Origin of the sequence: Mycolicibacterium iranicum, assembly GCF_002101705.1 — a bacterium.
GTDB lineage: Bacteria > Actinomycetota > Actinomycetes > Mycobacteriales > Mycobacteriaceae > Mycobacterium > Mycobacterium iranicum.
In genome coordinates, this window is record NZ_LQPC01000047.1 from 55366 (window position 1) to 113036 (window position 57671).

The 57671-nt window shown below is 66.7% G+C and carries 52 protein-coding genes (2 of these 52 only partly in view); 36 read left to right on the forward strand and 16 right to left on the reverse strand.

Annotation, left to right across the window (positions count from 1 at the left end):
• The 3 genes in view from AWC12_RS21440 to AWC12_RS21450 are tightly spaced (at most 35 nt apart) and all read left to right on the forward strand, a layout consistent with a single transcriptional unit that may run on beyond the window.
• Positions 1 to 415 carry the 3' portion of an SDR family NAD(P)-dependent oxidoreductase gene (locus tag AWC12_RS21440; RefSeq protein WP_024447081.1) on the forward strand. The gene continues 317 nt to the left of window position 1, outside the view, so 415 of the gene's 732 nt are visible here — the last part of the coding sequence; its start codon lies off the left edge, out of view; its stop codon occupies positions 413 to 415.
• A gap of 35 nt (positions 416 to 450) precedes the next feature.
• Entirely contained in the window at positions 451 to 1959 is a 1509-nt protein-coding gene (locus tag AWC12_RS21445) for a flavin-containing monooxygenase (RefSeq protein WP_085176845.1), read from the forward strand.
• The gene (locus AWC12_RS21450) at positions 1959 to 2897 is read left to right on the forward strand and encodes an alpha/beta hydrolase (protein WP_036465146.1); all 939 of its coding nucleotides are present in this window, start codon (positions 1959 to 1961) and stop codon (positions 2895 to 2897) included. Before AWC12_RS21445 ends, AWC12_RS21450 begins: the two co-directional genes overlap by 1 nt.
• Here the strand turns inward: AWC12_RS21450 and AWC12_RS21455 are convergent.
• Positions 2889 to 3371, reverse strand: coding sequence for a polyketide cyclase (locus AWC12_RS21455; RefSeq protein WP_024447084.1), 483 nt, complete (start codon positions 3369 to 3371; stop codon positions 2889 to 2891). The genes AWC12_RS21450 and AWC12_RS21455 overlap by 9 nt on opposite strands.
• An 89-nt stretch (positions 3372 to 3460) precedes the next feature.
• Here AWC12_RS21455 and AWC12_RS21460 point away from each other — a divergent pair, with 89 nt between their 5' ends.
• A complete protein-coding gene (locus AWC12_RS21460) occupies positions 3461 to 4600 on the forward strand; it encodes an acyl-CoA dehydrogenase family protein (protein WP_024447085.1) in 1140 nt (379 codons plus the stop codon).
• Positions 4601 to 4660: 60 nt separating this feature from the next.
• Here the strand turns inward: AWC12_RS21460 and AWC12_RS21465 are convergent, their stop codons facing one another.
• The gene (locus tag AWC12_RS21465) at positions 4661 to 5593 is read right to left on the reverse strand and encodes an LLM class flavin-dependent oxidoreductase (RefSeq protein ID WP_024447086.1); all 933 of its coding nucleotides are present in this window, start codon (positions 5591 to 5593) and stop codon (positions 4661 to 4663) included.
• Positions 5594 to 5682: 89 nt separating this feature from the next.
• Here AWC12_RS21465 and AWC12_RS21470 point away from each other — a divergent pair, with 89 nt between their 5' ends.
• The gene (locus tag AWC12_RS21470; protein WP_024447087.1) at positions 5683 to 6603 is read left to right on the forward strand and encodes an LLM class F420-dependent oxidoreductase; all 921 of its coding nucleotides are present in this window, start codon (positions 5683 to 5685) and stop codon (positions 6601 to 6603) included.
• Positions 6604 to 6609: 6 nt separating this feature from the next.
• Here AWC12_RS21470 and AWC12_RS21475 read toward each other — a convergent pair whose 3' ends face one another.
• The 4 genes from AWC12_RS21475 to AWC12_RS21490 form a co-directional block, all read right to left on the reverse strand.
• The gene (locus tag AWC12_RS21475) at positions 6610 to 7623 is read right to left on the reverse strand and encodes an NADP-dependent oxidoreductase (protein ID WP_085177359.1); all 1014 of its coding nucleotides are present in this window, start codon (positions 7621 to 7623) and stop codon (positions 6610 to 6612) included.
• A gap of 177 nt (positions 7624 to 7800) precedes the next feature.
• Positions 7801 to 8289: an SRPBCC family protein gene (locus tag AWC12_RS21480; protein WP_024447088.1), complete on the reverse strand. Its 489-nt coding sequence runs from the start codon at positions 8287 to 8289 to the stop codon at positions 7801 to 7803.
• Between the two features lie 14 nt (positions 8290 to 8303).
• Complete coding sequence (locus AWC12_RS21485; protein ID WP_024447089.1) at positions 8304 to 10151, reverse strand: acyl-CoA dehydrogenase; 1848 nt, start codon at positions 10149 to 10151, stop codon at positions 8304 to 8306.
• Positions 10152 to 10256: 105 nt separating this feature from the next.
• Positions 10257 to 10964, reverse strand: a complete 708-nt coding sequence (locus tag AWC12_RS21490) for a DUF427 domain-containing protein (RefSeq protein WP_085176847.1) — start codon at positions 10962 to 10964, stop codon at positions 10257 to 10259.
• 250 nt (positions 10965 to 11214) lie between these two features.
• Here AWC12_RS21490 and AWC12_RS21495 point away from each other — a divergent pair, with 250 nt between their 5' ends.
• Complete coding sequence (locus AWC12_RS21495; RefSeq protein WP_024447091.1) at positions 11215 to 12645, forward strand: WS/DGAT/MGAT family O-acyltransferase; 1431 nt, start codon at positions 11215 to 11217, stop codon at positions 12643 to 12645.
• A 144-nt stretch (positions 12646 to 12789) separates the two neighbouring features.
• On the forward strand, positions 12790 to 13368 hold the full coding sequence (locus AWC12_RS21500) for a hypothetical protein (RefSeq protein ID WP_024447092.1): 579 nt from the start codon (positions 12790 to 12792) through the stop codon (positions 13366 to 13368).
• A 47-nt stretch (positions 13369 to 13415) separates the two neighbouring features.
• Here the strand turns inward: AWC12_RS21500 and AWC12_RS21505 are convergent, their stop codons facing one another.
• Positions 13416 to 13670, reverse strand: a complete 255-nt coding sequence (locus tag AWC12_RS21505) for a DUF2631 domain-containing protein (RefSeq protein ID WP_085176849.1) — start codon at positions 13668 to 13670, stop codon at positions 13416 to 13418.
• A gap of 113 nt (positions 13671 to 13783) precedes the next feature.
• Between AWC12_RS21505 and AWC12_RS21510 the strand changes: the two genes are divergently transcribed.
• Positions 13784 to 14632: a mycofactocin-coupled SDR family oxidoreductase gene (locus AWC12_RS21510; RefSeq protein WP_024447094.1), complete on the forward strand. Its 849-nt coding sequence runs from the start codon at positions 13784 to 13786 to the stop codon at positions 14630 to 14632.
• Here AWC12_RS21510 and AWC12_RS21515 read toward each other — a convergent pair whose 3' ends face one another.
• The 3 genes from AWC12_RS21515 to AWC12_RS21525 form a co-directional block, all read right to left on the reverse strand.
• Positions 14633 to 15985, reverse strand: a complete 1353-nt coding sequence (locus tag AWC12_RS21515; protein WP_085176851.1) for a cryptochrome/photolyase family protein — start codon at positions 15983 to 15985, stop codon at positions 14633 to 14635. It abuts the gene before it with no gap.
• Positions 15986 to 16216: 231 nt separating this feature from the next.
• Positions 16217 to 16801: a fasciclin domain-containing protein gene (locus tag AWC12_RS21520; protein WP_024447096.1), complete on the reverse strand. Its 585-nt coding sequence runs from the start codon at positions 16799 to 16801 to the stop codon at positions 16217 to 16219.
• Positions 16802 to 16842: 41 nt separating this feature from the next.
• A complete protein-coding gene (locus AWC12_RS21525; protein WP_207576462.1) occupies positions 16843 to 17532 on the reverse strand; it encodes a fasciclin domain-containing protein in 690 nt (229 codons plus the stop codon).
• A gap of 138 nt (positions 17533 to 17670) precedes the next feature.
• On the opposite strand from AWC12_RS21525, the gene dxr reads away from it, so the two are divergent.
• From dxr to AWC12_RS21560, 7 genes are all read left to right on the forward strand, one after another.
• Positions 17671 to 18834 (forward strand): 1-deoxy-D-xylulose-5-phosphate reductoisomerase, encoded by a 1164-nt coding sequence (gene dxr, locus AWC12_RS21530; protein WP_085176853.1) that lies wholly within the window; start codon positions 17671 to 17673, stop codon positions 18832 to 18834.
• 14 nt (positions 18835 to 18848) lie between these two features.
• A complete protein-coding gene (locus AWC12_RS21535) occupies positions 18849 to 20087 on the forward strand; it encodes a M50 family metallopeptidase (protein WP_024447099.1) in 1239 nt (412 codons plus the stop codon).
• Positions 20088 to 20098: 11 nt separating this feature from the next.
• Complete coding sequence (gene ispG, locus AWC12_RS21540; protein WP_024447100.1) at positions 20099 to 21265, forward strand: flavodoxin-dependent (E)-4-hydroxy-3-methylbut-2-enyl-diphosphate synthase; 1167 nt, start codon at positions 20099 to 20101, stop codon at positions 21263 to 21265.
• Positions 21266 to 21323: 58 nt separating this feature from the next.
• The gene (locus AWC12_RS21545) at positions 21324 to 22178 is read left to right on the forward strand and encodes a GNAT family N-acetyltransferase (RefSeq protein WP_024447101.1); all 855 of its coding nucleotides are present in this window, start codon (positions 21324 to 21326) and stop codon (positions 22176 to 22178) included.
• Positions 22179 to 22204: 26 nt separating this feature from the next.
• Positions 22205 to 22882: a GNAT family N-acetyltransferase gene (locus AWC12_RS21550; RefSeq protein WP_085176855.1), complete on the forward strand. Its 678-nt coding sequence runs from the start codon at positions 22205 to 22207 to the stop codon at positions 22880 to 22882.
• Between the two features lie 125 nt (positions 22883 to 23007).
• Positions 23008 to 24822, forward strand: coding sequence for a penicillin-binding transpeptidase domain-containing protein (locus AWC12_RS21555; protein ID WP_085176857.1), 1815 nt, complete (start codon positions 23008 to 23010; stop codon positions 24820 to 24822).
• Between the two features lie 49 nt (positions 24823 to 24871).
• A complete protein-coding gene (locus AWC12_RS21560; protein WP_024447104.1) occupies positions 24872 to 25480 on the forward strand; it encodes a DUF1707 SHOCT-like domain-containing protein in 609 nt (202 codons plus the stop codon).
• Positions 25481 to 25485: 5 nt separating this feature from the next.
• Here the strand turns inward: AWC12_RS21560 and AWC12_RS21565 are convergent, their stop codons facing one another.
• Positions 25486 to 26661 (reverse strand): sulfotransferase family protein, encoded by a 1176-nt coding sequence (locus AWC12_RS21565; protein WP_085176859.1) that lies wholly within the window; start codon positions 26659 to 26661, stop codon positions 25486 to 25488.
• A complete protein-coding gene (locus AWC12_RS21570; protein WP_051226733.1) occupies positions 26661 to 27770 on the reverse strand; it encodes a DUF1214 domain-containing protein in 1110 nt (369 codons plus the stop codon). Before AWC12_RS21570 ends, AWC12_RS21565 begins: the two co-directional genes overlap by 1 nt.
• On the opposite strand from AWC12_RS21570, the gene AWC12_RS21575 reads away from it, so the two are divergent.
• The gene (locus AWC12_RS21575; protein WP_085176861.1) at positions 27769 to 28371 is read left to right on the forward strand and encodes a TetR family transcriptional regulator; all 603 of its coding nucleotides are present in this window, start codon (positions 27769 to 27771) and stop codon (positions 28369 to 28371) included. The genes AWC12_RS21570 and AWC12_RS21575 overlap by 2 nt on opposite strands.
• On the opposite strand, the gene AWC12_RS21580 is transcribed toward AWC12_RS21575, so the two are convergent.
• Entirely contained in the window at positions 28368 to 28754 is a 387-nt protein-coding gene (locus AWC12_RS21580; RefSeq protein ID WP_085176863.1) for a PaaI family thioesterase, read from the reverse strand. The genes AWC12_RS21575 and AWC12_RS21580 overlap by 4 nt on opposite strands.
• Before the next feature lie 22 nt (positions 28755 to 28776).
• Here AWC12_RS21580 and map point away from each other — a divergent pair, with 22 nt between their 5' ends.
• From map to AWC12_RS21595, 3 genes are all read left to right on the forward strand, one after another.
• The gene (gene map, locus AWC12_RS21585) at positions 28777 to 29634 is read left to right on the forward strand and encodes a type I methionyl aminopeptidase (protein ID WP_085176865.1); all 858 of its coding nucleotides are present in this window, start codon (positions 28777 to 28779) and stop codon (positions 29632 to 29634) included.
• Between the two features lie 102 nt (positions 29635 to 29736).
• Complete coding sequence (locus AWC12_RS21590) at positions 29737 to 30369, forward strand: hypothetical protein (RefSeq protein WP_024447110.1); 633 nt, start codon at positions 29737 to 29739, stop codon at positions 30367 to 30369.
• 61 nt (positions 30370 to 30430) lie between these two features.
• Entirely contained in the window at positions 30431 to 30994 is a 564-nt protein-coding gene (locus tag AWC12_RS21595; RefSeq protein ID WP_024447111.1) for an alpha/beta fold hydrolase, read from the forward strand.
• 7 nt (positions 30995 to 31001) lie between these two features.
• Here AWC12_RS21595 and ngg read toward each other — a convergent pair whose 3' ends face one another.
• From ngg to AWC12_RS21610, 3 genes are all read right to left on the reverse strand, one after another.
• Positions 31002 to 32801: an N-acetylglutaminylglutamine synthetase gene (gene ngg, locus AWC12_RS21600; RefSeq protein ID WP_085176867.1), complete on the reverse strand. Its 1800-nt coding sequence runs from the start codon at positions 32799 to 32801 to the stop codon at positions 31002 to 31004.
• Positions 32798 to 34603: an N-acetylglutaminylglutamine amidotransferase gene (locus AWC12_RS21605; RefSeq protein WP_036465148.1), complete on the reverse strand. Its 1806-nt coding sequence runs from the start codon at positions 34601 to 34603 to the stop codon at positions 32798 to 32800. Before AWC12_RS21605 ends, ngg begins: the two co-directional genes overlap by 4 nt.
• A 165-nt stretch (positions 34604 to 34768) precedes the next feature.
• The gene (locus AWC12_RS21610) at positions 34769 to 36337 is read right to left on the reverse strand and encodes an amino acid permease (protein WP_024447114.1); all 1569 of its coding nucleotides are present in this window, start codon (positions 36335 to 36337) and stop codon (positions 34769 to 34771) included.
• Between the two features lie 191 nt (positions 36338 to 36528).
• Between AWC12_RS21610 and AWC12_RS21615 the strand changes: the two genes are divergently transcribed.
• The 17 genes from AWC12_RS21615 to cbiQ form a co-directional block, all read left to right on the forward strand.
• Complete coding sequence (locus tag AWC12_RS21615) at positions 36529 to 37908, forward strand: glutamine synthetase family protein (protein ID WP_085176869.1); 1380 nt, start codon at positions 36529 to 36531, stop codon at positions 37906 to 37908.
• A complete protein-coding gene (locus tag AWC12_RS21620; protein WP_207576463.1) occupies positions 37895 to 38653 on the forward strand; it encodes a gamma-glutamyl-gamma-aminobutyrate hydrolase family protein in 759 nt (252 codons plus the stop codon). The genes AWC12_RS21615 and AWC12_RS21620 overlap by 14 nt, the downstream gene beginning before the upstream one ends.
• Positions 38650 to 40032, forward strand: coding sequence for an aldehyde dehydrogenase family protein (locus AWC12_RS21625; RefSeq protein WP_085176871.1), 1383 nt, complete (start codon positions 38650 to 38652; stop codon positions 40030 to 40032). The genes AWC12_RS21620 and AWC12_RS21625 overlap by 4 nt, the downstream gene beginning before the upstream one ends.
• A 4-nt stretch (positions 40033 to 40036) precedes the next feature.
• Positions 40037 to 40810: a 3-oxoacyl-ACP reductase gene (locus AWC12_RS21630; RefSeq protein ID WP_085176873.1), complete on the forward strand. Its 774-nt coding sequence runs from the start codon at positions 40037 to 40039 to the stop codon at positions 40808 to 40810.
• Positions 40811 to 40818: 8 nt separating this feature from the next.
• Entirely contained in the window at positions 40819 to 41547 is a 729-nt protein-coding gene (locus AWC12_RS21635; protein ID WP_085176875.1) for a FadR/GntR family transcriptional regulator, read from the forward strand.
• Between the two features lie 121 nt (positions 41548 to 41668).
• A complete protein-coding gene (locus AWC12_RS31930; RefSeq protein ID WP_162562234.1) occupies positions 41669 to 43234 on the forward strand; it encodes a PGRS repeat-containing protein in 1566 nt (521 codons plus the stop codon).
• Between the two features lie 115 nt (positions 43235 to 43349).
• Positions 43350 to 46241, forward strand: a complete 2892-nt coding sequence (locus tag AWC12_RS21650) for an AfsR/SARP family transcriptional regulator (protein ID WP_085176877.1) — start codon at positions 43350 to 43352, stop codon at positions 46239 to 46241.
• A 55-nt stretch (positions 46242 to 46296) separates the two neighbouring features.
• A complete protein-coding gene (locus AWC12_RS21655) occupies positions 46297 to 49134 on the forward strand; it encodes an ATP-binding protein (RefSeq protein ID WP_085177365.1) in 2838 nt (945 codons plus the stop codon).
• Between the two features lie 125 nt (positions 49135 to 49259).
• A complete protein-coding gene (locus AWC12_RS31935) occupies positions 49260 to 50615 on the forward strand; it encodes a hypothetical protein (protein WP_165762843.1) in 1356 nt (451 codons plus the stop codon).
• 98 nt (positions 50616 to 50713) lie between these two features.
• Positions 50714 to 51550, forward strand: a complete 837-nt coding sequence (locus AWC12_RS21665) for a class I SAM-dependent methyltransferase (protein ID WP_024447123.1) — start codon at positions 50714 to 50716, stop codon at positions 51548 to 51550.
• Positions 51551 to 51599: 49 nt separating this feature from the next.
• Positions 51600 to 51920, forward strand: coding sequence for an ArsR/SmtB family transcription factor (locus AWC12_RS21670; protein WP_024447124.1), 321 nt, complete (start codon positions 51600 to 51602; stop codon positions 51918 to 51920).
• 51 nt (positions 51921 to 51971) lie between these two features.
• The gene (locus AWC12_RS21675) at positions 51972 to 52769 is read left to right on the forward strand and encodes a GntR family transcriptional regulator (RefSeq protein ID WP_024447125.1); all 798 of its coding nucleotides are present in this window, start codon (positions 51972 to 51974) and stop codon (positions 52767 to 52769) included.
• A gap of 81 nt (positions 52770 to 52850) precedes the next feature.
• On the forward strand, positions 52851 to 53780 hold the full coding sequence (locus tag AWC12_RS21680) for a phosphotransferase (RefSeq protein ID WP_024447126.1): 930 nt from the start codon (positions 52851 to 52853) through the stop codon (positions 53778 to 53780).
• Positions 53777 to 56242, forward strand: coding sequence for a GcvT family protein (locus tag AWC12_RS21685; protein WP_085176879.1), 2466 nt, complete (start codon positions 53777 to 53779; stop codon positions 56240 to 56242). The genes AWC12_RS21680 and AWC12_RS21685 overlap by 4 nt, the downstream gene beginning before the upstream one ends.
• Positions 56243 to 56329: 87 nt before the next feature.
• The gene (locus AWC12_RS21690) at positions 56330 to 57016 is read left to right on the forward strand and encodes an energy-coupling factor ABC transporter permease (protein ID WP_110808710.1); all 687 of its coding nucleotides are present in this window, start codon (positions 56330 to 56332) and stop codon (positions 57014 to 57016) included.
• Complete coding sequence (locus tag AWC12_RS21695) at positions 57013 to 57381, forward strand: PDGLE domain-containing protein (RefSeq protein WP_024447129.1); 369 nt, start codon at positions 57013 to 57015, stop codon at positions 57379 to 57381. Before AWC12_RS21690 ends, AWC12_RS21695 begins: the two co-directional genes overlap by 4 nt.
• 2 nt (positions 57382 to 57383) lie before the next feature.
• Positions 57384 to 57671 carry the beginning of a cobalt ECF transporter T component CbiQ gene (gene cbiQ / locus AWC12_RS21700; protein WP_024447130.1) on the forward strand. It continues 492 nt past the right edge of the window, so only the first 288 of its 780 coding nucleotides appear in the window; it begins with the start codon at positions 57384 to 57386; its stop codon lies off the right edge, out of view.

Here is a 57671-nt window from a genome sequence, read left to right on the forward strand (position 1 = left end):
CTGGCGAGTCAACTGCCTCGGGCCGTTCCTGGGCATGCAGGCCGCGCTGCCGCATTTGCGCGGCGCCCACGGCGCGGCGATCGTAAACACTTGCAGCACCGGCGCGATCCGGCCGTTCCCCAACCACAGCGCCTACGGATCGTCGAAGTGGGCGCTGCGCGGCCTCACCCAGGTCGCCGCAGTCGAATTGGCGCCCCACGGAATCAGGGTCAACGCGGTGTTCCCGGGACCTGTGGAGACGCCGATGCTCGACAGCGCGACCCAGAGTCGCCTCGCCGCGCATACGCTCATGGGGAGGATCGGCGTGCCGACGGAGATCGCGGACGCCATCGCGTTCCTGGTCTCCGAGCACGCCACGTTCATCACCGGCTCTGAGCTCATCGTCGATGGTGGGCAGTCCCTCCAGATTGGATGACGACCCCTATGGCCACCTTCCCCGGCGCTCCTCGTATGCGCAAGACCTTCTCCGTCGGCATCATCGGCGCCGGCCCGGGCGGACTGGCACTCGGTATTTTCCTGCGCAGAGCGGGTTTCGACGACTTCACCATCTTCGATCGCGAAGCCGGCGTCGGTGGAACGTGGCGGATCAACACGTATCCGGGCCTGGCCTGTGACGTGAAGTCGCACCTGTACTCGTATTCGTTCGACCTCAACGCGGGATGGTCGCGCCTGTGGTCGGGCCAGGAGGAGATCCTCGAGTACTTCGAGAGGTGCGCACAGCGCTACCGGCTGCACGATAAGTTGCGGCTGAATACGGAGATCGTCTCGGCGCAGTGGTTTTCCGAGGAACGCCAATGGCGCCTGGTGACATCCACCGGAGAGGAACATCGCTTCGACATCGTGGTGTCGGCAGTCGGTCTGTTCACCCAGCCTGTAATGCCTGATCTCGTCGAGGAAGAACCCTTCACCGGCACCATCATGCATACTGCGAAGTGGGACCACTCGGTTGATCTGCGTGGTGCGAAGGTAGCTGTCCTCGGTACCGGATCGACTGCGGCGCAATTGGTTCCAGAAGTCGCCAAGCAGGCCTCAATGGTGTATTCGGTTCAGCGCTCACCGACCTGGGTACTGCCCAAACCGGATCGCGAGTACACCGCGCGGGAGAAATGGATGTTCGCCCACATTCCGCTGGCCAAGAAGGTCTACCGCATCCGGCTGTGGTTTCGCAGCGAGTCGAACATCTCGGTCATCGAAAACGGCAGCGACAAGACCGAAGAATTCAAGGGCATTGCGCTGCGGACCTTGGAGGCGACGGTCAAAGACGACGCACTGCGTGCCAAGCTGACGCCCACGCACCCGTTCGGTTGCAAGCGGCTCGTGTTCGCCACCGATTACCTACAGACACTCACCCAGCCGCACGTCGATGTGGTGTCCAGCCCGGCACGTGCGCTGCGGTCGCGCTCGCTGGTCACCGAGGACGGCACCGAGCTCGATGTCGACGTGGTCCTGTGCGCTACCGGGTACGCCGCCGCAGACTATCTCGGCCAGATCGATGTCCGCGGTGCCGGCGGGGTTGCGCTGCGCGACACGTGGACTGACGGAGCCTTCGCCTACCTGGGAATGGCGGTGCCCGGATATCCCAACTTCTTCATGCTGTACGGGCCCAACACCAACGTCGGCTCCAACAGCGTCATCTTCATGTTGGAGGCGCAGGCACGCTACATCGTGCGCGCACTGACTTATATGAGACGCAGGAACAAGTCGTACATCGAGGTGAGGAGCGAGGCGATGAAGCGCTTCCTCGACAAGGTCGACGGCTGGATGCAGGGCACGGTATGGCTGACACGGTGTAGCAACTACTTCCGCGCTCCCAACGGACGCGTCGTCACCCAGTGGCCGCGCAGCGCCCGGGACTTCTGGGGACTCACCCGGTGGTTCCGTCCGCGCGAGTACACCTTCGACGCCCCGGCGACTCGCTCTCCCATCCACGTCGGCGGCCAGACCGCGGTGAAGCGATGATGGTGCCGATCCGCGACATCGCGGACCGCCTTGATCCTGCGCTGCGGCATTTGATCTCCGCACGCACCGATCTGTCTCCGCCGGTGCTCGGCGCGGTTCGCGACTCGCTGAACCAGCGCCGCGCCGAAGCGGCCAGGACGGCCGATCTCGTCGGGGTCGAGGTCGAGCAGCGTGAGGTCGCCGTCGCGAACGGTCACCTGGTCACCGTGCGGATCTACCGCGGCGGCCCTCCGCGATCACCTGCGGTGATCTATTGCCACTCAGGCGCTTTCGTGCTCGGCAATCTGGACACGGATCATCGTCAGTGCATCGAGCTCGCGCGCCGGGCCCGCGTCACCGTGCTGTCCGTTGACTATCGTCTCGCGCCCGAAGAGCCGTTTCCCGCAGCGTTGGACGACGCTGCGGCAATCCTGGAGTGGGCGGTGCGCAGTGCCGCCGAACTGGGCATCGACTCGGCCGCGATCGCGGTCGCCGGCAGCAGCGCAGGCGCCGCGCTGGCTGCTCGGTTGGCGCAGCGATCGGGGGAGGGCGAGGGGCCGCCGGTGGTGTTCCAGCTGCTGCACCAGCCGGTGCTCGACGACAGGCCGACCCCGTCGAAGGAGGAGTTCACCGCGACTCCGGGTTTCGATGCCGAAGCTGTGGCGTGGATGTGGCGGCACTATGGTGCGGGTGCGTCCGTCCCCGACGATGCCGTGCCCGCGCGGGCCGGCGAGCTTTCCTCGCTGCCGGCCACCTTGATCACCTGCTCCGAGCTGGACCCGTTGCGTGACGAGGCGATCGACTACGCGCTGCGACTGATGTGGGCAGGGGTCACCACCGAGCTTCACGTGTTCGGCGGGACGTGCCACGGGTTCGACTCGCTGGCGCCGGACTGGGAAACCAGCGGCCAACTGTTCGATATCCAGGGTGCGGCGCTCCGCCGGGCTTTTCTACGTTGAGCCTTCCTTCGCCAGCTCGCGCGCAATCGCCTCGTGGTAGGCGTCGATGTTGGCGGGGTTGACCGTGCGGAAGAAGCCATCGGGTAGCGGAGAGTCCTTGAACGCCTCGACCGTCATGGTGCGGCTGAAAAGGGTGATGCCCTGGCCGGGCCGAGTGAACTTGTACTGCACGGTGATTCGGCCGGGCATGCCGCCGTTTCCGTCGCTGTCGTGTCCGAGGTTGCCGACCGAGTTGAACATCCACAACGTGGGTCGCATCGCGATCGCGAGATGCCACGTGAAGATGCGAGTCCCGTCGGGGCCCGATTCGGTCCACGTGTCGCCGACCTCCAGCGGTAGCTTCTCGGGCACCTTGCCGACGTGCGCGCTGCCGGGATACGTCCTCGTCCAATTGACGGGGTTGGTCACGAAGTCGTAGATCTCCTCCGGCGACTGGGTGAACGCGGTCTCCGATGTCGTCGTCACGATTCCCACGCAGACTGCCCTTCTATGCCGCTGCTTTACAAACTCACGCCATAATGTCACGCTGCGTGGAGTGCGCCAAGCAGAGGGGAGATGTCGGTATGGACTTCTCTGAAGTCGCGCTGTCAGAAGAGGACACGACGTTCCAGGCCGAGTTGCGGGAGTTCCTCGCGTCGGTGGTGACCGAGAACGTGCTCAGGCGAGACCGCGAGACCGGCGACAACTTCGACGAGGACGTCCACCTGGCGCTAGGTGCGGCAGGCTACCTGGAGCGCGACTGGCGTCCCGAAGGCGAGGGTGGCTTCACTGCCGTGCAGCGGCGTATCTGGGAGCTGGAGATCGGCCGGGCGCAGACGCCGTGGTTTCACTGGGGCACGACGTCGATGGTCGCGACCGCGGTCGACAAGTTCGCCTCCGATGAGCTCAAAGCGGAGGTGCTCCCCAAGACTTTGTCCGGTCACTACCGGCTGTGTCTCGGCTATACCGAACCTGAAGGTGGATCGGACGTCGCGACGTGCAAGACCAGGGCCGTCCGGGAAGCGGATGGATCAACGTGGATCATCAACGGCTCCAAGATGTTCACTTCCAACGCCCACCACGCCCAGTACGTCTTCCTGATCACCAACACCGATCCGGACGCCCCGAAGCATCAGAGCCTGACCATGTTTCTCGTCCCGCTCGATGCGCCAGGTGTCGACATCCAGCCGATCCGCACCGTCGACGGCGACCGCACCAACATCACGTTCTACAGCGACGTCCGCATCGACGACCGCTATCGCATCGGAGAAGTCAATGGCGGGTGGGCCGTTCTGCGTGAGGCGCTCAACGCCGAGCACGGCACCGTGGAACGCGACAGCAGCGGCCTGCACAAGATCGCCGTCATGACGGAGCACGCCCTGCTGCTTGCCAACGAGATCGACCGGATCGCCGGAGCCGCAGATGTCGCCGACGATGCCGTGGCCTATCGGCTGGGTCGCAGCGTCGCGCGGCTGGAGGCTGCCATGAGCGCACCCGGCATGTTCGGACGCGTGGCGATCGCTCAGACGTTGCGGGACGTGACACCGGATCTGATGGACATCCTCGGAGCCGCGTCTGCACTGCCCGACGGGCTCAGTGCCGAGTACCTCTTTCGGCTGGCGTCGCCCACGGGTATCTACGGCGGCACGCTCGACGTGTTCCGCAACATGATCGCCCAGCACGCCCTCGGGCTGGGTAAGCCGAACTACTCGCCGCCGCGCTGACCGTGGGGATAGCGCACGCAGAACGCGTGATTCGCGTGCTCTAGGCCCACGTTCGACGGGCTAGAGCGCGGCGATGACCTCAGTCGCCAGTAGATCCAGCGTCTGGTCCGAACACCGGTCGTGGGTGAACAACACGATTTGACCGAAACCCCTCTCGACCAGCTCGCCCAAGCGATCCACGATGGAGCCGGGAGTGCCGATCAGGTTGGTGTCATACAACCCGAAACCCTCGCCGCCGAAGCGCTTCTCGGCAAGGCTGCGCACCTTCTGCAGTGAGGAGTCGTCGGGCGCCAACGCCATCACCGCCTCGATGGAGAGGACGATGCTCGACGGATCCCGGCCGATGTCCTCGCAGATCGACCGCAGCACCGCGATCTTCGTCTCGATCTGGTCCAGCGCGTAGGTCGGCACGTTCCACACGTCGGCGTAGCGCGCCACCAGGGGCAGCGTGAATTTCTCACCGACACCGCCGACGACGATCGGCGGCCCAGGCTGCTGGACGGGGCCGGGCTTGACGGGCATATCGGTGACGCTGAAGTGCTTGCCGGAGAAGTCGATTCGCTGGTCGGCGAATGCTTGATGAAGGATCTGCAGCGTCTCGCCGAGCTGCTCGGAGCGTTCCGCGAACGTGCCCCAGGGCAGACCGGCGCGGCGATGCTCGTCCTCGATCGAGCCGCTGCCGATGCCGAGCGAGAGCCGCCCGCCCGAGATCTGGTCCAGCGTGGTCGCCATCTTCGCCAGCGTGACCGGATGCCGGAACTGGTTGCACAGGACCATATGGCCGATTCGCAGCCGCTCGGTGCGGCTGAGCAACGCGGTGGCCAGCGTCCACGCCTCCATCGACGGGTACTCCGGCATCCCGGGCCCGTACAGATGGTCGTAGAGCCACAGCGAGTCGATCCCGAGCTCCTCGCATCGCCGAGCGCGGTGCAGCAGGTCCTCGAACGACAAGCCCATCTGAGGGAGATAGACACCGATCTCCGGACTGCTCATCGTCGCTCCCGCCGCTGTACTTTCCGCCGCCTGCATGGTAACGACATTCTCTGGAGCAGAGAAGACGATTCTGACCTCGGAGGCCGGGCATGCAGTTCGCAATCACCCATCCGATGCACAGCCATCCCTACAACCCGGAACTGGTCACGGGTGCGGGTATCGCGAGGGTGGCCGCTGCGGCCGAGAAGGCAGGCTTCGGTGGTTTCGGGTTCACCGACCACCCGGCGCCGACCCAGCGGTGGCTCGATTCGGGCGGCCACGATGCCCTCGACCCCTTCGTCGCGATGGGCTTCGCGGCAGCGCACACCACGACCTTGCGGCTCATCCCCAACGTCGTAGTGCTGCCGTACCGCAACCCCTTCGTGGTCGCCAAGGCCGGAGCCACCCTTGATCTGATCTCCGACGGCCGATTCACGCTCGCCGTCGGCGTCGGCTACCTCAAACGCGAATTCACAGCACTGGGGGTGGATTTCGACGAGCGCGCCGGTCTCTTCGAAGAGGCGCTCCACGTCATCCGCGAGGTCTGGACCACCGATGATCTCAGCTATGAGGGCAAGCATTTCACCGCCACGGGCATCACCGCACACCCCAGACCGGTCAGCGCTCCACACCCGCCGATCTGGGTGGGCGGCAACACCTCGGCGGCGCGTGCGAGGGTCGCGAAGTACGCCCAGGGCTGGTGCCCGTTCCGGGCCCCGGCGCTTCTGGCGCAGACGGCGCGCACAGCGGCGCTGGAATCCACGGAGCACCTCAAGGCGGGCATCGACGATCTGCGCCGCCGCCTGGACGAGGCCGGCCGCGATCCCCGCGGCGTGGACATCACCTTCACCAACGACGCGGGCGGAGCACCGGGCTCCGGAAACTTCAATGCTGACGAATTCCTCTCCGGTCTCGTCGAATTGGAGAAGGCGGGCGTGACGTGGATTCAGGTGAACGCGCCCGGGGACAGCCTCGCGCACGCGCTCGAGGCGATCGACGAGTTCGGAGAGACCGTCATCGGCCGACTATGAGCCCGTCTACGAGACCCTGACCAAGGTCTTGCCGATGTTGGCGCCGGTGAACAATCCGTTGAGGGCATCCACGCATGACTCGATGCCCTCCCAGATGTGCTCCCGATGGGTCAGCAGGCCCTGTTCTTCCCAACCGCGGAGCGCGGCGAAGGCCTCGTCGAACCGGCCCCATTCGTCGAGTGCGTTGAAGCCCTGCATCAGTGCGGTTTTCGCGAGCAGATTGACGTAGTTCGCCGGCCCGGGATGCCGGCCCGTCAGATAGCTGGAGATGACGCCGCACAGCACGACGCGGGCTTTGTGCGCGAGCCTGCCCAGCACCGCGTCGAGAATAGGCCCGCCGACGTTGTCGAAGTAGACGTTCACGCCCTGGGGGCAGTGCCTTTTCAGCGCGGCGGGCACGTCCTCGTTTCGGTAGTCGATGCACGCGTCGAACCCGAAGTCCTCGACGACGGCCTGGCACTTGTGGGGACCACCGGCGATGCCCACCACGCGGGCACCGGCGATCTTGGCGATCTGGCCGGCAACCGATCCGGTGGCACCGGCGGCCGCCGACACGACCACCGTCTCACCCTGTTGCGGGCGCCCGATACCCGTCATCCCGAAGTACGCGGTGGCGCCCGTCGGACCGTAGATCGACATCACGGCCAGCTGGTCGACCTGATCGCCCCGGCCAGGCACCGGCGTCGTGAAGAGGTCGTCGCGCACGATCGTGTACTCCTGGAAACCGGTCAGGGTGGTCACGATGTCGCCGACAGAGTAGGCGGCGCAACGGGATTCGATGACCTCTCCGATACCGGCGGCCCGGATGACCTCGCCCAACTGGACCGGAGGAAGATAGCTCGGCTGGTCGTCGAGCCACGTCCGCACAGCTGCGTCCAAGCCGACGTACGTCGTGCGCACGAGCGCCTCGCCCTCGCCGGGTTCGGGCGCGGGAACCGTGACGAGCTCCGTGTCATCGGGAGCGACCAGCCCGTCGGGGCGGCGGCGTAACACGATCTGGCGGTTCGTCAGCGTCGACACGAGCCAGAACCTACCGCCGAAACTGCATTCCACGCGCCGAATCGTGCGTGGAGGGCGCGCGGAATGCAGTTTCGGCGAGAACTACACGCGCCATAGCGCTTCCTGCGTCGCCGTGGCGCTCGAACTGCAGCAGCTGCGCGATCCAACTGCGGTTGCCACCTGTCTCAGGTGCCGACCCTATCGGGCGGCGAAGTACTTCTGTCCGTCGGAGGCCGCGCGGCCGAATGCGGCCCTGACGGCCGGTGCCAAGACCTTGAACGGCAGCTTCAGAGCGCCGACCGGTTCGATGGCCACCAACCAGGTGAAGCGTGTTCCGGTGCCCTCGGGCTCGATCCGATAGTCCTCGGCGAATCGCCGGAACAGCGGCACGTTGGCCTCGGTCGCGAAGAAGGCGTATCCGCTGCCTTCGGTCCACTCGAAGAACTGTTCGCGAACCAGGACAGGGCCGGTGCCTACCTCCCGGGTGGTGCCGGCCCCGAACGGGCGAGGGGACGTCCAGGTCAGCGAGCCCACCGTGTTGCCCCAGGCGGCCAGCGACTCGTCGGACTGCAGCGACTCCCACACCTGCGCGGGCGGCGTGTCGAAGTGCTTCACATACCGGAACACGTGCGGTGCGGACGTGAAGAAGCCGGCATCGGCGGGCTTGAGGGCGAACCAGCGGGCCATAGCAGAAGCTTGGCTCAGAAGGCCGCCTCGGGCAACGCCATCAGGTCGGCGGCGGTGTCGTGGATGTCTTCGACGACCCGGCGCACCGCCGACAGCTGCGGCAGCACGGTGGCCGCGAAGAACGATGCCGTGGCGATCTTGCCCTCGTAGAACGCGGCATCCTCGGCGGCGGCGCCGGCTTCCAGCGCCGCGTGCGCGACGTGTGCGGCCTCGAGCAACCGCCAGCCGATCATCAGGTCGCCCACTGCCAGCAGTAGGCGCACCGAGACCACGCCGACCTTGTAGATCTCGTCGGGCTGTTCCGAGGCCGCCAGCAGGTATCCGGTTACTGTCGCCACCATGGCCTGAACGTCCTCCAGCGCCGCGGCCAACAACGTCGCCTGGGGCTTGAGTCGCGCGTCGCACGAGTCGACGGTGCGGGTGATCTGAGCCGCCACATGGGCAAGGGCTTCGCCGCGGTCGCGAACGACCTTGCGGAAGAAGAAGTCCAGCGACTGGATTGCGGTGGTGCCTTCGTACAGCGAGTCGATCTTCGAGTCACGGATGTACTGCTCGATCGGGTAGTCCTGGAGGAAGCCCGAGCCGCCGAGGGTCTGCAGCGATTCGGTCAGCATCTCGTAGGCACGCTCGGAACCGACGCCTTTGACGATGGGCAGCAACAGATCGTCGACGCGGTGAGCCATCGACGGGTCGGCGCCGGACGTCAGTGCGGCCACGTCGTCGTTCTGATGCGCTGCGGCGTACATGTACAGCGCCCGCAGTCCTTCGGCGTACGCCTTCTGCGTCAGCAGGCTGCGACGCACGTCGGGGTGGTGCATGATCGTCACCCGCGGAGCCGTCTTGTCGGTCATCTGCGTCAGATCGGACCCCTGGATGCGCTCCTTGGCGTAGGCGAGCGCATTCAGATAGCCGGTCGACAGCGTGCCCGCGGACTTCACGCCGATCGTCATCCGGGCGTGTTCGATCACGGTGAACATCTGCGCGATGCCTTTGTGGACGTTCCCGACGAGGTACCCGACGGCGGGCCTGCCGTGCGCGCCGAAGGTGAGTTCGCAGGTCGGGGAGGACTTCAGCCCCATCTTGTGCTCAAGGTTGGTGGTGTAGACGCCGTTGCGCTCGCCGAGCTCAAGCGTCTCGGGGTCGAACAGGAACTTCGGTACGTAGAACAGGCTCAGACCCTTGGTACCGGGTCCCGCGCCCTCCGGCCGGGCGAGCACGAGATGGAAGATGTTCTCGGCGGTGTCGCCGACATCGCCGCCGGAGATGAATCGCTTAACTCCCTCGATATGCCACGTCCCGTCGGGCTGCGCGATCGCCTTCGCGCGCCCCGCGCCCACGTCGGAGCCGGCATCCGCCTCGGTGAGGACCATCGTCGCCGCCCAGCCCCGCTCCAGTCCTCGAGCGGCCCACATCCGTTGTTGCTCAGTGCCTTCGATGGCGAGCGCATGAGCCATCGCGGGACCGAGGGAGTGGAAGAACGCCAGCGCCGGGTTGGCGCAGAAGAACATCTCGCCCAGCGCCCACATCAGCGCCGCGGGCGCAGGGACGCCGCCGATCTCCTCGGCGATGCCGACCCGCCACCACCCGGCGTCCTTCACCACGGCCACGGTGCGCTTGATCTCGTCGGAGACCGAGATGGAATGCGTCGCAGGGTCGAAGATCGGCGGATTGCGGTCGGCATCGGCAAACGTCGCGGCGATCGGCCCCTCGGCCAGGCGCGCGACCTCGTCGAGCATCGTGCGGGCGATGTCGGTGTCCAGATCGCCGTAATTGCCGGCATCGAGCACCTCACCGAGGCGCAGGACCTCGAACAGGTTGAAGGCGAGGTCCCGGACGTTGGCGATGTAGTGCCCTTGAGCCATACCGCGGAGTGTGACGGCTCAGCAAAGACATACGCAAGCGTAACCTGCGCAAACCTACGATTACGCAACCGTAGGGTGGGTGGTCACGACCATATGTGACGCCGCTCACAGCCGGCATCGACAGTCGTCGTAGGACGCCGATTGCGGAAGCTCGGCCACCACCTCGAGCTTCGTGTCGTCGAAGGAGAGGAGACCGGCGAGAGGCAGGCTCTCCGGGAGTGGTTCGTCATAGCTCCACGCCGCGTCCTGAACGACGGTGTCACCGGCTACGACGCTCCAGTACGTCGCGTAACCCTTGTAGTTGCAGTAGGTCGACGTCTCCGAGCGACGGAGCAGTCCGGTGTCGACCAGCGCAGGCGACACATAGAGCCGCGGGTGCAGCGCAGTCTCGAACACGATGACGGTGTCGACGGTGTCCACCAATGTGACGCCCGCCGCCGTTACGCGCAGGCCGCGGTTGGTGGGGCGGCAGTCGACCCTGTGGTAGGGGTTGGGCGGGTAATGGACGAGACGGCGGCCTTCCTCCAGCCAGGTGTCCACGGCCTCCCACGGCACCACGACGTAACCCGGCGCCTCGGGGACCTCGTGGCTGGGAAGATTGCCGACCTCGCCGGCGGCGAAGGCGAAACTCAGCGCCGCGCCGCGCCGATGCACCATCAGCGCGCGTTCGGTGTCGATCACCTCGCGCCCGTCGAGAAACGCTTGCACGCGCCGTGGATGCGGCTCGATGTACACGAGGTCACCGTCGGTGGGCGGGCTCAGCTGTCCCGCGCGATCGCGGCTGAGGGGTCCGCTGCCCGCGACCAGGCTCATCGAAGTGGCCCGAGGCCAAGCGTTTTCATGCGCGTCATTACGTCCCGCTCTTTCCCTCGCTGTTCGAGATTCGCCTGAGAGTTTACAAATGATCCGCGAAACGTCACGAAGTCCGATTTTCGTGGAGCTGCCTGCCGATTGAACTTCTGCTAACAAGGATTGGCAGTTCCCTCGATCGCCGTCGAAGTGGGCGAAATTTGGGTGGAATGGGTATGACACTTCGCGTATCGACGACTGACGGGGGTGGCACGTGAGACGACTCAATGGCGTCGACGCCATGATGCTGTACAGCGAGACGCCGGAGATCCACATGCACACCCTCAAGATCGGCGTGCTGGACGTGTCGGACGTCGGCGGTTTCGACTTCGAGCTGTTTCGCAAGATCGCCCTGCCACGTCTTCATGCACTCGCTCCGCTGCGCTACCAATTGGTGGACATCCCGATGAAGTTGCACCACCCGATGTGGGTACAGAACGCCGAGATCGACGTCGACTACCACCTCCGCAAGGCTCGCGTCGCAGAGCCAGGCGGCCGCCGCGAACTCGACCAGCTGATCGGCGAGATCGCCAGCACGCCACTGGATCGCAACCATCCACTATGGGAGATGTATATCGCAGATGGACTGGCGGACAACAAGATTGCAGTAATTCACAAGGTTCACCACGTGCTCGCCGACGGAATGGCATCCGCCAACCAGTTGGCGATGGCGATTCAGCCCCACCCGCCTGAGATCGGCGGCCAGATGCCCGCGATCCGTCCCGATTCGACGGCGCCCGGCAACCTGCTTCGGGGTGCTGCGCGCGATCACCTGCGGCAGTTTCGCAGGCTGCCCAAACTGGTGGACGAGACCGCCAAGGGTGTCGTGCGGGTGCGCAGGAAGGCCAGGGAACGCGGCCCGAATCCCGATCTGGCGCGCAACTTCGCGCCGCCGCCGACCTTCATCAATCATGTCGTCGGCCCCGGGCGTCGTTTTGCGACGGCGCCGCTGGCGTTGGCTGACGTCAAAGAGACGGCCAGGCATCTGGGCGTAACGCTCAACGACATCGTGCTCGCCACGGCCGCGGGTGCGCTGCGCGAACTGCAGCTGCGCTACGACGGTGCGGCGGACTCACCGCTGATCGCGGGGGTTCCGGTCAGCGTCAACACGTCACAGGACCGCCTCGCCGGCAACGAATTCACCTACATGACACCATCTTTGCCGGTCCACATCGCAGACCCGCTGCAGCGGGTGAGGCTTACTGCGACCTCGACGGCGATCGCGAAGGAGAACCACAATCTGCTCGGACCCAACTTGCTGCCGTCCTGGCTGACATACCTGCCACCCGGCATGGCGCCACGTGTTTTTCGCTCGCAGGCTCGCCGCGTGGAGTCGGCGATGGTGATGAACCTGACGGTGTCCAATGTGCCGGGCCCGCGCGAACGGGGGCGTTTCGAGGGCGCCGTCATCAACGAGATCTATTCGGTCGGCCCGATCGTCGCGGGCAGTGGCATGAACATCACGGTGTGGAGCTACGTGGACCAACTCTCCATTTCCGTGCTCACCGACGATCGCACCCTGAAGGATCCGCACGAGGCCACCGATGCCCTCATTGCATCCTTCTCCGAGATTCGGGAGGCATCCGGCCTGACGGGGGAGTTGACACCCGTCGAGCTCGCCATGCCGACGGCGCCGGCGCTCTGATCATCGGAACCTGTTGCCGGAACGCGATTTCGCGCTACGGCGACGCGTAATCGCGCAGCATCGAAACTTTATCGATACTTTACAGATCAGCTCGATAGTGTCACGCTGTGGAGGGCGCGACGTGACGCGCCGAAGGGTGGCGCAATGACGATGATCGAGTTGGACGACTTCAGGTCGATTCCACGCAGGAAGACCGGCGTGCGCACGGCCGGAGAGATTATGCGTACCTACGGCATGACAGTGATCGCCGCCGACGTCGACGGGGCTGTCGCCTCAGCCGGCGGCTGGTTGTGCGACCGGGTCCGGGCGGGCTGGCAGGTCACCGTCTGGGTTCCCGCCGGATCCGACGTGCGAGCACTGACCGTTCTCGGCGTCCACGCCGAGGTGATGACGTCGGCAGTCGACGTGCTGCGCGACACGCCTGCCGCCGTCGCGGTCGACGCACGGGTGTTGCGTCACGACGAGCTCAAAAAGGCGGTGTTGGGGGTCGTCGATGCGGGGCGGGTCGAGGTCACGGTGTGGGGCGCGTCGGCGTTGTTCGGTTCCGACGGGCGCTTCGACGCGGTGCGTCACCAGCTCAGCACCGCAGCGCGCGCATTCAAGGCCTATGCGATACGGGCAACCGGGCAGCCGCTTGCCGAACAGTCCGCCGAAGAATTCGTCAGCACTGCGCTGTGGTACCCGCCCGACGGCGTCGACCTGGTGCCCGTTTCGGGACGCTAGACGCCGTCACGGCGGTGTGATTCGCGGCCGGCCGTTGGCGACCGGCGCTAGCGGGTGTCGCGGTTACGTGTGGTGTACCAGCTGCGGGCAACGAAACCCAGCACGAAGAGCGCGAACCCGATGAGGAAAAGATCTTCGACCCTGCCCTGGTGGTTGCCGCGCATCATCAGCAGCAGGAACGCGGCGGCCAGGATGCCGCCGATCTGGTAACCGCGGACGCTGCCGGTCGACCAGCCCCACTCCGCAGACGGCACCTCTTCGACGTCCACGCCGGTGCGTCGTTCCACCTCGGTGCTTGCCACGGCTGGCTCCTCAGGGTCGCAATGGTCGGGAGTGCTTCTTGGGAAGATTCTGACACAGCTCTACTACGCGTTGCCGTAGAGCCGGGTCTTTGGCCGCAGTAGGCTGGCCCGTCATGACAGGCGAGCGCCCGGGGAGCCTCTTCGAAGGCAAGGTCGTGCTGGTCACCGGCGCTGCGCGTGGCCAGGGACGTGCCCATGCGGTCCGATTCGCCGAAGAGGGCGCAGACGTCATCGCCTACGACTTGTGCGACCAACTCGACTCGGTCGCCTACCCGATGGCCACCCCCGAGGACCTCGAGGAGACCGCACGCCTTGTCGAGAAGACGGGCCGCCGCATCCTGGCCGAGCGCGGCGATGTCCGCGATCGAGACCGTCTCTCCGAGGTGCTCGCCAAAGGTGTCGATGCGTTCGGGCGGCTGGATTTCGTGCTCGCCAACGCCGGCATCCTGCCCGCCGCGGGGGACAAGGGCCGCGACATCGCCGCGTTCACCGACGCCATCGGCGTGATGCTCAACGGCGTCTACTTCACCATCGACGCGGCGCTGCCCGCACTGCTGCGCAATCCTGAGGGCGGCGCCGTTGTGATCACCAGCTCCGCGGCGGGATTCACTTCGGTCAGTACCGAATTCGGCACCATGAACCACGGCGCGGCCGGCTACACCGCGGCCAAGCACGGCGTCGTCGGTCTGATGCGGCACTTCGCCCGCTCGCTGGCGGAGAAGAACATCCGGGTCAACTCGGTCCACCCCGGTGGCGTAGCAACGCCCATGGTGCTCAACCAGGCGATGGCGGACTGGGTCGGCGAGCACCCGTCGTTCAGTGCCGCTCAGCAGCCGTTGTTGCAGCTGCCGATGATGGAGCCGCGCGACGTCAGCGACGCGATGGTCTACCTGTGCGGACCGGCAGGCCGCTACGTCACCGGCGTGGCGCTGCCCCTGGACGCAGGCCAAACGCTGAAGTAGTCACAGCGCGTTGTAGCGGCGCAGCGCCTCGACGCGCTCCTGCTTGTGATCGACGATCGGCTGGGGGTAGTCGTCGGGCCGATCGCGATCGAGGTTGTGCACATCCTCGACGTCGCGCAGCTCCGGGACCCAGCGCTTCACGTAGTCGCCGGATGGGTCGAACTTCTTGCCCTGCGTCGTCGGGTTGAACACACGGAAATACGGCGCTGCGTCGGTGCCGCACCCGGCCGCCCACTGCCAGCCGTGCTGGTTGTTGGCCATGTCGCCGTCGACGAGTTGGTCGAGGAACCAGCGGGCACCCCACTGCCATGGCAGGTGCAGGTCCTTGACAAGGAACGACGCCACGATCATCCGCACCCGGTTGTGCATGAAGCCGGTCTCGGCGAGCTGGCGCATCCCGGCATCGACGATGGGGAAGCCCGTCTTGCCCGCCTTCCAGGCCTCGAACGATTTCTGCGCCTCGCGCCCGTCGTCGACCTCGATGGCGTCGAACGCGGTGTTCCAGTTCCACCACGTGCTGCGGGGCCATTCGTGGACCACCGATGCGTAGAAGTCCCGGAACGCGAGCTCGCGCAGATACGTCTGGGCGCCCGTCCCGCGGCCCAGATCCGCCGCCAGAGTGCGTGGGTGAATGGTGCCGAACTTCAGGTGCGCCGACATCCGGCTGGTGCCGTCGAGGTCTGGCCGGTTGCGGTCGTCGCCGTAGTCGGCCAGCCCGTCCTCGACGAAGTCGGCCCATTGTCTACGTGCCCCGGACTCGCCTGCGGGGCGGTCGAGTTCGACACCCAGATCGGGGATTTCGACGGCCCGCACCCCCTTCACATCGCCCGGGTCGATCCACCGCGCCGACTTCTTCCCCGATTCAGCGGGCTTGCGCCAGCCGTGCTTGCGCCACGCGTCGTAGAACGGGGTGAACACCTTGTACGGGCTGCCGTCGCCCTTCGTGACGCGGCCGGGTGACACCAGGTAGGGCGAACCCGTTGCGACCAGCTCGACCTCGCCCGACTTCCGTCCGTCGCCCTGAAGCGCCTCGCGCACGGCGTCGTCGCGGCGGCGGCCGTACGGCAGGTGCTCCTCGGAGATGTGAACCGAGCCGGCCCCGATGGCTTTCGCGAGCTTCGGGATCACCGACTTCGCGTCACCGCGGGCGACGAGAAGCCGCCCATCCAGGCTGTCCTGCAGGTCGCGAAGTGCGTCGTAGAGGTATTGGAGCCGCCGCTTGCCGGACGACGCCTTCAGTGTCGGGTCCAGGACGTAGCAGGCAAGCACCTCGCCGTCGTCCTCGGCGGCGGCCAGCAGCGCGGGCTGATCGGCGAGCCGTAGATCGCGGCGAAACCACAGGACGGCGGGCATGGCATTGATGCTGCCCGCTATCTGCGATCGAGAAACAGGGGCACGCAAAATCTGACGAAAGGTTCATGCCTGTGCAGGTCTGGTCGGGCGCGACATTCCTCGACACGGCACGTCGAGATGTTCGCGGAGAAGGTCACCGCCAAGGTCAGGCTTTGAGATACCAACGAGAGACGAGGATCCCCCGTACAGCCGGGGGAGGTGTACGGGGGATCCTCTGTCAGGGAGCCGCGGCTAGGCCGTCGGCGGCATCAGCACAGTGTCGATCAGGTAGACCGTCGCATTCGCGGTCTGGACCCCTCCGCACACCACCGATGCGTTGTTGACCATCAGATGGTCGGGCGTACCGGTCACATTGACCTTCGCGCCCTGCACCGTCGCGTGCTCGCCGACGACGGCGTCAGGCGCTGCCTGACCGGGGACCACATGGTAGGTCAGGATGTTGGTCAGCAACTCCGAGTTCGTCTTCAGCGTCTCGATGGTCGCAGGATCGATCTTCGCGAACGCCTCATCCGTCGGGGCGAAGATCGTGAACTCGGCCCCGTTGAGCGTGTCCACGAGATTGACGTTCGGATTCAGCTGGCCGGAAACGGCTTTGGTGAGTGTGGTGAGCAGCGGGTTGTTCGCCGCGGCGGTCGCCACCGGAGCCATCGCCATACCCTGGACCGACCCCGGGCCCTCCGGAACCTGCTGCACGTAGGCCGCGCAGCCCGGCCCGACAGGGGCGGCCGAAGCCGTGCCCGCCACCCCGAGCGAGAGCCCGGCTACCGCGGCTGCTGCGAAACCAGCTCCGAGACAACGCTTTACAGAAACATTCATGATCAATTTCCTTTCGTGTCGGTGTTGGTGTGTGAGGAGAATCAGCTGGCCGGCGGCATCAGCACGGTGTCGATCATGTAGACGGTCGCGTTGGCGGTCTTGACGCCGCCGCAGACCAGTCCGGCGTCGTTGACCTTGAGGTCGTTCCCGGCGCCGGTCACCGTCAGAGGCGCACCCTGGACGGTGGTGTGCTCCCCGGCCACTGCGTCGGGCGCGGCCTGTCCCGGAACGACGTGGTAGGTCAGGATGCTCGTCAACAGATCAGAGTCGGTCTTGAGCGTCTCCAGCGTGGCCGCGTCGATCTTGGCGAACGCGTCGTTGGTCGGTGCGAACACGGTGAATTCGCCCCCGTTGAGGGTGTCGACGAGGTTGACGTTGGGATTGAGCTGACCGGACAGCGCCTGCGTCAAAGTGGTGAGCTGCGGGTTGTTCGACGCGGCGACAGTCACCGGATCCATCGCCATGCCTGCCACCGAACCGGGACCCTCGGGCACCTGCTCGGCGTATGCCGCGCATCCACTGCCGATCAGGTTGGCGGCGGGGTCTGCAGCCGGGGCCGACGTCGTCGTCGTCTCCGAGCCGGTAGCTGATTCGACGGCCGACTCGGCCGCACTCGTCGCGGAGGAAGCGGTGCTGGCAGCCTCTTCGCTCGAACAGGCGGCGGCGCCGAAAATGGCGAGCGCAGCGAGTCCGGCCGCGGCAGTCGTCTTCCGGTGGTTCGTCATCTTCATTTCCTCATCCCTTCGTGTACGGACACCGTTGCCCGCACTCAGTTGGCACACGGGTGATTCCCAGCCGGGACCCGTTTGGATGGGTCGAAACCGTTGGCGTCATACACACGTCACATCCTGGGGCGGCACAATGAACGCGTGACGGACAGGCGGCGCGTACTGATCCTGGGAAGCACGGGCTCCATCGGCACCCAGGCGCTCGAGGTCATCGCGGCCAACCCGGACCGCTTCGAGGTGGTCGGGCTCGCCGCCGGTGGCGGTAACCCTGAGCTGCTGGCGCGGCAGCGCGCCCAGACCGGCGTGACACGGGTCGCGGTTGCAGACGAGGCCGCCGCGATTGCCGTCGGCGACGTCACCTACTCGGGTCCGGATGCGGTGACCCACCTCGTCGAGGACACCGAGGCAGATGTCGTCCTCAACGCGCTCGTCGGGGCGCTGGGCCTCAAACCCACGCTGGCCGCGTTGGCCACCGGCGCCCGGCTCGCCCTCGCCAATAAAGAGTCCCTGGTTGCCGGCGGACCGCTGGTACAGAAGGCAGCTGCACCCGGCCAGATCGTGCCCGTGGACTCTGAGCACTCCGCCCTCGCTCAGTGCCTGCGTGGGGGCAGTGCCGACGAGGTCGCCAAGCTCGTCCTCACCGCCTCCGGAGGCCCGTTCCGCGGTTGGACCGCCGAACAGCTCGACGACGTCACCCCCGAGCAGGCCGGCACGCATCCCACCTGGTCGATGGGGCCGATGAACACGCTGAACTCAGCGTCGCTGGTCAACAAGGGGTTGGAGTTGATCGAGACGCACCTGCTGTTCGGTGTCGACTATGACCGGATCGACGTCGTTGTCCACCCGCAGTCAATCGTCCACTCGATGGTGACGTTCACCGATGGCTCCACGCTCGCCCAGGCGAGCCCACCCGACATGAAGTTGCCCATCGCCCTGGCGCTCGGCTGGCCGTCTCGCGTCTCCGGCGCGGCGTTGGCCTGCGATTTCGCCACGGCGTCGCGGTGGGATTTCGAGCCACTGGATGATGACGTTTTCCCGGCGGTGGCGCTGGCGCGCGAGGCGGGCCGGGCCGGTGGTTGCCTGACCGCCATCTACAACGCGGCGAACGAGGAAGCCGCCGCGGCGTTCCTCGCCGGGCGGATCCGATTCTCCGCGATTGTGCGCACAGTTGCTCACGTGCTGCGCGCTGCCGACCAGTGGGCCGCCGAACCAGCTACCGTGGAAGACGTACTCGACGCTCAAGACTGGGCCCGTGACCGGGCCCGCAGCGCGGTCGAGGCCGAACCCGCAGGTAGCAGAAGTTAGGACTGGCCGCCACGATGATGTACGTGCTTGGCGTGACGCTGTTCGCGCTCGCCATCCTGGTCTCTGTGGCCTTGCACGAATGCGGCCACATGTGGGTGGCCCGCGCGACAGGGATGAAGGTTCGCCGCTACTTCGTCGGGTTCGGCCCCACGCTGTGGTCCACCTGGCGGCCGAACAGGTTGGGTCAGACCGAGTACGGCATAAAGGCCATTCCTCTCGGCGGGTTCTGCGACATCGCGGGCATGACCGCGGTCGAGGAACTCGATCCCGAAGACCGGCCCTATGCGATGTACCGGCAGAAGACGTGGAAGCGCGTGGCGGTGCTGTTCGCCGGGCCTGCAATGAACTTCATCATCGGTCTTGTCCTTATCTACGCGATCGCCATCATCTGGGGACTGCCCAACATCAAGGCTCCGACCACCGCGGTGGTCGGGGAGACGTCGTGCATCAAATCCGAGGTCACCGAGGGACAGTTGGGCGACTGCATCGCCAACAGTCCCGCGGCGGCGGCCGGCATCCAGGCCAACGACGTCATCACCAAGGTCGGCGACACCGAGGTCGCGACGTTCGACGCGCTCGTCGAGGCTGTGCGGGCGCAGAACGGTCCGACGACGCTCACCGTGCAGCGCGACGAGAACGGTCAGGTGCGCGAGTTCACCACGACCGTCGTCGTCACCCCCAGCCAGCGGTTCGTGGCGGGACAGGACGGCGGACCGGCCGTCCCCGCCGAAGTCGGCAGCATCGGCGTCACCGCCGCTCAGTTCGGGCCGACGCAGTACAACGCGCTGACCGCGGTACCGGGCACGTTCGTGTTCACCGGAGACCTCGCCGTCGAACTCGGCAAGGCCATCGTGAAGATCCCGACGAAGATCGGTGCGCTCGTGCACTCCATCACGGGCGGCGAACGCGATCCGGAGACGCCCATCAGCGTTGTCGGGGCCTCTCGTATCGGCGGCGAAACCGTCGAGCACGGGATCTGGGTGGCGTTCTGGTTCTTCCTGGCCCAGTTGAACTTCGTGCTGGGCGCGGTCAACCTGATCCCGTTGCTTCCGCTCGACGGCGGGCACATCGCGATCGCACTGTACGAGAAGGTCCGCAACATGTTCCGTCAAGCGCGCGGCAAAGTGGCCGGCGCTCCCGTCAACTACCTCAAGCTGATGCCCCTCACGTATGTCGTGATCATCGTGATGGTGGGCTTCACGCTGCTTACCGTGACAGCAGACGTGATCAATCCGATCACGTTGTTCCAGTAGGAGACTCCGAAGTGACCTCTATCGGTCTTGGAATGCCTGCGCCGCCCGCGCCCGTTCTGGCACCCCGTCGCAAGACCCGTCAGCTGATGGTGGGCGATGTCGGGGTCGGCAGCGACCACCCCATCTCGGTGCAGTCCATGTGCACCACCAAAACTCACGACATCAACGCGACACTGCAGCAGATCGCCGAACTCACCGCGTCCGGATGCGACATCGTGCGCGTCGCCTGCCCTCGGCAGGAAGACGCCGATGCGCTACCTGTGATCGCCAAGAAGGCGAACATCCCGGTGATCGCCGACATCCATTTCCAGCCCAAGTACATCTTTGCCGCGATCGACGCCGGCTGCGCTGCCGTGCGCGTCAATCCCGGCAACATCAAAGAATTCGACGGCCGGGTCAAGGAGGTCGCCAAAGCGGCGGGCGACGCGGGCATTCCGATCCGCATCGGCGTCAACGCCGGCTCGCTCGACCCTCGCATCTTGAAGAAGTACGGCAAGGCCACCCCGGAGGCGCTCGTCGAATCGGCGCTGTGGGAGGCCTCGCTGTTCGAGGAGCACGGCTTCGGTGACATCAAGATCAGCGTCAAGCACAACGATCCGGTCATCATGGTCGCCGCTTATGAACAGCTGGCCGCGCAGTGCGACTATCCGCTGCATCTCGGCGTCACAGAGGCGGGCCCGGCGTTCCAGGGCACCATCAAGTCCGCGGTGGCTTTCGGCGCGCTGCTGTCCAAAGGCATCGGCGACACCATCCGGGTGTCGCTGTCGGCGCCGCCCGCCGAAGAGGTCAAGGTGGGCAACCAGATACTGGAGTCGCTGAACCTGCGCCCGCGTGGTCTGGAGATCGTGTCGTGCCCGTCGTGCGGGCGGGCCCAGGTCGACGTGTACACGTTGGCCAACGAGGTGACTGCCGGCCTGGAGGGCATGGAGGTGCCGTTGCGCGTCGCCGTGATGGGCTGCGTCGTCAATGGGCCTGGCGAAGCCCGCGAAGCCGACCTCGGGGTGGCGTCCGGTAACGGCAAAGGACAGATCTTCGTCAAGGGCGAGGTCATCAAGACGGTGCCCGAGGCGCAGATTGTCGAGACCCTGATCGAAGAGGCTATGCGGCTCGCCTCCGAAATGGGCACGGCGCGAGGTTCCGATGATGTCACCGGTTCGCCCGTTGTGACCGTAAGCTGAGACCTGGCCCCAGGGGGTGGGGCCATCCCCCTACGGGTCAGTCGCAGAAAGAGTCCAGATGTCGGCTCCTCCGCTTTTTCGTCTCGTCGACGAACGAAGAGTGTCGGTGGTGCGCGACATCGTGGCGGTGCGGCAGGTTCTCGACGAGGATCCGGTCGCAGGCTGCATGGTCGCTTCCCGGGTCGCCGAGCACGGTATCGAGCCGTCCGCCATCGGCGGGGAACTGTGGACCCGTAGGCGCGCCACGGAATCTCTGTGCTTTGCCGGGGCCAACCTCATTCCGCTACGCGGTGGGCTCGGAGACCTGAATGCTTTCGCTGACAAAGCGATGAGCTCCGCTCGGCGCTGCTCGTCGCTCGTCGGTCGCGCCGAGCTTGTGCTCCCGATGTGGCAGCGGCTCGAGCCGGTCTGGGGTCCGGCGCGCGACGTTCGTGCGCATCAACCGTTGATGGCGTTGAACTCCGCGCCTGCGTGCGGCATCGACCCGGCTGTGCGTCAGGTGCGGATGGACGAACTCGACGCGTATCTGGTGGCGGCCATCGACATGTTCATCGGCGAGGTCGGCATCGACCCGCGCATCGGCGACGGTGGGCGGGGCTACCGCCGCCGGGTCGCCGGGCTGATCGCTGCCGGCCGTGCGTGGGCCAGATTCGACCGTGGCGACGTCGTCTTCAAGGCCGAGGTCGGGTCGCAGTCTCCGGCGGTCGGCCAGATCCAAGGCGTGTGGGTGCATCCGGATCAGCGGGGCCGCGGCATCGGCACTGCCGGCACCGCGGCTGTCGCGGCGGCGGTCGTCGGCGGCGGACGTATCGCGAGCCTGTACGTCAACAGCTTCAACACCGTCGCCAGGGCAACGTATGCGCGGATCGGTTTCACCGAGATCGCGTCATTTGCGACGGTCCTGCTGGACTGAACCAGCACTGCGCTTACTCTTCGGGTATGACCTCCCAGGACGCGACCGCGGCGAGCCGCGAGATGGCTGCTGCGCTCGTCCATGCGATGGAACGCCGTCACGAGGTCCTCGACGCGGTTGTCGGGTCCGAAGACTACGACGCGGCGATCGAGTCGATCGCCGCGCTGCTCGACACCTCCGAAGAAGCCGCCGAGGCCGTCCTTAGCCTGTCGTTCGACCGTCTCACCAAGGTGTCAAGGCGCCGCATCGCCGACGAGTTTCAAAACCTGGACCAGCAGGCGGGGTTGACGTTCACCCCATCGGAACAGACGCCGGGGTCGGCGCGTCGGCTGATCCTGCGGCCGTTCACTGCAGACGAAGACCGCGACATCTTCGCCGCGCGCACCGCCGACATGCAGTCGGCGGGCGACGGAACCGCGGCGCCGGCAGGCGATCTCGGTGACGAGATTCGCGATGCCGTGGCACGTGTCGCCGCGGAGGAGGCGGCCTGGCTGGTGGCCGAGGTCGGGTCGACGAAGGTGGGCATGGTGTTCGGCGAGCTGGTCGACGGCGAGGTCGGGGTGCGAATCTGGATCCACCCGGACCACCGCAAGCGGGGCTACGGCACTGCCGCGCTACGCGCCTCGCGCTCGGAGATGGCGGCCTATTTCCCGGCCGTGCCTTTGGTCGTGCGCGCGCCGGCCGCGGGCGCTTACGGGTCCTGACGGACGCCGAAATCCACCTTTTGCGGACGGTTACTCGCACTTCGTTCGCAAATGGAGGATCTCGGTGTGACCGGGTCGGTGCGCCTCCGCCCACTGGAGGTCTCGCCTTCGTAACATCTGCCTCAATGGCAACACTGTTCTCACCCGTATCACGTAGCGCGGCATTGATGACGACTGCGGCGCTGGTCCTCGCGCTCGGCGCGTGCACCCCGCGGCCCAACGGGCCCGAGCCCACGGCAGAGGAATTCTTCGAGGCGCTCGCCACCGGTGACACCAGCGCCGCCGCCCTGTTGGCCGACGATCCGGAGGCCGCCCGCGCGGCGCTCAATGAGGCGTGGGCCGGACTCCAGGCCACTGGCCTGGACGCCCAGGTCCTGAGCACCAAATACGCCGAGGACACCGGCAGCATTGCCTACCGCTACACCTGGCACCTGCCCAAGGACCGCACCTGGACCTACGACGGACAGCTCAACATGGTGCGCGACGAAGGCCGCTGGGAAGTGCGGTGGGGCGCAACCGGTCTGCATCCGAGGCTTGGGGAGAACCAGACATTCGCACTGCGCGCCGACTCCCCGCCGCGAGCATCGGTGCATGAACGCACCGGCACGAATGTCCTGGTGCCCGGCTACAGGTACAACATCTCGCTCGACGCCAAGGCGGCCGGCGCCGACCTCATGACCACCGCACAGACGGTCGCCGGTGTGCTGCACCGCTTCGACAACGCCCTCGATCCGCAACGCCTCGCCGAGCAGGCCAGCTCCACCCCGGGGTCCTTGAGTCTGGTGACGCTCAAGCAGGCCGACCACGACGCCGTCGCGGGAGCTCTGCGTGCACTGCCCGGTGTGGTGATCACACCGCAGCCCGACATGGTGCCCACCGACGAGACTTTCGCACCTGCCCTGGTCACTGAGATCAAGAAGACCGTCGCCGACGATCTTGACGGTGACCCGGGCTGGCGTGTCGTGACGGTCAACCAGAACGGTGTCGACGTCGACGTCCTCAACGAGGTTCCCGGCGAGCCCGCGCCGTCGGTCAGCATCAGCCTCGACCGTTCGGTGCAGAACGCCGCGCAGAACTCGGTCAATTTCACCGATAAGCAGGCGATGATCGTCGTGATCAAGCCGTCGACGGGTGAAATCCTGGCGGTGGCACAGAACGCCGCCGCCGACCGCGAAGGTCCGCTGGCCACCATGGGCCTTTTCCCCCCGGGCTCCACGTTCAAGATCGTCACTGCGGGAGCAGCGATCGAACGCCAGATGGCCACGCCCAACACACTTCTCGGGTGTCCGGGAACCATGGACATCGGCCACCGCACGGTGCCGAACTACGGCGGCTTCGATCTCGGCACGGTCCCGATGTCACGGGCCTTCGCCAGCTCGTGCAACACGACTTTCGCCGAGCTGGCCAGCCGGATGCCACCGCGAGGGCTTACCCAGGCCGCCTCGCAGTACGGCATCGGACCCGACTACGACATCGCGGGCTTGCCGACCGTGAGCGGTTCGGTGCCGCCAACGGTCAACCTGACCGAACGCACCGAGGACGGCTTCGGTCAGGGCAAGGTGCTCGCCAGCCCGTTCGGGATGGCACTGGCGGCGGCTACCGTTTCGGCGGGCCACACCCCGGTGCCCCGCCTCATCGAGGGCCGCGAGACCACCGTTACCGGCGAGCGGCAAGTGATCTCACCTGAGGTGGTGGAGGGCCTGCGGCCGATGATGCGGCTCGTCGTGACCAACGGCACCGCCGAGGATCTGCAAGGCGCAGGCGACGTCCGCGGCAAGACCGGCGAGGCCGAGTTCGCGGGAGGCTCGCATTCCTGGTTCACCGGCTACCGGGGAGACATGGCGTTTTCGGCGCTCATCGTCGGGGGCGGCACGTCGGAGTACGCGGTCCGGATGGTCAAGAACATGCTCGACTCACTGCCTCCCGACTACCTGGCCTAAAGGCCGGGGCAGCTGGAGAGCCACTACCGGCGGTACCGTAGGTGTCGCCATGACCGACATCAACCACGGCCGATACGGTGCCGTCGAGCCGACCGAGATGAGAATCTCCGACGCGGATCGCAACGGCACGTTGCGCAGGCTGCACAACGCCGTCGCACTCGGCCTGATCGATATCCAGGAGTTCGAGGAGCGGTCGGCGATGGTGTCGCAGGCCCGGCAGCGATCCGAACTGGATGCGCTCGTCAGTGACCTGCCGGGTCCTGGGGCGATCGTGACGTCGGCGGCCGACCGTGTCGAGCTGCGCGGCGTCCTCGGCTCGTTGAAGCGGCAGGGCGAATGGGTGGTGCCCTCGCGGCTGGCTCTGCACCGGCGGATGGGATCGGTGGACCTCGACCTCACTCGCGCTCGCTTCGCCGGGCCGATCGTCGTCATCGAGCTGGACATGAAGTTCGGCGGCCTGGACCTGCGCCTCCCAGACGGGGCGAGCGCCTCCATCGACGACGTCGAGGTCAACGTCGGAAGCGCTCACGATCACCGGCGGGAGGCGCCAGCCGAGGGGAACCCGCACGTCATCCTCACGGGCAAGGTCGTGTGCGGGTCGGTGGACATCCGGGGACCGCGCAAGTCGTGGCGACGCGGTCCGCTGCGCGCTCGCTGACGGGATCACCGCAGCGGCTCATCGGGGACGTCGTAGCGCTGCTGGTAGGAGCGCACCTGCTCGCGCACCTCTGAGGCGTCCAAACCTGTGTCGGCCCAGCGGTATCGATTGCCGCCGTGGTCGCCGGGGTGGGCGGCAAGGTGTTCGCGCATCCGCTGTTCGGCGGTCGGGGAGAGTTCTCGGCCCAGCCGCCCGTAGAGCCCGCGAATGGTCGCGAACGGGTCCTTCATGAAGTCTCGAAAGTGCACGTCGACCACCTGGTCTGCGGGCAGCACACCGGAATCGCGCATCTTCATCGCGTACTCGAGGCCGACAACGATCTGCTCGCGCGACTGCGCTGCACAGTCGGGGATCGAGGACTCGTCGGATGCCATCCGGCGGAGATGATGGATCAGCGCGCTGATCGAGGCGATGACGTTCAGCGGGTCGCGGTGCGTCTGCACGATCAGCGCGTCCGGGTACTCGGCGAGCAATGCGTCGAGTTGCCACAGGTGCGCCGGTGACTTCAGCAGCCATTGGCCGCCGACCCCGGACTGCAAGTGCTGCAGGAACATTCGGTGATAGCGATACGCCGGTCGGTGATCGGCATCGTAGAGCAGCCAGCGATAGTAGTCCGGCATCCGGTACTGCGTCGGGAAGATCATCGAGCAGAACTCGCCTGAGAACATGCGCACGCATTCCTGCCCCACCAGCGCCCCCATCGGATGGTGGGACAGCAGCCCGGGCACGATCTGTTCGGACATCTCCAAAGTGGCCTGCGTCTGCGCGATCCGGGGGTCCGTGTCGTAGGTGTCGGCCTCTGGCACCGGAAAGGGATTGTCCACTTCCCAGGTCAGCGGTGGGCGCAGCGCGGGATCCTGGGCGAGCAGGTCGAACAGGATCGTCGTCCCCGTGCGCGGCTGGCCGACGATGAAGATCGGCCGTTCGACGGGAGCCGCGGCGACGTTGGGGTGGCGCTTGCGCCAGTCGACGATCTGCAACCTGCTCGTCAGCGCGCGGTCGATGTCCATCACCGCGATCTCCACCCCGAGCTCGTTGAGCCGCGACTCGGGAGAGGCCAGTCCGTCGCACACGCGGTCAAGACCATCCCGCCAGCTGGTGCTGTCCCCGAAGTCCTCGAGACCCGTTTTGTCGCAGGCCCTCTCGATGAGCAGGTCAGGGTGGAAGCGATCGCTGTCCATCAGGCGGCTCCTCGTACGACGGTGCTGCGCACCTCGGGGGCCTCTGGCTTGTCGAGCCACCGCACGACGACGAAGCCCCGGTGTCGCCCGCCGGTGTCCAGCCAGTGCCCGTGTCCGGAGTCTTCGGCGCCGATCGCGATGCGGACCTGTCCGTCCTGATCGGGTGCCACGCCCTTGTTGGTCACCGAGCTGTGCCTCAAACGCGGCTCGAGGCACTCGTGCCAGACACTCTCGAGGGTGACGTTCCAGTACCGCGTGTCGGGCGGTGCGAATTCGAGCAGCAGCGTTTCGTCAGGTTCGAGGGCGAACGACCCGATCATGTAGAGGTTGTCCGGTGTGGTGTCGGCGCTGCCGAGATCGGCGGCGTGCGCGGTGACGAGCACGTTGGGTTCACTCAGCATTTCGGGCTTGACGGTGCGGTGCAGGGTGGTGAGTTTGACGATCGTCCATGCCATCGCGGTGAGTGCCTCGGCCATGCCGGTGTCGGAAACCGGCTGCAGGGCAGCAGGATCGAGGCAATCGATCCGCATTGTTGCGGGCAACTCGGTGGCGAAGTCGCCGATGTATTCGCGCACCACGATTGACGACGCATCCTCGGGCACCTCTAACCATTGCGCGGTGCCCAGAATGTCGGGCGATGGTTTGGTTGCGGATACCACCAACTCGAAAGCGCCTCTGATGCAGCGGAGTTCACTGTCACCCAGGTAGGAGGCCATTCGGCGAGGCGTCAACCCGCTGCCCGCCAGCACCTGAAAGCCGAGATAAGCGGTGTCGCCCCGGGTGCCGCTGATCCGGTAGGTGCGGTCGCCGCGGATCATCGCGAGCAGGTATCGACCGTCGGGATTGGGGCCACCGATCAGCCTGGTCTCGGTGCACATGTCGAAGAACCGGGGCCGCTGCGGATCGGCCTCGACGGTCATCTCCGTGCATAGTGCCGTGGCCTTGGCCAGTACGCCGAGGCCTTCGAGCAGTTCACGCTCACTGGTCGCATCCTCGATGACCGAGTTGGTGAGGTCGGCCAGCATCTGCTGAACGAATTTCCATGATTCGAGGCTCGCCGGCGCGAGGTCCTTGCCTTTCGCATTCACGGTGAGACATAGTTCCACCATGGACGTCGTCTCATCGGGAATCGCGCGAGAAAGTCTGACAGTCCGTAAGCAACGCGCGACCAAGGCCCGCATCGCGGCGGCCGCCGCGCAGGCCGTCGCCGATCACGGGCTGGCCGGCGCGACGATAGAGCACATCGCGGTCGCCGCAGAGGTCGGCCGGGCCACGTTCTTCCGCTACTTCAGCGCCAAAGAAGACGCCGTCGCCGACGGCATGACGACACACTGGCTGGACGCGATCACCGATGCGATCGCCGAACAACCGCCCGCGCTCTCGGCCGTCGACGCGGTGCTTGGCGCTTTCGAGAGGCTCGGCGACGACTTCGACACGGTCGCCGACCAGGTGCGCGAGCTGGCCACGCTGACGAGGTCATCCCCGGTGTTCAGCGCTTGGACGCTGCAGATCTATCTGCGCTACGAAGCGGCGATCGCCGATCTGGTGGCCCCCCGCTTCCCGGACCTGCTGCCCGAGGATGCGCGGCCGCGACTGCTCGGCGCCATGGCCATGGCGTCGGTGCGGATCGCGCTCGACGACTGGCTCAGCCACGGCGGGTCTCTCCCGGAGCGGGTGCGATCGGCGCTGGGGTCCCTGGAGGTTCGTTAGCGCGGGTCGAGCACGGCGAAGCTGAGGGTCGCTCGCGCAGCGAGCCGGTCACGCGCAACGTCGACGACATCGACGGCGATGACCTGCAGTCGGCGGCCGGCGCGCACCATCGTGGCCTGCGCGCGGGCCGGACCTTCGAGCACCGGGGCCAAGAAGTGGATCGTCATGTCGGCGGTCGTCACGTCCTGGCCCGGTCCGGTGTGCCGGTCAGCCAGTCGGCCCGCGGCGATATCGATCAGCGTCGCGACCAGTCCGCCCTGCAGCGCTCCGCGCCGATTCACCAGATTCGGCTGGTTGTCCAGCTCGATGACCAGGCGCTCGTCGGACACCTCGACGTCACGGAAGTTCATCTGGGCGAACAAATGGCCTGGGGTGACCTGCATGGCGGAACGCTAGCATTGCTATATGTCTGTACGGACCGCCCTCCGGCCCGGCGCGGTGTCCCCGATGCTGCCGGTGCCCAAATCGATCGAGCGCCCCGAATACGTCGGCCGGCCGACGGCGCGTGAGGGCAGCGAGCCGTGGGTGCAGACCACCGAGGTGATCGAGAAGATGCGGGTAGCGGGTCGGATCGCCGCGGGCGCGCTCGCTGAGGCGGGGAAGGCCGTGGCGCCTGGAGTGACCACCGATCATCTCGACCGCATCGCCCACGAGTACATGGTCGACCACGGCGCGTACCCATCGACGTTGGGTTACAAGGGTTTCCCGAAGTCGTGCTGCACGTCGCTCAATGAGGTCATCTGCCACGGCATCCCGGACTCGACGGTGATCGAGGACGGCGACATCGTCAACATCGATGTCACGGCCTACATCAACGGCGTGCACGGAGACACCAACGCGACGTTCCTCGCGGGCAACGTGTCCGAGGAGCATCGGCTGCTCGTAGAGCGCACGCAGGAGGCCACCATGCGAGCCATCAAAGCGGTCAGGCCGGGACGGGCGCTGTCGGTGGTCGGGCGCGTCATCGAAGCATACGCGAATCGCTTCGGCTACAACGTCGTTCGCGATTTCACCGGGCACGGCATCGGCACCACGTTCCACAACGGTCTCGTGGTGCTGCACTATGACCAGCCCTCGGTCGAGACGGTGCTCGAGACGGGGATGACGTTCACCATCGAGCCGATGATCAATCTGGGCGGCCTGGACTACGAGATCTGGTCCGACGACTGGACGGTTGTCACCAAGGACAAGAAGTGGACCGCTCAGTTCGAGCACACGCTGGTGGTGACGGACTCTGGCGCGGAGATCCTGACCCAGCTCTGAGTGCTCGGTAGCCTGAGTCCCATGAGGCGGCGGGTTCCTGCGCACGTGAGGAGCGATTGGGCTTCTGCGCACGTGAGGAGCAAGAAGGTTTTGGTCCTTGCGATGACGGGCTGCCTGCTCGCCGGGTGTGGAAACACGATCACCGGTAGCGCGACCTGGCCGGGTGCGCGGCTCGACAGAGCGGTGTTGACCGAAGCCGATTTCCCGCCTGGGGTGCGTTTCGAGCGCATTGATCGCGACCCGGGGGAGGGCGACAACGCGAACGGTCCGCCGCCGATGCTGTCGATGCCTGAGGGTTGCACGGACGGTCTGACGCGCGACATCGCCGGGTCCGCCGAACGTGGCCCGGGTAGCGCGGTCGAATACGTGGTCGCCTATGACGGTGCCCGAATGGTCATCACGGTGCTGTCGTGGCGTCTCAATTTAGAACAGTTGGCGGCGACCGCAGAGCGGTGTGCTGAATACCGGACGTTCTTCGATGAGGCGGATCCCGGCATCGAGATGACGACGACGCAGATGCGGATCCCACGCGAAGACGCGCTGGCCTATGAGCAGACCATGCATCTGATGGGCGACAAGAGCAGCGTCTACTTCTCGTTCGAGAACGTCGGCAATATCGGCATCTTCGGTATCGCATTTCCGACACCCGATCCGTCCATCGCGGTCAAAGGCACGCTCCCGCAAACCTTTCTGGATATCACCACCAAGCAAGCTGAGCGCGCGCTGAACTCCTGACGCTCTGTCAACCGTGTTCAAACAGCCGCGCCGACTCCATCAGTCCCTGTAGCGTGACGCAATGCCCAGTCCCATGGTGACCGTTGACGGTTTCGGTGTGCCTGTCGAGGTCGCCGGTCCGGAGAAGGGTTCCGTCGTGGTGTTGCTGGGTGCGGCGCACCAGGCGCCGGCAGCCTACGAAGGTGTGTGCCAACGGTTGCACACCGCGTCGTTGAAGACCGTCGTGATCGGACCCGATCCGCGACTGACCGCCAAGTCGGTGATCAGCATCCTCGATTCACTTGAGGTTCGGTGGGCTCTGCTGGTTGGTGACCGCATGGGCGGTGAGCTCGCCTGGGAGCTGGCGGCGACGCGCCTGGACCGCTTCATCGGGCTTGTTGTCATCGACCGCGGCCATCCCAAGGTTGCCGACCTCACCGGCGCGGTCCGCGATGAGCACTGCCCTCCGGTCGAGCTGAACACGACCGCGCTCGTCAGTTCCAGCGCCGCGCGGGCGGTGGCCAAGGCGAGCCAGCGTTTCGTCTACGGCGAGTACCGCATCGTCGACCTCCTGGGCCGGCGCAATGCTGCCGATTCCACGGCGCAGCTCGCCGCCGAGATCGTGATGCGCACCAGCACCTGGTGACGGCGGGCTAACTGCTCGCTGCCTCGTCCGGGGTCCACGCCTGGGGCAGTCCGGGCTGGTTGGGAAAGAGGAAGTCCACGAAGGCTTTTGCGGTGGGCTGCGGTTCGTGGTTGGCCAACCCAGGCCGCTCGTTGGCTTCGATGAAGACGTAATCCGGTTTGGTCACATCCGGGACCAGAAGATCGATGCCGGTGACGGGAATCCCGATGGCCTGCGCGGCAGCCACGCCCACCCGGCACAGTTCGGGGTGCACGGTCGCGGTGACATCGTGGATGGTGCCCCCCTGGTGAAGGTTGGCCGTCCGGCGCACCCGCAGCCGCTTCCCTTCGGGTAGTACGTCGTCGAACGTGTATCCCGCTTCCCTGACCGTCGATTCGGTGACGACGTCCATCGGGATCTTCGATTCGCCGCCGGTGGCTGCGGAACGGCGCCGACTCTGGGTTTCGATGAGCTCGCGAACCGTGTGCTTGCCGGTGCCGGTGATCTCGGCGGGCAGTCGCAGCGCCGCGGCGACGACCCTGCCGTCGATGACCACCAGCCGCAGATCGTCGCCTTCGGCGCGCTGCTCGATGAGCACCTCGGGGTGTTGTTCGCGGGCGCGGGCCAAAGCCGCGTCAAGCTCTTCGGTGCTGTTCACGCCGACGGTGATGCCCTTACCCTGCTCGCCGCGTGTCGGCTTCACCACCACATCGCCGACGTCGGTGAGGAACTGGTAGTCCGCGTCGTCGAACGTCGCGAGGCGACCCTTCGGTACTGCGATACCCGCCTCGGAGACCAGGCGGCGGGTCAGCCGCTTGTCGTCGCAGCGCGCCATCGCGACAGCGGAGGTGTATTCGGACAAAGATTCGCGGGTCACCACGGTCCGCCCGCCGTGCGACAGCTTCATCTCGCCTGCCTCGGCGTCGAGCACTTCGACCCAGATGCCGCGCCGCATCGCCTCGTCGGCGATGATCCGGGCATAGGGGTTGAGGTCGTCGACGGTCTCGGGTGGATGCGTGAACAGCGGTTCGTTGATGGCGTTTTTGCGCTTGACGGCCATCACGGGCACCCGGGCGAAGCCCAGCTTCTCGTACAGCGCGATCGCGGCGTTGTTGTCGTGGGTGACCGAAAGATCCATGTAGGCGCGGCCCCGCTCGCGATACAGCGTCGCCAGGCTGCGGGTCAACGCCGCCCCGACTCCGGGTAGCGCCGCAGCCGGGTCCACGGCGAGGGTCCACAGGCTGGAGCCCTCTTCGGGATCGGAGAACAGCGCCTTGTGGTCGACGCCGGTGACGGTGCCCAAGATGGAGCCGTCCTCGTCGTTGACCGCGACCAGATAGTCGACGGACTTTTGGTCGAGATGGTTGTTCCACAGGACATCAGTCGGGGCGGGCACCATGCCGCAGCGCAGGTAGACGCGATTCATCTCATCGGCGTCGCCGCGGCTTTCCAGGGTGCGTACGTGAAACCCGGTGTGGACGGAAGCTTCGTCCTCGACGTCGGCGAACCGCAACCGGTAGGTGTGGCTGGGGTCGATGAACAGCTCGGATGGTGCTTTGGACACCAGGACGTGTGGTTCCCGCGCATAGATGCAGATGTCTCGTCGCCCTTGGCCTTCCTGGCGCAGCACGTCGGCCAAGCGGGCCGGGTCGGCGAAGGTTTGGCCGAAAATGAGCCGGCCCCAACCGAGTTCGAGGACCACGTCGTCAGACATCGTGTCGAGCACGTCACGGGTAGCCGCTTCGTGCAACCCCAGGGTGATGGCTTCCGGTGTTTCCAGCGCTGTGGTGTGATCGGCCTTGGGGTCGGCGGAAGCGTCGGCGGTCATGCGGCGGGTCCGTTGATGCCGTGCCGCTGCAGCCAGAGCTCCAGGAGCGCGATCTGCCACAACTCGTTGCCTCGCAACGGGGTCAGCCTCCCGTTCGGGTCGGCCAGCAGTCGCTCCATGGCGTCGGGGCGAAAGAGCCCACGCTCCTTGGCTACCGGCGCATAGAGCGCGTCGCGGACCAGCTCGAGATACGGGCCTTCCAGGTGGGTGAGCGCGGGCACCGGGAAGTAACCCTTCGGCCGGTCGATGACTTCTGACGGAATTACTTGGCGGGCAGCCTGTTTGAGCACCCCCTTGCCTTCGTGCGCGGTCTTGTATTCCGGGGGGCAGGTGGCGGCGAGCTCGACCAACTCGTGGTCGAGGAATGGCACGCGCCCCTCCAGCCCCCAGGCCATCGTCATGTTGTCGACGCGCTTGACCGGGTCGTCGACCAGCATCACGGTCGTGTCCAGGCGAAGGGCGCGGTCCACGCCCGTCTGGGCGCCGGCGCGTGCGAAGTGCTCGGTGACGAACAGCTCGCTCGGATCCCCGTCAGTGAGGTAACCGGGCGCGACGAGGTCGGTGTACCCGGCCCGGTCGCGGTCGAAGAAGGCGCGGCGGTAGCTGGCCACGGAGCCTTCCACCGATGCGGCGGCGGGCTCACCCATCGGGGGGTACCAGTGGTAGCCGGCGAACACCTCGTCGGCACCCTGCCCTGACTGCACGACCTTGACGTGCTTCGCGACTTCCTGGCTGAGCAGGTAGAAGGCGACGCAGTCGTGGCTCACCATAGGTTCGCTCATGGCGCCAATCGCGCCGTCGAGGGCGGGCAGCATCCGTTCGGTGCCGATGCGGATCTGGTGGTGATCGGTGCCGAACCGCTCGGCGATGATGTCGGAGTACTTGAACTCGTCGCCCTTGACGCCGCCGACCGACTCGAAACCGATGGAGAAGGTTGCCAGGCCGTGTTGGCCCGCTTCGGCGAGCAGTCCGACGATGAGGCTGGAATCCACACCGCCCGAGAGCAGGCAGCCGACGGGTACGTCGGCAACGAGGCGCCGCTTCACGGCCGTCCGGAGTGACTCCAGAACGGCGTCCTCCCAATCCTTTTCGGACCAGTCGGCGCGATCGGCGCGGCGGGTGAAGTCGGGCTCCCAGTACGTTGTCGTGACGACTTTGCCGTCCGGTTCGATGGCCATCAGCGAGGCGGGCGGCAGTTTGCTCACGCCCCGCAGGATGGTGCGCGGCGACGGCACCACCGAATGGAACGTCATGTAGTGGTGCAGCGCGATCGGGTCGATGCGGGTGTCGACGTCCCCGCCGGCCAGCAGGGCCGGCAGCGAAGACCCGAAGCGGATCCGGTCGGGCGTCTGGGTGAGGTAGAGCGGTTTGATGCCGAGCCGGTCGCGGCCCAGCAGCACCCGGCCGCTTTCGTGTTCGACGATCGCGAAAGCGAACATTCCCTTGAGGTGGTCGACGAAGCGATCGCCCCAGTGGTGGTAGCCCTTCAGCAGCACCTCGGTGTCGCTGTGGGAGAAGAAGCGGTATCCGTGTCCGGACAGTTCGTCACGCAACTGCTCGTAGTTGTAGATGCAGCCGTTCCACGCCACCGACAGACCGAGTTCGGCGTCGACCATGGGCTGGGCGCCGGCTTCGGAGAGATCGATGATCTTGAGGCGCCGGTGGCCCAACGCCACCCTGCCCTGCGACCACACGCCGGCGGCGTCCGGTCCCCGGGGGACCATGACTTCGGCCATTGCCGTGACGGCTCGGACATCCGGGGTTTTTCCGTCGAGGCGTACCTCGCCGGTGGCTCCACACACCTTGTTAGGTCCCTATCCTGTGGCTTTTCTGACGGCGGTGCCGATTCTATCTGCCAGCGCACGGCGGGGCTCGGCGTCGACGGTGATTACCCCACCGAAAGCCGGTCAAACCCGCCCAGAGCAATCAAGATCGAGACAGTCGTCACAGGGTCTGTCGACGTGCCGTCAGGACACTCCCTCCAATGTGTCCCCGGACGCGTCAACCTGCTTGATCGGGCCGGTGAACCAGTGCTTGACCGACACGTTCCAGTAGATGAAGAGCAGGATCAGCACGCCGCCGACCAGCAACGGGGTGTAGTTGACGTACTTCCACTCGAACCCGGGGTCCCACGGCGCCCCGAGGTTGGACGTCGGCCACAGCGCGATGAAGGACGTAAGGAAGATTTCGATCAGGGCGACCGGCGCCATCCACTTGTAGTGCCTGCCCAGAGTCCACCGACCGGCCTTGAACGCCTCGCCCATCCGCCAGCGGTAGTAGATCGGTACGGCGAAGCACAGGTACAGACCGACCACGCCGATCGACACGACCGCGAAGAACGCGATCGGCACCGGCGCGCCGTTGATGTCCACCTCGACCAGGGCGGGCAGGGTGATGAGCGCGCCGAGCGCGGCGGTGATCAAAACCGCGTTGGCCGGGATCTTCGTCTTGTTCACCTTCGACCACAGCTGGTGGCCGGGCACCGCGCGGTCGCGGCTGAACGCGAACAGCATGCGCGACGCGCTCGTCTGGCAGGCGGTGGTGCAGAAGAACTGGCCGCACGTCGAGATCAGCAGGACGATGCCCATCCACTGGCTGTCGAGCGCTTGGCCGAAGATCACCGCGACCGCGCCGCCGCCCGCCGTCACTTCGTCGACGTCCTGCACGGCGAACAGGAACGTCAGCAGCAGGATCCAGCCGCCGATGGCCGAGTAGAGGATCGACCGCCAAATGCCCTTCGCCGCGGCGTCGGCAGCGCTTTTGGTCTCCTCCGACAAGTGCGCAGACGCGTCGTAGCCGGTGATCGTGTACTGCGTCAGGATGGCCGATATCGGCAGCACGAAGAACAGGAACGCGACGCCGGTTTCGCCGCCGAAGAAGCCTGTGTTGTTGACGGTCGTGGTGAACACGGTGGAGAAGCTGGCGTGCTGTTCGGGCAGCAGCCACAGGATCGCGACCACTGCGACCGCGCCCACGACGTGCCACCACACCGAGATGTTGTTGATGAGCGCCAGCAGGTGTGACGAGAAGATGTTGATGGTGGCCGCGATCGCAAGGATGACCAGGAAGATGACGAACGTCCTGGTCAGGCTGTAGCCCTCCAGCCAGGTTTCGCTGAAGGTGCCCAGCGTCAGGTCCAGGAACGTGGCGCAGCCGTACGACACCGACGCCAGGATGGCGATGAGCCCGATGAGGTTGAGCCACCCGGTGTAGAAGCCCGCCTTTGCGCCGCCGAGTTTGGCCGCCCACCAGTAGATGCCGCCCGAGGTGGGGTAGGCCGAGACGAGTTCGGACATGCACAGGCCGATGATCAGAATGAAGATCGAGACGAGCGGCCAGCCCCAGGCGATGGCTGCCGGGCCGCCGTTGTTCCAGCCGAGGCCGAACGACGTGAAGCAGCCCGCCAGGATCGAGATGATCGAGAACGAGATGGCGAAGTTGCTGAATCCCGACCACGATCGGGACAGTTCCTGGACGTATCCGAGGCTCGCTAAGTGACGTTCGTCCTCGTCTAAATGCTCATGTCCCTCGGGCACGGGGACCTCCTCTACGAGAAAGCAGCGCACGGACGAGCGCTGGCACCATGTCGGACAATAGAGCGCCTATTGGTCTGGTGTCCTACCTTTGGACATGAAAATGTGTTCGTGCAAAGGTGGGCGTTGCGGCCCCTTCGGGAGCCAATGGTCGGTCCGTAGGCAGAACCCGGAGGAAGGTCAGGCTTGAGCTGATGAGCACACGCGGCTTGCTGTCAAAGGCGGTACTGGAACAACAGGTCGCGGAGGGCGACATCGACACCGTCATCGTCGCGTTCTGCGACATGCAGGGACGGCTCACCGGCAAGCGCGTGTCCGCGCGGTTGTTCGTCGAGGACGTCGCCGACCACGGCTCCGAGTGCTGCAACTACCTGCTCGCCGTCGACGTCGACATGAACACCGTCGACGGCTACGCGATCTCGAGCTGGGAGACCGGGTACGGCGACATGGTCATGACGCCGGACTTCGACACGCTGCGGCTGGTGCCCTGGCTGCCGGGCACCGCTTTGGTGATGGCCGATCTGTCGTGGACGGACGGAACGCCGGTCACGCAGGCCCCGCGCAGCATCCTCAACAAGCAGATCGACAGGCTGGCCGAGCGCGGGCTGGTGCCCTATGTCGGCACAGAGCTCGAGTTCATGGTCTTCGACGACACGTTTCGCGACGCATGGAAGGCCGACTACCGCGGGCTCACGCCGGCCACCGATTACAACGTCGACTACGCGATGCACGCCTCGACGCGGATGGAACCCCTGCTGCGCGCCATCCGGCTCGGCATGGACGGTGCCGGCATGTACTGCGAAGGCGTCAAAGGGGAGTGCAACCTGGGTCAGCAGGAGATCGCCTTCCGCTACGACCATGCCCGCATCACGTGCGACAACCACACGATCTATCGCAACGGCGCCAAGGAAATCGCCGACCAGCACGGCAAGAGCCTGACGTTCATGGCCAAATACGATGAGCGAGAAGGCAACAGCTGCCACATCCACATCTCGTTGCGTGGCCTCGACGAGAAGCGCAAGCCCACCGTTGCTGTGTTCGCCGATGACTCCGACCCGCTCGGGATGTCGCCGATGTTCCGAAGTTTCGTCGCGGGCCAGCTGGCGACCCTGCGAGAGATGACGCTGTTATATGCGCCGAACATCAACTCCTACAAGCGTTTCGTCGAGGGCAGCTTCGCCCCGACTGCTGTGGCCTGGGGGTTGGACAACCGCACGTGCGCGATGCGCGTGGTCGGCCACGGCCACGGTATGCGAGTGGAATGTCGGGCGCCCGGCGGCGATGTCAACCAGTACCTGGCGGTGTCGGCGTTGATCGCCGGTGGCCTGTACGGCATCGACAACGAGCTGGAGCTCGAGGATGCGACGGAGGGCAACGCCTACACCAGCGGTGCCGACCAGCTGCCGACCACGCTGGCCGAGGCTGTGGAGCTGCTCGACAACTCCACCGTCGCGCGGGACGCGTTCGGGGACGACGTCGTCGACCACTATCTCAACAACGCCCGGGTGGAACTGAAGGCCTTCGGTGCGGCCGTGACCGATTGGGAAAGGAAGCGTGGCTTTGAGCGCCTCTAGGCCCGTCATCGGACTGACGACCTACCTGCAGCAGGCGCAGACCGGTGTGTGGGACGTGCGGGCCAGCTTTCTGCCCGCCATCTATTTCGAGGGCGTCGGCATGGCCGGGGGCATCTCGGTGCTGCTGCCACCCCAGCCTGTCGATGAGGCCATCGCCGAGCGGCTGCTCGACGGACTCGACGGCTTGATCATCACTGGCGGACGCGACGTCGACCCGTCGACCTACGGAGCCGAGCGTCATGTGACCACCGACGAACCCGTGCCCGACAGCCGTATCCGTGACGCGCTGGAATTCGCGCTGCTGCGCGCCGCGCTGCGCAGGCAGATGCCGGTGCTCGGCATCTGCCGCGGTGCGCAGGTGCTCAATGTCGCGATGGGCGGGACACTGCACCAGCATCTACCCGACGTGGTGGGGCACACCCGTCATCAACAGGGCAACGCGGTGTTCACGACGTCCTCGATCAGGACGGTGCCCGGCAGCAGGGTGGCGTCCCTGGTCGGACCCGATACCGAGGCGCAGTGCTACCACCATCAGGCCATCGACCGGCTCGGCGACGGGCTCGTGGTCAGCGCATCCGACATCGACGGGGTGATCGAGGCCGTCGAGATCGACCCTGCCCAGCATCCGGACCGATGGGTCGTTGCGGTGCAATGGCATCCGGAGGAACGGCTCGACGATCTACGACTCTTCGCGGGCCTGGTCGGCGCCGCGACCGCCTACGCGAACCAGAAAGTGAACGCATGACTTCGGCAATGCACAGCGACGTGATCAACCCCGCCACCGAGGAGCTGCTGCGCAGCGTCGAGCAGACCGACGAGGCCGGCGTGGACGACGCGGTGGCGCGGGCGAAGGCCGCGCAGCGGAAGTGGGCCGCGCAGGCGCCGGCGGACCGCGCCGCCGCACTGCGCGCATTCGCGGCCGTCGTCGACGCGCACACCGAGGAGCTTGCTGCGCTGGAGGTCGCCAACTCCGGGCACCCGATCGGCAACGCGCGATGGGAGGCCGGACACGTCCGCGACGTGCTGCAGTACTACTCCGCCTCTCCGGAGCGGTTGTCCGGCAAGCAAATTCCCGTCGCCGGTGGCCTGGACGTCACGTTCAACGAACCACTCGGTGTCGTCGGCGTCATCACCCCGTGGAACTTCCCGATGACCATCGCGTCGTGGGGATTCGCGCCCGCACTCGCCGCGGGCAACGCTGTCCTCGTCAAACCTGCCGAATGGACACCCCTGACCACCATTCGGCTCGGCGAGCTCGCCGTCGAGGCCGGGCTTCCCGCCGATCTGTTCTGCGTGCTGCCGGGGCGGGGGTCGGTGGTCGGGGAGCGCTTCGTCAGCCATCCCGATGTCCGCAAGATCGTGTTCACCGGCTCGACCGAAGTCGGCACCCGCGTGATGGCCGGGGCGGCCGCACAGGTCAAGCGCGTCACCCTCGAACTCGGCGGCAAGAGCGCCAACATCGTGTTCGACGACTGCGATCTGGAGCGGGCCGCTGCGACTGCGCCGTACGGGGTGTTCGACAACTCCGGCCAGGACTGCTGTGCCCGTAGCCGTATTCTGGTGCAGCGCAACGTTTTCGATAAGTTCATGGAGTTGTTCGAACCTGCCGTCAAAGGTGTCGTGGTCGGCGATCCAGGCGCGGAGAGCACCGAGATGGGCCCGCTGGTGTCGAAGGCCCACTGGAAGTCGGTGGCGTCCTATGTGCCCGAGGGAGCGCCGATCGCATTCCAGGGCACCGCGCCCCAAGGGCCGGGGTACTGGTTCCCTCCGACGGTGCTCACCCCGCCGCGCAACGACCGCACGGTGGTCGAGGAGATCTTCGGGCCCGTTGTCACGGTGCTGCCGTTCGACGACGAAGCCGACGCCATCGCGCTGGCCAACGACACCGTGTACGGATTGTCGGGGTCGATCTGGACCGAGAATCTGTCCAGGGCGCTGCGGGTGTCGCGCGCCGTGGAATCGGGCAATCTGTCGGTAAATTCGCATTCGTCGGTGCGCTACAACACGCCGTTCGGCGGCTTCAAGCAATCCGGTCTGGGCCGTGAACTCGGACCCGATGCCCCGCTGTCCTTCACCGAAACCAAGAACGTGTTCTTTGCAGTTCAAGATGCCCAGGAGGCCTAACGAGATGGATCTCAGTCAGCGACTCAAGGACAAGGTCGCCGTCATCACCGGCGGGGCCAGCGGCATCGGGCTGGCCGCTGCCAAGCGGATGCAGGCCGAAGGGGCGATCGTCGTCATCGGTGACATCGACCCGGCCACCGGCAAGAGTGTGGCCAACGACCTGAATGTACAGTTCGTCCAGGTCGACGTCTCCGATCAGGTGGCGGTCGACGCGTTGTTCGATACCGCGGCCGAGACGCACGGCTCGGTCGACATCGCCTTCAACAACGCGGGCATCAGCCCGCCTGAGGACGATCTGATCGAGGTCACCGGCATCGACGCCTGGGATCGGGTGCAGGACATCAACCTCAAGTCGGTCTTCTTCTGCTGCAAGGCAGCATTGCGCCACATGGTTCCCGCGCAGAAGGGATCGATCGTCAACACCGCGTCGTTCGTCGCGGTCATGGGTTCGGCGACCTCACAGATCTCCTACACCGCTTCCAAGGGCGGGGTGTTGGCCATGTCCCGCGAACTCGGCGTCCAGTACGCCCGGCAGGGAATCCGGGTCAACGCCCTGTGCCCGGGACCGGTGAACACCCCACTGCTGCAGGAGTTGTTCGCCAAAGATCCCGAGCGCGCGGCGAGGCGGCTCGTGCACGTGCCGGTCGGCCGCTTCGCCGAACCGGAGGAGTTGGCTGCGGCCGTGGCGTTTTTGGCCAGCGATGACGCATCGTTCATCACCGCGTCGACGTTCCTTGTCGACGGCGGAATCAGCGGCCACTACGTGACGCCGCTGTAAGGGGCACGATGACCGCGCCGGACGACAGGGAGGAACAGAGCGCCAGCGATGCGCTGCTGCGTCCGGTGCGGCCGCTCAACGCTTTCGAGGACACCGTCGAGCGTCTGCTGCAGACGATCCGCCTTGGTGTACTGCACCCGGGGGAATCCCTGCCTCCCGAGCGCGAACTCGCCACGCGCCTCGGCGTGAGTCGAGACACCGTGCGGGAAGCGATCAAATCTCTTTCCGACGCCGGATATCTCGTGTCCCGCCGAGGCCGCTACGGCGGCACTTTCCTCGCCGACGAACTGCCGTCGCCGCGGACCGGGGACGTCGAGTTCCGGCGCGCCGACATCGACGACGCGCTGCGGCTGCGCGAGATCCTCGAGGTGGGTGCGACTCGGATGGCGGCGGGGCGCACCCTGACCGCGGTCGAGCGAGAGGCGTTGTGGAGCAGACTTTCCGACGTCCGAGGCGCCGCGCCCGAAGACTACCGCAGACTGGACTCGCGGCTGCATCTGGCGATCGCCGAGGCGGCGGGCGTGCCGTCGCTGGTGCCGCTGGTCGCCCAGAACAGGATGCGACTCAACGAACTACTCGACTGCATACCGCTGTTGCCCCGCAACATTTCCCACTCCGACGAGCAGCACGAGGCAATCGTGACGGCGATCCTGGCCGGCGACGCCGACACCGCCGCACAGATCATGGCCGCGCATGTGTGGGCGTCGGCTGCGCTGCTGCACGGCTTTCTGGATTGACTCCTCCCAAAACATGTCGTGAACTGGCATTTCATCGTTGCCGAATAGCTGTTCCATCCGTGTGCGCGACGGTTGCCTCCGTTACAGCACCCCGAATCCCGGGCGACACATGGAGACAGCAATGACAGATAGCAATCGCCCCGCGTACAGCAGGCACGTCGGACGCGTCGGAAGCCTCGCCGTCGCCCTCGGCGTCGGTACCGCTCTGGTATCGACCGTCCCGCAGCACGACAGCACCCCCAAGATCGCGGAGGTCCTTTTTGCCCCAGCCGCGAGCACCGCAGGCACGTACACAATGCCGATTCCTGATGTGTCCGTCGCCGCGATCTCACCCCCGGCGCAGGAGATACCGCAGCCCGTCGCAGCGCAGGCCCTCAGCTCAGTTGCCGTGGCGCCCGAGCGGGCACGCGTGCCGATCCGCGGTGGGACAGGCACTCTCGTCGACGGTGAGCGTGACAACACCATCGAAGTCGAGGTGGATCGCCCGGCCGCGCTTTGGGCCAATCACGATACCGCAGGAGCCGGATTCCCGGCTCGGGATGACGACGATCATCCCGTCCGTCCGGCTCCGTCGCCCGAGTTCGCCGGTGAGAACCCCATCGCCGCGTTCATCGGGGTCTTCATCGGCAATGGTGACGAGCCGGGCGAGAACGGCGGCCTGCTGATCGGCAACGGTGCCGACGGCGGGCCGGGACAGAACGGTGGCCGCGGCGGTCTGCTGTTCGGCAACGGTGGCAACGGCGGGATCGGACTTGCGGGGCAGGTCGGCGGAAACGGCGGCAACGCAGGCATATTCGGCAACGGCGGCAATGGTGGCACCGGTGGGGCGGTGATCGCCTCGACGCCGGGAACCGGTGGTGCAGGCGGTAAGGGCGGCAACGCCGGACTCTTCGGCAACGGTGGCGCGGGCGGTGACGGCGGCGGTGTGCTCGCCGCAGGCGGTGCGACCGGCGGCACGGGCGGCAACGGTGGCAACGGCGGGCTGATTTCCGGCAGGGGCGGCAAAGGTGGCGGCGGCGGTGTCGCGGTCACCGACGGTAACGCGACCGGGGGCAGCGGCGGGTCCGGTGGCCATGGCGGTCTCACGGGCAGCGGCGGCCAGGGCGGTTCGGGCGGAAATGCTTCGACAGAAGACGGTGTGGCCAACGGCGGCGCCGGCGGCGACGGTGGTGAGGCCGTTGTCGGCAACGGCGGCGACGGTGGCGCAGGGGGAGATGCTCACACCGACACCGGCACCGCGAACAGCGGTTCGGGCGGGCATGGCGGTGACGCGCATGTCTCGGGTGCCGGCGGTAACGGTGGGGATTCGGGCACCGCCACGGCTGACGGCGACGGCGACGCCAACGGCAACGGTGGCGGCAACGGAGGTGACGGCAGCGGGATCTTCGGTGCGGGCGGATCCGGTGGCAAGGGCGGTTCTTCGACGTCGAAGGAGGGGCCTGCCCAGGGCGGCACGGGCGGTGACGGCGGCAACGGTGGGCTCGGCTCTGCGGGCGGCAACGGTGGCGACGGCGGATCGGCCACGTCGACGGACACGAAGTCGACGGGCAAGGGCGGTAACGGGGGCAACGGGGGTGACGCGGGACCCGGCGGTGACGCGCCGGGAACCGGCGGCACCGGCGGAACAGGAAGCGGTAAGAACCCCGGCACCACCAACGGCAGCAACGGCAGCAACGGCGACGTCTGACCCGCGTCCGAAATCGGCGGCCGCGGTCTGCGAACGCAGGCCGCGGCTGCATTCGTCGTCGCGTCTGGCGTGTTCGCGCCCCGCCGAGCGCCTTCTTGAGGAACGCTGTGAACCGATGTCGGTCGTGTTCCGGTTGTTCGGTGAGGTCGAGGCGTTGGTGAACGGGCAACGCCTCGACATCGGCCACGCCCGTCAGCGTTGCGTGCTCGCAGCGATGCTCGTCGATGTCAACCGGCCGGTGTCGGTCGACCAGCTCGTCGACCGGGTGTGGGCCGAGCAGCCCCCGAGCCGGGTCCGAAACGCACTGGCCGGATACGTCTCCCGGCTGCGGACACTGCTGGCCCCCGCGGGTGCCGTCGCGATCACCCGGGGACCAGCGGGTTACACGTTGACCGCCGACGAGAGTTGCGTGGACTTCCATCTGTTTCACAGCCTCGCCGAAACGGCCCGCGCGATCGCCGAGCCCGACGAGGCGACGTCGCGCTTCGAGCAGGCGCTGGCCCTGTGGCGCGGTGAGCCCTTCTCGGGAATGGAGACCGCGTGGTTCTCCGATATGCGCAATGTGCTTGTGGCTGAACGCATGTCGGTGCTCCTGGACCGCAACGACGCCGCCTTGCGGGCAGGGCGTCACACCGAGATCGTGGCCGAGCTCGAATCGGCGTTGCACGCGCACCCTCTCGACGAGCGGCTCGCGGGGCAGGCGATGCTGGCCCAGTCCCGAAGCGGTAGGCAGGCGGACGCGCTGGACACCTATCGCCGAATGCGCGACCGCCTCGTCGACGAACTGGGTGTCGACCCGAGCCCGATGCTGCGCGAGGTACACCGGCAGATTCTCGACGCCGACGCAGCGCCGCCTCGGGCGGTGCCTCCGCCGAAAGCGGTTGCACACCATGTCAGGCCGTCGTCGAACCTGCCGCGCAGGCCGACCTCGTTCATCGGACGTGCCGACGACATGGCAGCGGTCACCGCCGCCGTCCTGGACGGGCCGCTGATCACGCTGACCGGAGTCGGCGGTGTCGGCAAGACGCGACTGGCGCTCGAGGTCGCCGAACGTGCCCGCGGTCACTTCGCCGACGGCGCCTCGGTGTGCGAATTGGCACCGGTGGCCGACGGCGCGACGCTGGGTCAGACGGTTGCGGCGGTGCTCGGGCTGCAGGAGAGACCCGGGCTCGGGGTCGAGAGCACCGTGATCGAGCACCTGCGCGAACACCACGTGCTGCTGGTCATCGACAACTGCGAACACATCCTCGACTCAGCGGCCGGGTTCGTCGACCGGGTGACCAGGAACTGTCCCCGCGTGACGGTACTGGCCACCAGTCGTGAACCGCTCGCCATCGCCGGGGAACGTGTCATGCCGGTTCCCCCGCTGCCCGACCACGAGGCGACCACGTTGTTCGCCGACCGTGCCAGGGCAGGCAGACCCGACTTCGACCTCGACGCTGAACCGATCGGGGCGGTGGCCGAGATCTGCCGGCGCCTCGACGGGGTGCCGCTGGCCATCGAACTGGCTGCTGCGCGCACCCGGATGATGAACAGCCTCGACATCGCGCGGCGACTCGACGGCCTGCGGCTGTTGTCCGGAAACTCCCGCGGGGCGCACCCTCGCCACCAGAGCGTCACCGCGACGATCGACTGGTCCTACCGGCTCCTGGCCGAGCGCGAGCAACTGCTCTTCGACCGGTTGTCGGTGTTCGCGGGCAGCTTCGACCTCGAAGCCGCGCACGGGGTGTGCGCCGACGAGGGCGACAGTGAGCTCGACACGCTCGAGTTGCTCAGTGGTCTCGTCGACAAGTCCATGGTGACGATCCGCGGTGGGCCGGCGACCACGCGATACGCGGTGCTGGAGACACTGCGTGCCTACGGGCGGGAGCGACTGCAGGACAATGGGTTACAGGAACACTACGCGATCCGGCACGCCCGGTACTTCGTCGACCTGATCGAACGTGGCGCGGCCGCCGTGCGCGGGCCCGACGAAAAGGTGTGGATCGAGCGCTTGGCACCGACCGCGGGAACCACGGTGACGAGCCCGGATACCGAGAACATCCGGGTGGCCTTCGACCGGATGATGGCTGACGGCGACACCGATTCGGTGATGCGGATGGTCGCCTCGGTTTGCGAGTTGATGCAGATGCGGGTCGGCTACACCTCGACCGACTGGGTCGACCGGGCGGTCGGCGTGGCCGATCCCGGCCATCGGCTCTTCGCCGATGTGCTCGGCGTCGCGGCCCGCAAGGCATGGGTGCTCGGTGATTTCGTTGAAGCTCGGGCCCTTGCCCTCCGCGCTTCCGGACGAATGCCCGCGCCGGGGCACACCTATCTGGCGTACCCGGCCGACATCCCGGCCGACACGGCTGTGTTGGAAGGAGATCCCGCGACCGCGCTGGCGCATTACACGCAAGAGATCGAAGCGGCGAAAACCACAGGCGACCTGCCCCGGCTCGTTTGGGTGCTCTATCAGATCACCATCGCCCACGACGCCCACGGTGATCCGCACGCCGGCCTGCCCGCTGCGCAGGAAGCGATGAGAGCCGCTCGGCGCACGCAGAATCCGAGCACCCTGGCGATGGCGTGCGCTGCGTTGGGGCGGTCACTGAAGAGCACCGATCCCGAGCGCGCACTGGCCTTCCTCGATGAAGCGATCGGCCACGCCGCTTCGGTGCAGAACAACTGGTTGACCGGCATCGCGCGGATGGAGGCCGCCGCCACGCGTGCACTGCACGCAGATCCTGCCGAAGCAGCCCGTGAGTTCATCGAGGTGCTCGACCATTGGACGAAAGCGGGGCCGGGCACCGGCTCCCAGCACTGGTTCGCGATCCGCTTCGTCGTCCGGCTGCTGGAGCGGTTGGGCGCTCTGGAGGAGGCAGCCGCTCTGCAGCGCGCGACGCTGGCTGCCGGCCATGAGATGCTCGACCCTGCTGCGATTGTCGACGTCGGGGGAGTGCAGCCCGCACTGACCGGCGAGCAGGCGTTGGCTCTGGCCCGGTCCAGCTTGCTCCGGTTCTGCTGAGCGGGCAGAGGCATTCGGCAGACACACAGAGTGAACCTGGTGGAAGCTGGTGCGCGTGGCGGTGGACTTCCGGCTGCTCGGCGATGTCGAGGCGTGGCTGCACGGCAGGCGCCTGGAGATCGGACATGTCCGGCAACGCTGCGTTCTGGTGTCGCTGCTGGTCGACGTCAACCACGCCGTGGGCACAGATCGGCTGATCGACCGGGTGTGGGCGGACGAACCGCCGCACAACGCGCGGAACGCGCTCGCGGCGTACATGTCCCGGCTGCGCAACCTCTTCGCCGAAGCCGGTGATGTGCAGATTCTGCGTCAGCCCGGCGGATACCTGTTGTCGGCGGACGCGCGCAGCGTCGATCTGCACTGCTTCCGTCGACTGGTCACCGACGCCCGCGCCGCGACCGATCCTGCCGAAGCTGCGTCGCTGTTCGATCAGGCGTTGGGGCTCTGGCGCGCAGTGCCTTTCGCCACGCTCGATACGCCGTGGATCAACGAAGTTCGCAGTTCCCTTGAGGTCGAACGATTCTCGGCTTTCCTGGACCGTAACGACCGGGCGCTCGCAGCCGGAAGGCATGCGGAGCTGGTGGGAGATCTGACGGCCGAGATGGCTGCGCATCCGCTCGACGAGCGTCTCGCGGCGCAGCTCATGCTCGCCCAGTACCGAGCGGGCAGGCAGGCGTCGGCACTCGAAGTCTTCCGGCAGGTGCGGGAGCGTCTCGTCGAGGAATTGGGCGTCGATCCGAGTCCCGTGCTGCGTGACGCGCACCAACAGATCCTCGTCGGCGATCGCGGCCCCGCACAGGTGGCGTCCCCGCCCCAGTCGAACCGCGACACCGCGGTCTCGCTGCCGCGACGGCCAACCGCATTTATCGGGCGGCACGCGGAAAGGGAACGTGTCGCCGCAGCGTTGGCCGACGGGCCGCTGCTCACGCTGACGGGGGTGGGCGGTGTGGGCAAGACCAGGCTGGCACTTGAGGTCGCGACCGCCGCGAGTGACCGGTACCCCGACGGTGTGTGGCTCTGCGAGCTCGCCCCGCTCGACGACGGGGCCGCCATCGGGCATGCGGTCGCCGCTGCGCTGCGGCTGCAGCAGAGACAGGGTCTCGATATCGAGGCGACGGTCATCGAATACCTCGGGACGCGGGAGCTGTTGCTGATCGTCGACAACTGCGAACACCTCCTCGATTCCGCTGCCATGCTCGTCGACCGCATCATCACCCGATGCCCGCGGGTCACGGTGCTGGCCACCAGCCGAGAGGCGCTCGGCGTCAGCGGTGAACGTCTTTTCGCGGTGCCGCCGCTGGACACCGACGAGTCCACCGCGTTGTTCGCCGACCGGGCCAGAGCAGGCAGGCCGGACTTCGACCTGATTCGTGAGCCGGTGGGCGCGGTCGCCGAGATCTGCAGGCAACTCGATGGTCTGCCTTTGGCGATCGAGTTGGCGGCGGCGCGAATTCGCGTCATGGGCAGCCTCGACCTGGCCCGGCGGCTCGACGGGCTCCGTCTTCTGCATGGCGGAGTCCGCGGCGCAGCGCCCCGCCAGCAGAGCCTCGCGGCGACCATCGACTGGTCCTACCGGCTCATGACGCCGTCTGAGCAGGCGTTGTTCGCGCGGCTGTCGGTGTTCGCGGGAGGATTCGATCTGGAGGCGGCCCACGGAGTCTGTGGGCAAGCCGGTGCGACGGAGGACGACACGCTCGACCTGCTCACCGGGCTGGTCGACAAGTCGATGGTGACGGTACGCGGCGGCGCAGCCACCACCCGGTACGTCGTGCTGGAGACATTGCGCGCCCACGGGCGGGAACGCATGTCGGAGTGGGGGATAAGCGATGACGTGGGTGCCAGGCACGCCGCCTATTTCACCCAGCTCGCCCAGCTCGCTGCGGCCGGGGCGCACACCGCCGAGGAACAGGCGTGGGTCGAAAGGATTCTTCCCGATTACGACAACCTCCGTGCGGCCTTCGAATACGCAATGGCGGCGGGAGATGTCGACGCGGCGCTCCGGTTGGTGACGTCACTGTCCGAAATCGTGCATCTGAGAATAGGTTACGAGACCTCCGGGTGGGCCGAGCGGGTACTCGCGGCGACCGATCCAAGCCATCCGCTATTCGCCGCAGCCGTCGGGTTCGCCGCGCGCGGAGCGTGGAACCGCGGCGATCACCCGCGTGCCAGGGCGCTGGCCTCTCGGGCCGAGGGACGTGCCCCCGGACGGGGCAACGGCCGCGTGGCCTTTCCGGGTGACGTGCTGGCCGATGTCGCACTCTACGAGGGCGATCCCGCGGTCGCCCTGCAGCACTACGAAACCGAAAAGGAGCGCGCCCGCGCGGAAGGCGATCCGATTCGCCTGGTGTGGACGCTCTTCTACGTGGCGATCTGTCAGGCTGCCCTGCGTACGCCCGAGGCGGGGCAGGCGGCAGCCGAAGAGGCTGTCGCGGCGGCGGAGGCCACCGGCAATCCCACCGCGCGATCGATGGCGCGCTACGCGCTTGGTCTGGTGGTGAAGAAATCCGATCCCGACACCGCGCTCGCGCTGTTCGACGAGGCGGCCGCGCTCGCCGAGGCGGTGCAGAACTTCTGGTGGCACGGCATCGCGCTGATGGAGGCCGCCGCCACGCGTGGAGTTCACGGCGAACCCTCGATCGCCGCCAAGGGTTTCGTCGATGTCGTCGACCACTGGGACCGGGTCGGCGACTGGAGCCAGCAGTGGCTCAATCTGCGCTACATCACCCGCTTCCTGCTCCGGGTCGGGGCGACCGACGACGCGATGGTTCTGCATCGCGCGCTGGTGGCGGCAGGCCGACAGTCTCCGATGGAATCCACGGATACCGCCGACGCGAGTGCGGTCAGCGGTGTGGAAGCCGTCGCCCACGCCCGTGAGGTGCTGCGCCGCTTCTGATCCGGCGCGATAACGCCTCTGAACAGCGAATTTCAGAATCGCGTCAGGTCTTCGACAGCACGCGGGGCGACGGTTGCCGCATCGACCACCGGGGTGTCAGGCCCCTCGATCACCTGGAGTCTGCGATGAACCGCTACCCATCCATCGGCCGCGTCGGCGTGCTCGCGCTCACCCTCGGCGTCGGCGGCGTCACCCTGCCCGCAGGCGCAACGCCGCTGGACATCACACCGCCTGCGGTCAGCCGAGCGGCCGTGGCGCTCACGCCGGTGACGCCGACGCTTGTGACGCCCGGGCCGGTGGCGCCGGTTGTCTCCGCGCTGCAGCTACGGCAATCCCCGACAGTACCGTCGGCACCGACGTATCCGGCCATATCGCAACGATTTTCGCTATCGTCCGAGGTGCGTGTCGTCGTGCCCGAATCCGTCGACACCGCCACGCTCCTGGAGTCCCTCACGGGTGGACCCGGGCAGCGCGACCACGTCCGTGCTGCGTCACGGTCGCTTCGTCTCGACGGTGACCGCGACGAAAAGCAGGGGGCACCCGAGCATCTCGCCGGTGCTCCGACTTCCGCCGGGCCCAACGCGGTGGCAGCGCTGATCGGGGTGTTCATCGGTAACGGTGACGAGCCGGGAGAGAACGGGGGCCTGTTGATCGGCAACGGGGCACCGGGCGCGCCCGGGCAGGACGGCGGCCGAGGCGGCCTGCTGTTCGGCAACGGTGGCGCAGGCGGAAACGGCGGCAACCGCGGTGGCATCGCCCCGACGGCCGCCAACGGAGGAAACGGCGGTCGCGGCGGTCTGCTGGCCGGTCGCGGCGGCGACGGCGGCATGGGTGGCGTCGCCGACGCCCAATCCGGGACCGCCACTGGAGGCAACGGCGGAAAAGGCGGCGCGGCAGGAGTTCTCGGTGACGCCGGCCGGGGCGGCCGAGGCGGCAATTCCTCCACCCAGAAGGGAACGGCCCTCGGCGGCAAGGCCGGTGACGGCGGAACGGCGGCCTTGGGCGACGGTGGCCGTGGCGGCGACGGTGGGTACGCGATCAGCAACGACGGCGCCGGCGTCGGCGGTACCGGCGGCAAGGGTGGCCACGCCATCGTGTCGGGCTCCGGAGGCAGCGGCGGGACAGGCGGCACCGTCATCGGTACCAGGGATGTCACCTACGGCGGCGAAGGGGGAGCAGGCGGTAGAGGCGGCGTACTGGGCGGTGACGGCGGAGACGGGGGCGCCGGCGGCAACGGCCACACCAACGACGGGTCGGGTCACGGCGGGCACGGCGGCCAAGGTGGCAAAGGCGGCCTCGGCTCCGACGGCGGAGACGGTGGCAAGGGCGGCAACGGCTCATCGGTGAACGGCAACGGCTACGGCAGCAGCGGCGGCGACGGGGGAGACGCCGGCGCAGGCGGCGAGGGCGGATCGGGCGGCACCGGCGGGAAGGGGAAGACCGCCAACGGCGGCAACGGAAAAGACGGAGCCGATGGGTAATGCGCTGAACAGGCGATTTCACGTTTGCCGAACGAGCGCCGAAACCTCGGCGACCACGATGACGACCAACACCCACCACAGAAAAGGAGAACACCGAAATGACCACTGTTGACCTCGATGCCGACCGCGCGCTGAAAGCCAAGCACCGTGCCCTATGGGCTTCGGGGAACTACGCGTCCGTGGCGGCCGAGCTGATTCCGGCGCTGGGGCCCGAGCTCGTCAATTCATGCGCGATCAAACCCGGCGACCGGGTGCTCGATGTCGCCGCCGGCACCGGCAACGCGTCGATTCCCGCCGCGGTGGCCGGCGCCGTCGTCACGGCCAGCGACCTCACCCCGGAGCTCTTCGCGGCGGGTCGTCGCATCGCTGCCGAATACGGTGTCGGACTGGAATGGGTGGAGGCCGACGCGGAGGCCCTGCCCTTTGCCGATGGCAGTTTCGACGTCGTAATGTCCTGTGTCGGAGCGATGTTCGCGCCCCACCACCAGGTGACAGCAGACGAACTGCTGCGCGTGGTCCGCCCCGGCGGCACTATCGGCCTCATCAATTGGACGCCGGAGGGTTTCATCGGCAGGCTCTTCGCGACGATGAAGCCGTTCGTGCCGCCGCCCCCTCCCGGGGCAAGCCCGGCCCCGCTGTGGGGCAGCGAGGACCACGTCGCCACGCTGTTCGGCGATCGCGTCACGGACCTGACGATGACCCGCCAGACCGTGCACATGAACCACTGCGCCACGCCCGCCGAGTTCCGCGAGTACTGGAAGCGCAATTACGGGCCGACCATCGCGGCATACCGGTACAACGCCGAGCGACCGGATCGGGTGGCTGAGCTCGACGCGGCGTTCCTGGAGTTCCTCACGGACTGGAACCGCTCCGTCGAACCCGGACGTACCGCCTATGACGCGGAATACCTGTTGGTGACGGCGACGAAGCGCTGACCGCGTGGATGTCAGCCGTTGACCGGGCGCGAGGACTACATTCTCCTCTGTGGAGGATCAACAGCTCGTCGATCGGGCGTCGTCTGCGCTGGCCGAGGTGGACACGCCGGGCTGGGCCCAGCGATTCGACCTGGTGTCAGACCCGCATCGCCTGGAGATCCTGCTGAGCCTGCACCGGGCACCTGGGATCTGTGTCAGCGATCTCGCGGCGGCGCTCGGACGATCGGAGAACGCGGTCTCACAGGCACTTCGGGTTTTGCGCCAGCAGGGCTGGGTGACCAGCACCCGCTCGGGCAGGTCGGTGACCTATCGGCTGGAAGACGAAATCGTGCACGACCTGTTGCACTGGATCGGCGCAAGACACGGCTGAGCGAAACAGATTGCAGCCAAAGCGCACCCGTCCCGGACCTACACTTGCGTGGTGCGTGTGCTGAATCTCGACGAGCCACCGCTGGCGCCGCAGCCCGAGTTGGGCGGGCATTCCGACCAGCCCGTGCACGCGCGGATCGCGCACTGGCTGGAGAATCTCGTCGTCTCGGGGGAACTGATGCCCGGGGACAAGCTGCCTCCCGAGGTGGAGATCGCCACGGCACTGGGAGTGAGCCGGATGACGCTGCGGCAGGCGCTCAGCGCGGTGGAAGCGAAGGGTTTTATCGATCGCCGCCGTGGACGTTTCGGCGGAAGCTTCGTCGCCGCGCCGCGTTTCGAACTCGACCATGCGGCGCTACCCGGCTTCACCGAGCAGATGCGCCGGATCGACGTGGCGCCCGGGGCGATGGTGCTCCGAGCGTCCACCCGCCGGCCCGACATCGTCGTGAGCAAGGCGCTGGGACTGCGCAGGACCGACTACGTGCACGAGATCCAGCGCGTGCGCACGGCCAACGGCGAGTCGATCATCCTCGAAGAGGCGTATCTGCCCGCTGAACCGTTCCCCGGCCTCATTTCCAAAGATCTGCACGGCTCGCTATATGCCGTCATGCGTGATTACGGGTTGTCTCCCTGTACCGCCGACGAACGGATCGAGGCGGCCCCTGCGACACTGGAGCAAAGTGAGATCCTCGGGCTGGCACCGGCGAGCCCGCTGCTGATCATCGTGCGAACGTCCTACGCCGACAACGGTCTGCCCGTCGAATTCTCCAGGGATTACCTGCGTTCGGACCGGACCGCGATCCGTATCAAATCCCGAGCGGAACCGACCCCCGTCACTCGCCTCGTCTGATAAAGCGCCATAAAGTCTAGACCTTTGCAGTCGACGGGTTTAGAGTGACACCACCAACACTGCGGCGGTTGAGGATCGCGAATGTCGGCACGGCTCACCGATGAACACCTCGACGGGGTGTTCGATCAGATCGAGCTGCTGGCCGGGCGGCCGCGCACCCTCGAGGAGCTCTCCGGCGGGCTGACCAACCGCAATGTCAAGATCACGACTCCCGACGGGGTGTACGTGGCGCGTTGCGTCGATGCCGAGCGCAACCTGCTCGGTATTGATCGTGATCGTGAGCACTTCAACACCGTGGCCGCCGAGAAGGCTGGAGTCGGGGCCAGGGTGCTGGACTATCGCCCCGACCTCGGGGTGTTGCTGCTGAGCTTCCTTCAAGGAAAAACGCTGGAGAACAGGGATTTTCAGCGCGAGGGAGTGATCGCCAAGGCGGCGCGGGCATGCCGGACACTGCACTGCGGCCCCCGCTTCCGGGGTCGCTTCGACATGTTCGAACGCCAACCTGCCTACCTCGTGACCGCCCAGCAGCACGGCTTCCGGATCCCGGCGGACTACCACGAGCACGCTGATGCCTTCGCCGCTGCCGAGCGCGTACTCAGCGCGACCGACGACACCACGGTGCCCTGTAACAACGATCTGCTCGCGGGCAACTTCATCGAGGACGGCGACCGGATGTGGCTGATCGATTACGAATACTCGGGTAACAACGACCCGTGCTTCGAACTGGGCAACATCTGGAGCGAGTGCGGTCTTTCCCTCGATCAGCTCGAGGAACTGGTCACCGAATACTACGGTCGCCCCCTGCGACACAAGACCGCGCGCGCCCACCTCCAGGGTCTCGTCGCCAAGTACGGCTGGACCCTGTGGGGATGTATCCAGAATGGTTCCAGTGCAATCGAATTCGACTTCTGGGGGTGGGCGATGGAGCGTTACGAGGCGGCTGTCGCCGAGTTTCGTGGGCCGAACTACGCGCGCCTGCTCGACGCGGTCGCCGAGGAAAGGACATCATGACCTCAGCCAAGCCCCTGCCCGAGCGTGCCCATGTGGTGATCGTCGGCGGCGGGGTGATCGGCACGAGTGTGGCCTACCATCTGACCAAGCTGGGGATCGATGACGTGCTGCTGCTCGAGCAGGGCCAGCTCTCCAGCGGAACCACCTGGCACGCAGCCGGTCTCGTCGGGCAGCTGCGCGCGTCGGAAGGGATGACGCGCCTGGTGCAGTACTCCACCGCGCTGTACGCGGAACTGGAAAACGAAACCGGCCTGTCGGCGGGCTACAAACAGTGTGGTGGTGTCACGGTGGCGCGTACCGAGGACAGGATGGTCCAGTTGCGTCGCACCGCGGCCAACGCTGCCGCGTTCGATCTGCAGTGCGAATTGCTCAGTCCCGAGGAGGCTCTCGAGCACTATCCGGTGATGCGGGTCGACGATCTGGTGGGTGCCATCTGGCTGCCGGCCGACGGCAAGGCGAACCCGACCGACCTGACGTTCGCACTGGCCAAGGGAGCGCGCAACCGCGGCTGCCGGATCGTCGAGAAGACGCGGGTGCTCGACGTCCTCGTCAAGGATGGTCGGGCGCGGGGAGTGCGCACCGACGCGGGCGACATCGAGGCCGAGATCGTGGTGAACTGCGCGGGTCAATGGGCCAAACAGGTGGGGGCGATGGCCGGGGTGAACGTGCCGCTGCATTCCGCCGAGCACTTCTACGTCGTCAGCGAGGCGATCGAGGGCGTCCATCCGGACCTGCCCATCCTGCGCGACCCGGACGGTTACACCTACTTCAAAGAGGAGGTCGGAGGCCTTGTCATCGGAGGGTTCGAGCCCGAGGCCAAACCGTGGGTCTCGCCCGACGCCATCCCGTACCCGTTCGAATTCCAGCTCCTCGACGAAGACTGGGAGCACTTCGAGATCCTGATGAACAGTGCGTTGCTGCGCATCCCGGCTCTCGAATCGACCGGAATCAAGAAGTTCTACAACGGGCCGGAGAGCTTCACGCCCGACAACCAGTTCATCCTCGGCGAGGCGCCCGAATGCCGGAACTTCTTCGTCGGCGCGGGATTCAACTCCGTGGGAATCGCCACGGCGGGTGGCGCCGGACGTGCGCTCGCCGAATGGATCGTCGAGGGAGCGCCGACGACCGACCTCACCGGGGTTGACATCCGCCGGTTCGCCCCGTTCAACGGAAACAACCGGTGGTTGCATGACCGGGTCGCCGAAGTGCTCGGCATCCACTACGAAATCCCCTGGCCGAACCGGGAAATGAAGACCGCGCGGCCATTCCGTCGCTCACCCGTACACCACCTGCTCGAAGCTGCGGGGGCGAACTTCGGGAGCAGGATGGGTTGGGAACGTGCCAACTTCTTCGCCCCGCCGGGGTCGGCGCCGGTGATCGACTACACCTGGGGCAAGCCGAATTGGCTGGAATGGTCGGCCGCCGAGCAGATCAGCACGCGCACCGGCGTCACGGTGTTCGACCAGACCTCCTTCTCGAAGTACCTGCTGGTCGGCCGCGACGCCGGCGCCGCGCTGCAGTGGCTGTGTACTGCCGACGTGGGCGTGGACATCGGACGCGCGGTCTACACCGGCATGCTGAACGCGCGAGGGACCTACGAGTCCGATGTGACGGTCACCAGGACGGGTGCCGACGAGTATCTGATCGTCAGCAGTGCCGCGACCACGGAGCGCGACAAGGACCACATCGTGAGGAACATGCCCGACGGCGCGAATGCCCACCTGGTCGACGTCACCTCCTCGTACGCGGTGTTCGCGGTGATGGGGCCGCGGTCGCGCGACCTGGTGTCGGCCCTGACCGACGCCGACCTGTCCAACGAGGCGTTCCCGTTCGGGTCCAGCCGCCCGATCTCGCTCGGTTACGCCACGGTGCGCGCGACGCGCATCACCTACGTCGGCGAGTTGGGATGGGAACTGTACGTCCCTGCGGAGTTCGCGGTCGGGGTGTACGAGGAGCTGATCGCAGCAGGGGAGCGCTACGGGATCGCCCGCGGCGGATACTCCGCGATCGAATCGCTGCGGCTGGAGAAGGGCTACCGTGCGTTCGGCCGCGAGCTCACACCGAGCGAGAATCCCGTTGAGGCGGGACTGCTCTTTGCCTGCAAGCTCAAGACCGACATTCCGTTCCTCGGCCGTGAGGCTGTCGAGAAGGCGCGCGTCGAGGGCGTGCGCAAGAAGCTCGTCGGGTTCGCCGTCGACTCCGCCGAGCCCATGCTCTGGGGCGGTGAACTGATCTTGCGCGACGGCGATGTAGCCGGACAGGTGACGTCGGCAGCGTGGGGACAGACGACGGGAGCGGGGGTCGGGCTGGCATATCTGCGCTCGGCGAACGGTTCGGTCATCGATGCGGACTGGGTACGCACCGGCGCCTACCAGATCAATGTGGGTGGGACGCTCTACCCGATCACGGTGTCCCTGCGACCGCTCTACGACCCCGCCGGCGAGCGCATCAAGACCGGTTGACGGCTGGTGAATACTCTCCATCTGACCAGCTAGACAGATGAACAGATGGAGGAATAGCATCTGCGGGTGACCGTCTCCCACCTAGCGATGCACATGAGCGACGGCATCGTCAACGCCCCGATCTCGCTGCTGTTCGGGGTCGTCGCCATCGTCGCGCTGGGCATCTGCGCATGGCGGGCGCGCGAGGAACTCGACGAGCGCACGGTGCCGCTCGCAGGCCTCGTGGCCGCCTTCATCTTCGCCGTGCAGATGGTGAACTTTCCGATCCTGCCCGGCGTCAGCGGACACCTCCTCGGCGGCGCGCTGGCAGCGATCCTGGTGGGGCCCTACACCGGCGCGCTCTGCGTCGCCATCGTCTTGATCGTGCAATCCCTGCTGTTCGCCGACGGCGGCGTGACCGCGCTCGGGACCAACATCACCAACATGGCCGTCATCGGCGTCGCCGCCGGTTACGGCACGGCCGTGCTGCTGTACCGCCTGATCAGACGGGGGCGGGACAGCGTCGCGGTACCGGTCGTCGGTGCGCTCGCCTTCGCCTCAGCCGTGGTCGGAACCGTCTGCGCTGCCATGGGATTCGTCCTCCAATACGCGCTGGGCGGCGCGACGTCGACGTCGCTGGACTCGGTGGCCGCCTACATGTTCGGGACCCACGTCCTGATCGGCGTCGGTGAGGGCATCATCACCGCGCTGACGGTGATGGCCGTCGTCCGGGCCCGGCCCGACCTTGTCTACCTGCTTCGCGCCAACAGCAAGTCCGCGGAGGTGACCGCATGACCGAGACGTCTCAGCGCCGCTGGCGGTTCTGGATCGGCTTCGCGATCGTCACCGTGCTGATCGCCGGCGGGGTCTCCTACTTCGCCAGCTCCAGCCCGGACGGCCTGGACTCGGCGACACTGCAGGGCTGTGAGGTGGTCGAGACAGCCGACGGCGAGGAACTGCAGGGTGACTGCATCGCCCAGCACGCCGAAGAGCACCCCATGGCCGGCTCTCCACTGGCCGACTACGCCGTTGGCGGGCAGGACGGCACAGGGGGCCTGGCAGGGATCGTCGGCGTCGTCGTCACGGTGCTCGTTGCGGGCGGAGCCTTCTGGTTGATCGCCCGATCCCGGGTGAAACGCAAGTCGACAGAAGGTCCTTGACGGTGGGCGGCGGTCACGCGCACCCGCTGTACCGCGACGACGATTCGCCTGTTCATCGGCTCCCTGCGGAAGTCAAGATCGTCTGCCTCGTGGCGTTCGTGCTCGCCGTGGTGGCGACGCCGCGAGAGTTGTTCTGGCCGTTCGGCATTTACGCGCTGATCATCGTTGCGGTGTGGGCCATCGCGCGCATTCCTTTGCGGTGGATCCTGCCGCGGATGTTGATCGAGGCACCGTTCATCGTGTTGGCGGTGCTTCTGCCGTTCGCCGAGGGAGGTGAGCGGGTCGACGTG

What these genes read in the sequence shown, in the direction of transcription:
- AWC12_RS21445 (WP_085176845.1), top strand. Translation starts at nt 451, where the DNA reads ATGCGCAAGACCTTCTCCGTCGGCATCATCGGCGCCGGCCCGGGCGGA.
- AWC12_RS21450 (WP_036465146.1), top strand. Translation starts at nt 1,959, where the DNA reads ATGGTGCCGATCCGCGACATCGCGGACCGCCTTGATCCTGCGCTGCGG.
- AWC12_RS21460 (WP_024447085.1), top strand. Translation starts at nt 3,461, where the DNA reads ATGGACTTCTCTGAAGTCGCGCTGTCAGAAGAGGACACGACGTTCCAG.
- AWC12_RS21465 (WP_024447086.1), bottom strand. Translation starts at nt 5,593, where the DNA reads ATGAGCAGTCCGGAGATCGGTGTCTATCTCCCTCAGATGGGCTTGTCG.
- AWC12_RS21470 (WP_024447087.1), top strand. Translation starts at nt 5,683, where the DNA reads ATGCAGTTCGCAATCACCCATCCGATGCACAGCCATCCCTACAACCCG.
- AWC12_RS21480 (WP_024447088.1), bottom strand. Translation starts at nt 8,289, where the DNA reads ATGGCCCGCTGGTTCGCCCTCAAGCCCGCCGATGCCGGCTTCTTCACG.
- AWC12_RS21485 (WP_024447089.1), bottom strand. Translation starts at nt 10,151, where the DNA reads ATGGCTCAAGGGCACTACATCGCCAACGTCCGGGACCTCGCCTTCAAC.
- AWC12_RS21490 (WP_085176847.1), bottom strand. Translation starts at nt 10,964, where the DNA reads ATGAGCCTGGTCGCGGGCAGCGGACCCCTCAGCCGCGATCGCGCGGGA.
- AWC12_RS21500 (WP_024447092.1), top strand. Translation starts at nt 12,790, where the DNA reads ATGACGATGATCGAGTTGGACGACTTCAGGTCGATTCCACGCAGGAAG.
- AWC12_RS21510 (WP_024447094.1), top strand. Translation starts at nt 13,784, where the DNA reads ATGACAGGCGAGCGCCCGGGGAGCCTCTTCGAAGGCAAGGTCGTGCTG.
- AWC12_RS21515 (WP_085176851.1), bottom strand. Translation starts at nt 15,985, where the DNA reads ATGCCCGCCGTCCTGTGGTTTCGCCGCGATCTACGGCTCGCCGATCAG.
- AWC12_RS21520 (WP_024447096.1), bottom strand. Translation starts at nt 16,801, where the DNA reads ATGAATGTTTCTGTAAAGCGTTGTCTCGGAGCTGGTTTCGCAGCAGCC.
- AWC12_RS21525 (WP_207576462.1), bottom strand. Translation starts at nt 17,532, where the DNA reads ATGAAGATGACGAACCACCGGAAGACGACTGCCGCGGCCGGACTCGCT.
- AWC12_RS21535 (WP_024447099.1), top strand. Translation starts at nt 18,849, where the DNA reads ATGATGTACGTGCTTGGCGTGACGCTGTTCGCGCTCGCCATCCTGGTC.
- AWC12_RS21545 (WP_024447101.1), top strand. Translation starts at nt 21,324, where the DNA reads ATGTCGGCTCCTCCGCTTTTTCGTCTCGTCGACGAACGAAGAGTGTCG.
- AWC12_RS21550 (WP_085176855.1), top strand. Translation starts at nt 22,205, where the DNA reads ATGACCTCCCAGGACGCGACCGCGGCGAGCCGCGAGATGGCTGCTGCG.
- AWC12_RS21555 (WP_085176857.1), top strand. Translation starts at nt 23,008, where the DNA reads ATGGCAACACTGTTCTCACCCGTATCACGTAGCGCGGCATTGATGACG.
- AWC12_RS21560 (WP_024447104.1), top strand. Translation starts at nt 24,872, where the DNA reads ATGACCGACATCAACCACGGCCGATACGGTGCCGTCGAGCCGACCGAG.
- AWC12_RS21565 (WP_085176859.1), bottom strand. Translation starts at nt 26,661, where the DNA reads ATGGACAGCGATCGCTTCCACCCTGACCTGCTCATCGAGAGGGCCTGC.
- AWC12_RS21575 (WP_085176861.1), top strand. Translation starts at nt 27,769, where the DNA reads ATGGACGTCGTCTCATCGGGAATCGCGCGAGAAAGTCTGACAGTCCGT.
- AWC12_RS21570 (WP_051226733.1), bottom strand. Translation starts at nt 27,770, where the DNA reads ATGGTGGAACTATGTCTCACCGTGAATGCGAAAGGCAAGGACCTCGCG.
- AWC12_RS21580 (WP_085176863.1), bottom strand. Translation starts at nt 28,754, where the DNA reads ATGCAGGTCACCCCAGGCCATTTGTTCGCCCAGATGAACTTCCGTGAC.
- map (WP_085176865.1), top strand. Translation starts at nt 28,777, where the DNA reads ATGTCTGTACGGACCGCCCTCCGGCCCGGCGCGGTGTCCCCGATGCTG.
- AWC12_RS21590 (WP_024447110.1), top strand. Translation starts at nt 29,737, where the DNA reads ATGACGGGCTGCCTGCTCGCCGGGTGTGGAAACACGATCACCGGTAGC.
- AWC12_RS21595 (WP_024447111.1), top strand. Translation starts at nt 30,431, where the DNA reads ATGCCCAGTCCCATGGTGACCGTTGACGGTTTCGGTGTGCCTGTCGAG.
- ngg (WP_085176867.1), bottom strand. Translation starts at nt 32,801, where the DNA reads ATGACCGCCGACGCTTCCGCCGACCCCAAGGCCGATCACACCACAGCG.
- AWC12_RS21615 (WP_085176869.1), top strand. Translation starts at nt 36,529, where the DNA reads ATGAGCACACGCGGCTTGCTGTCAAAGGCGGTACTGGAACAACAGGTC.
- AWC12_RS21625 (WP_085176871.1), top strand. Translation starts at nt 38,650, where the DNA reads ATGACTTCGGCAATGCACAGCGACGTGATCAACCCCGCCACCGAGGAG.
- AWC12_RS21630 (WP_085176873.1), top strand. Translation starts at nt 40,037, where the DNA reads ATGGATCTCAGTCAGCGACTCAAGGACAAGGTCGCCGTCATCACCGGC.
- AWC12_RS21635 (WP_085176875.1), top strand. Translation starts at nt 40,819, where the DNA reads ATGACCGCGCCGGACGACAGGGAGGAACAGAGCGCCAGCGATGCGCTG.
- AWC12_RS31930 (WP_162562234.1), top strand. Translation starts at nt 41,669, where the DNA reads ATGACAGATAGCAATCGCCCCGCGTACAGCAGGCACGTCGGACGCGTC.
- AWC12_RS21650 (WP_085176877.1), top strand. Translation starts at nt 43,350, where the DNA reads ATGTCGGTCGTGTTCCGGTTGTTCGGTGAGGTCGAGGCGTTGGTGAAC.
- AWC12_RS31935 (WP_165762843.1), top strand. Translation starts at nt 49,260, where the DNA reads ATGAACCGCTACCCATCCATCGGCCGCGTCGGCGTGCTCGCGCTCACC.
- AWC12_RS21665 (WP_024447123.1), top strand. Translation starts at nt 50,714, where the DNA reads ATGACCACTGTTGACCTCGATGCCGACCGCGCGCTGAAAGCCAAGCAC.
- AWC12_RS21680 (WP_024447126.1), top strand. Translation starts at nt 52,851, where the DNA reads ATGTCGGCACGGCTCACCGATGAACACCTCGACGGGGTGTTCGATCAG.
- AWC12_RS21685 (WP_085176879.1), top strand. Translation starts at nt 53,777, where the DNA reads ATGACCTCAGCCAAGCCCCTGCCCGAGCGTGCCCATGTGGTGATCGTC.
- AWC12_RS21690 (WP_110808710.1), top strand. Translation starts at nt 56,330, where the DNA reads ATGCACATGAGCGACGGCATCGTCAACGCCCCGATCTCGCTGCTGTTC.
- AWC12_RS21695 (WP_024447129.1), top strand. Translation starts at nt 57,013, where the DNA reads ATGACCGAGACGTCTCAGCGCCGCTGGCGGTTCTGGATCGGCTTCGCG.